Source organism: Pseudarthrobacter sp. fls2-241-R2A-127 (assembly GCF_030209355.1).
GTDB lineage: Bacteria > Actinomycetota > Actinomycetes > Actinomycetales > Micrococcaceae > Arthrobacter.
Genome location: NZ_JARVSF010000005.1, coordinates 1 through 56728 on the forward strand (window position 1 = coordinate 1; position 56728 = coordinate 56728).

The 56728-nt window shown below is 66.3% G+C and carries 51 protein-coding genes, 1 tRNA gene and 2 pseudogenes (1 of these 54 cut by a window edge); 37 read left to right on the forward strand and 17 right to left on the reverse strand.

All coding sequences use genetic code 11. The annotated features are described in order from the left end of the window. A pseudogene (locus tag QRN53_RS02520) lies at positions 1 to 696 on the reverse strand (hypothetical protein); the annotation flags it as partial. Here QRN53_RS02520 and QRN53_RS02525 point away from each other — a divergent pair. The 10 genes from QRN53_RS02525 (at position 685) to QRN53_RS02570 (ending at position 10521) form a co-directional block, all read left to right on the forward strand. Further along, a complete protein-coding gene (locus QRN53_RS02525) occupies positions 685 to 1572 on the forward strand; it encodes a hypothetical protein (RefSeq protein ID WP_285242452.1) in 888 nt (295 codons plus the stop codon). The pseudogene QRN53_RS02520 and the gene QRN53_RS02525 overlap by 12 nt on opposite strands. Positions 1573 to 1578: 6 nt before the next feature. Then, complete coding sequence (locus QRN53_RS02530) at positions 1579 to 2568, forward strand: HAD-IIA family hydrolase (protein ID WP_285242453.1); 990 nt, start codon at positions 1579 to 1581, stop codon at positions 2566 to 2568. Between the two features lie 9 nt (positions 2569 to 2577). Further along, positions 2578 to 2844: a hypothetical protein gene (locus tag QRN53_RS02535; protein ID WP_285242454.1), complete on the forward strand. Its 267-nt coding sequence runs from the start codon at positions 2578 to 2580 to the stop codon at positions 2842 to 2844. Next, positions 2844 to 3659, forward strand: coding sequence for a TlyA family RNA methyltransferase (locus tag QRN53_RS02540; RefSeq protein ID WP_285242455.1), 816 nt, complete (start codon positions 2844 to 2846; stop codon positions 3657 to 3659). The genes QRN53_RS02535 and QRN53_RS02540 overlap by 1 nt, the downstream gene beginning before the upstream one ends. Before the next feature lie 13 nt (positions 3660 to 3672). After that, positions 3673 to 4698: an NAD kinase gene (locus QRN53_RS02545; RefSeq protein WP_285242456.1), complete on the forward strand. Its 1026-nt coding sequence runs from the start codon at positions 3673 to 3675 to the stop codon at positions 4696 to 4698. 4 nt (positions 4699 to 4702) lie between these two features. Further along, positions 4703 to 6442, forward strand: coding sequence for a DNA repair protein RecN (recN, locus tag QRN53_RS02550; RefSeq protein ID WP_285242457.1), 1740 nt, complete (start codon positions 4703 to 4705; stop codon positions 6440 to 6442). A 28-nt stretch (positions 6443 to 6470) separates the two neighbouring features. Continuing rightward, a complete protein-coding gene (gene pyrG, locus QRN53_RS02555) occupies positions 6471 to 8246 on the forward strand; it encodes a CTP synthase (RefSeq protein ID WP_285242458.1) in 1776 nt (591 codons plus the stop codon). Positions 8247 to 8273: 27 nt separating this feature from the next. After that, positions 8274 to 8933, forward strand: coding sequence for an NUDIX domain-containing protein (locus QRN53_RS02560; RefSeq protein ID WP_285242459.1), 660 nt, complete (start codon positions 8274 to 8276; stop codon positions 8931 to 8933). Further along, entirely contained in the window at positions 8933 to 9949 is a 1017-nt protein-coding gene (gene xerD / locus QRN53_RS02565; RefSeq protein ID WP_285242460.1) for a site-specific tyrosine recombinase XerD, read from the forward strand. Before QRN53_RS02560 ends, xerD begins: the two co-directional genes overlap by 1 nt. An 89-nt stretch (positions 9950 to 10038) precedes the next feature. Then, a complete protein-coding gene (locus QRN53_RS02570) occupies positions 10039 to 10521 on the forward strand; it encodes an 8-oxo-dGTP diphosphatase (protein ID WP_285242461.1) in 483 nt (160 codons plus the stop codon). A gap of 97 nt (positions 10522 to 10618) precedes the next feature. On the opposite strand, the gene QRN53_RS02575 is transcribed toward QRN53_RS02570, so the two are convergent. Genes QRN53_RS02575 through QRN53_RS02590 form a run of 4 tightly spaced genes read right to left on the reverse strand, consistent with a single transcriptional unit; the run spans position 10619 to position 14884 of the window. Then, on the reverse strand, positions 10619 to 11758 hold the full coding sequence (locus QRN53_RS02575; RefSeq protein WP_285242462.1) for a bifunctional 2-methylcitrate synthase/citrate synthase: 1140 nt from the start codon (positions 11756 to 11758) through the stop codon (positions 10619 to 10621). Between the two features lie 54 nt (positions 11759 to 11812). Beyond that, positions 11813 to 12715, reverse strand: a complete 903-nt coding sequence (gene prpB / locus QRN53_RS02580) for a methylisocitrate lyase (RefSeq protein WP_285242463.1) — start codon at positions 12713 to 12715, stop codon at positions 11813 to 11815. Next, positions 12715 to 14235: an MmgE/PrpD family protein gene (locus tag QRN53_RS02585; protein WP_285242464.1), complete on the reverse strand. Its 1521-nt coding sequence runs from the start codon at positions 14233 to 14235 to the stop codon at positions 12715 to 12717. The genes prpB and QRN53_RS02585 overlap by 1 nt, the downstream gene beginning before the upstream one ends. After that, the gene (locus QRN53_RS02590; RefSeq protein WP_285242465.1) at positions 14228 to 14884 is read right to left on the reverse strand and encodes a GntR family transcriptional regulator; all 657 of its coding nucleotides are present in this window, start codon (positions 14882 to 14884) and stop codon (positions 14228 to 14230) included. Before QRN53_RS02590 ends, QRN53_RS02585 begins: the two co-directional genes overlap by 8 nt. 175 nt (positions 14885 to 15059) lie before the next feature. Between QRN53_RS02590 and QRN53_RS02595 the strand changes: the two genes are divergently transcribed. After that, a complete protein-coding gene (locus tag QRN53_RS02595) occupies positions 15060 to 16964 on the forward strand; it encodes a propionyl-CoA synthetase (RefSeq protein ID WP_285242466.1) in 1905 nt (634 codons plus the stop codon). Between the two features lie 29 nt (positions 16965 to 16993). On the opposite strand, the gene QRN53_RS02600 is transcribed toward QRN53_RS02595, so the two are convergent. Continuing rightward, the gene (locus tag QRN53_RS02600) at positions 16994 to 17707 is read right to left on the reverse strand and encodes a response regulator (protein WP_285242467.1); all 714 of its coding nucleotides are present in this window, start codon (positions 17705 to 17707) and stop codon (positions 16994 to 16996) included. Beyond that, positions 17704 to 19338: a sensor histidine kinase gene (locus tag QRN53_RS02605; protein WP_285242468.1), complete on the reverse strand. Its 1635-nt coding sequence runs from the start codon at positions 19336 to 19338 to the stop codon at positions 17704 to 17706. Before QRN53_RS02605 ends, QRN53_RS02600 begins: the two co-directional genes overlap by 4 nt. A 158-nt stretch (positions 19339 to 19496) precedes the next feature. Here QRN53_RS02605 and QRN53_RS02610 point away from each other — a divergent pair, with 158 nt between their 5' ends. The 10 genes and pseudogenes from QRN53_RS02610 (at position 19497) to QRN53_RS02655 (ending at position 29100) form a co-directional block, all read left to right on the forward strand. After that, complete coding sequence (locus QRN53_RS02610) at positions 19497 to 20840, forward strand: cation:dicarboxylate symporter family transporter (RefSeq protein WP_285242469.1); 1344 nt, start codon at positions 19497 to 19499, stop codon at positions 20838 to 20840. Between the two features lie 231 nt (positions 20841 to 21071). Further along, on the forward strand, positions 21072 to 21971 hold the full coding sequence (locus tag QRN53_RS02615) for a ParA family protein (protein WP_285242470.1): 900 nt from the start codon (positions 21072 to 21074) through the stop codon (positions 21969 to 21971). A gap of 8 nt (positions 21972 to 21979) precedes the next feature. Further along, on the forward strand, positions 21980 to 22795 hold the full coding sequence (locus tag QRN53_RS02620) for a segregation and condensation protein A (RefSeq protein ID WP_285242471.1): 816 nt from the start codon (positions 21980 to 21982) through the stop codon (positions 22793 to 22795). Between the two features lie 2 nt (positions 22796 to 22797). Beyond that, positions 22798 to 23466: an SMC-Scp complex subunit ScpB gene (gene scpB, locus QRN53_RS02625; protein ID WP_285242561.1), complete on the forward strand. Its 669-nt coding sequence runs from the start codon at positions 22798 to 22800 to the stop codon at positions 23464 to 23466. 112 nt (positions 23467 to 23578) lie between these two features. Continuing rightward, the gene (locus QRN53_RS02630) at positions 23579 to 24790 is read left to right on the forward strand and encodes a pseudouridine synthase (RefSeq protein ID WP_285242472.1); all 1212 of its coding nucleotides are present in this window, start codon (positions 23579 to 23581) and stop codon (positions 24788 to 24790) included. Between the two features lie 3 nt (positions 24791 to 24793). Then, positions 24794 to 25903, forward strand: a complete 1110-nt coding sequence (locus QRN53_RS02635; RefSeq protein WP_285242473.1) for a prephenate dehydrogenase — start codon at positions 24794 to 24796, stop codon at positions 25901 to 25903. After that, on the forward strand, positions 25903 to 26616 hold the full coding sequence (gene cmk / locus QRN53_RS02640; RefSeq protein ID WP_285242474.1) for a (d)CMP kinase: 714 nt from the start codon (positions 25903 to 25905) through the stop codon (positions 26614 to 26616). The genes QRN53_RS02635 and cmk overlap by 1 nt, the downstream gene beginning before the upstream one ends. Continuing rightward, positions 26609 to 27326 (forward strand): annotated as a pseudogene (locus QRN53_RS02645) (lysophospholipid acyltransferase family protein). Before cmk ends, QRN53_RS02645 begins: the two are co-directional and overlap by 8 nt. 10 nt (positions 27327 to 27336) lie before the next feature. After that, positions 27337 to 28887 carry a ribosome biogenesis GTPase Der gene (der, locus tag QRN53_RS02650; RefSeq protein WP_285242476.1) on the forward strand — a complete coding sequence of 517 codons (1551 nt, stop codon included), beginning with the start codon at positions 27337 to 27339 and terminating at the stop codon, positions 28885 to 28887. Positions 28888 to 29023: 136 nt separating this feature from the next. Continuing rightward, positions 29024 to 29100: transfer RNA gene (locus QRN53_RS02655), tRNA-Pro, on the forward strand. Between the two features lie 137 nt (positions 29101 to 29237). Here the strand turns inward: QRN53_RS02655 and QRN53_RS02660 are convergent. Beyond that, the gene (locus QRN53_RS02660; RefSeq protein ID WP_285242477.1) at positions 29238 to 30107 is read right to left on the reverse strand and encodes an Fpg/Nei family DNA glycosylase; all 870 of its coding nucleotides are present in this window, start codon (positions 30105 to 30107) and stop codon (positions 29238 to 29240) included. Between the two features lie 167 nt (positions 30108 to 30274). Here QRN53_RS02660 and gcvH point away from each other — a divergent pair, with 167 nt between their 5' ends. The 5 genes from gcvH (at position 30275) to QRN53_RS02685 (ending at position 33362) form a co-directional block, all read left to right on the forward strand. Then, complete coding sequence (gcvH, locus tag QRN53_RS02665) at positions 30275 to 30661, forward strand: glycine cleavage system protein GcvH (RefSeq protein ID WP_285242478.1); 387 nt, start codon at positions 30275 to 30277, stop codon at positions 30659 to 30661. Between the two features lie 156 nt (positions 30662 to 30817). Beyond that, positions 30818 to 31294: an FHA domain-containing protein gene (locus QRN53_RS02670; protein WP_285242479.1), complete on the forward strand. Its 477-nt coding sequence runs from the start codon at positions 30818 to 30820 to the stop codon at positions 31292 to 31294. A 23-nt stretch (positions 31295 to 31317) separates the two neighbouring features. Then, positions 31318 to 32034 carry a transcriptional regulator FtsR gene (gene ftsR / locus QRN53_RS02675; protein WP_285242480.1) on the forward strand — a complete coding sequence of 239 codons (717 nt, stop codon included), beginning with the start codon at positions 31318 to 31320 and terminating at the stop codon, positions 32032 to 32034. Beyond that, complete coding sequence (locus tag QRN53_RS02680; RefSeq protein ID WP_018763527.1) at positions 32034 to 32537, forward strand: bifunctional nuclease family protein; 504 nt, start codon at positions 32034 to 32036, stop codon at positions 32535 to 32537. The genes ftsR and QRN53_RS02680 overlap by 1 nt, the downstream gene beginning before the upstream one ends. A gap of 231 nt (positions 32538 to 32768) precedes the next feature. Next, entirely contained in the window at positions 32769 to 33362 is a 594-nt protein-coding gene (locus tag QRN53_RS02685) for a MerR family transcriptional regulator (protein WP_285242481.1), read from the forward strand. Between the two features lie 66 nt (positions 33363 to 33428). Here the strand turns inward: QRN53_RS02685 and QRN53_RS02690 are convergent, their stop codons facing one another. After that, entirely contained in the window at positions 33429 to 34247 is an 819-nt protein-coding gene (locus tag QRN53_RS02690; protein WP_285242482.1) for a ParA family protein, read from the reverse strand. Between the two features lie 302 nt (positions 34248 to 34549). Between QRN53_RS02690 and QRN53_RS02695 the strand changes: the two genes are divergently transcribed. After that, positions 34550 to 37948 carry a pyruvate carboxylase gene (locus tag QRN53_RS02695; protein WP_285242483.1) on the forward strand — a complete coding sequence of 1133 codons (3399 nt, stop codon included), beginning with the start codon at positions 34550 to 34552 and terminating at the stop codon, positions 37946 to 37948. 73 nt (positions 37949 to 38021) lie between these two features. Here the strand turns inward: QRN53_RS02695 and QRN53_RS02700 are convergent, their stop codons facing one another. Then, positions 38022 to 39830, reverse strand: coding sequence for an AMP-dependent synthetase/ligase (locus QRN53_RS02700; protein WP_285242484.1), 1809 nt, complete (start codon positions 39828 to 39830; stop codon positions 38022 to 38024). Between the two features lie 170 nt (positions 39831 to 40000). Here QRN53_RS02700 and QRN53_RS02705 point away from each other — a divergent pair, with 170 nt between their 5' ends. After that, positions 40001 to 41092 carry an ROK family glucokinase gene (locus QRN53_RS02705; protein WP_285242485.1) on the forward strand — a complete coding sequence of 364 codons (1092 nt, stop codon included), beginning with the start codon at positions 40001 to 40003 and terminating at the stop codon, positions 41090 to 41092. A gap of 17 nt (positions 41093 to 41109) precedes the next feature. Here the strand turns inward: QRN53_RS02705 and QRN53_RS02710 are convergent, their stop codons facing one another. The 3 genes from QRN53_RS02710 to QRN53_RS02720 are packed head-to-tail and all read right to left on the reverse strand — an operon-like array spanning position 41110 to position 43260. Then, the gene (locus tag QRN53_RS02710) at positions 41110 to 41679 is read right to left on the reverse strand and encodes a hypothetical protein (RefSeq protein WP_285242486.1); all 570 of its coding nucleotides are present in this window, start codon (positions 41677 to 41679) and stop codon (positions 41110 to 41112) included. Next, positions 41666 to 42475 (reverse strand): alpha/beta hydrolase, encoded by an 810-nt coding sequence (locus tag QRN53_RS02715; RefSeq protein WP_285242487.1) that lies wholly within the window; start codon positions 42473 to 42475, stop codon positions 41666 to 41668. The genes QRN53_RS02710 and QRN53_RS02715 overlap by 14 nt, the downstream gene beginning before the upstream one ends. Further along, complete coding sequence (locus tag QRN53_RS02720; protein WP_285242488.1) at positions 42472 to 43260, reverse strand: alpha/beta hydrolase; 789 nt, start codon at positions 43258 to 43260, stop codon at positions 42472 to 42474. The genes QRN53_RS02715 and QRN53_RS02720 overlap by 4 nt, the downstream gene beginning before the upstream one ends. A gap of 111 nt (positions 43261 to 43371) precedes the next feature. Here QRN53_RS02720 and QRN53_RS02725 point away from each other — a divergent pair, with 111 nt between their 5' ends. Both QRN53_RS02725 and QRN53_RS02730 read left to right on the forward strand, forming a co-directional pair. Continuing rightward, the gene (locus QRN53_RS02725) at positions 43372 to 44196 is read left to right on the forward strand and encodes a lysophospholipid acyltransferase family protein (protein ID WP_285242489.1); all 825 of its coding nucleotides are present in this window, start codon (positions 43372 to 43374) and stop codon (positions 44194 to 44196) included. Between the two features lie 91 nt (positions 44197 to 44287). Then, positions 44288 to 45682 (forward strand): class II 3-deoxy-7-phosphoheptulonate synthase, encoded by a 1395-nt coding sequence (locus tag QRN53_RS02730; RefSeq protein ID WP_285242490.1) that lies wholly within the window; start codon positions 44288 to 44290, stop codon positions 45680 to 45682. A gap of 37 nt (positions 45683 to 45719) precedes the next feature. On the opposite strand, the gene pknB is transcribed toward QRN53_RS02730, so the two are convergent. Together pknB and QRN53_RS02740 are read right to left on the reverse strand one after the other, a co-directional pair. After that, positions 45720 to 47813, reverse strand: coding sequence for a Stk1 family PASTA domain-containing Ser/Thr kinase (pknB, locus tag QRN53_RS02735; protein WP_285242491.1), 2094 nt, complete (start codon positions 47811 to 47813; stop codon positions 45720 to 45722). 108 nt (positions 47814 to 47921) lie between these two features. Beyond that, positions 47922 to 49322 (reverse strand): lytic transglycosylase domain-containing protein, encoded by a 1401-nt coding sequence (locus QRN53_RS02740; protein ID WP_285242492.1) that lies wholly within the window; start codon positions 49320 to 49322, stop codon positions 47922 to 47924. A gap of 248 nt (positions 49323 to 49570) precedes the next feature. Here QRN53_RS02740 and QRN53_RS02745 point away from each other — a divergent pair, with 248 nt between their 5' ends. After that, on the forward strand, positions 49571 to 49924 hold the full coding sequence (locus tag QRN53_RS02745; RefSeq protein ID WP_026265088.1) for an Rv2175c family DNA-binding protein: 354 nt from the start codon (positions 49571 to 49573) through the stop codon (positions 49922 to 49924). A 9-nt stretch (positions 49925 to 49933) separates the two neighbouring features. Here the strand turns inward: QRN53_RS02745 and QRN53_RS02750 are convergent, their stop codons facing one another. After that, positions 49934 to 51028, reverse strand: a complete 1095-nt coding sequence (locus QRN53_RS02750; protein WP_285242493.1) for a polyprenyl synthetase family protein — start codon at positions 51026 to 51028, stop codon at positions 49934 to 49936. Beyond that, on the reverse strand, positions 51025 to 51549 hold the full coding sequence (locus QRN53_RS02755) for a hypothetical protein (RefSeq protein WP_285242494.1): 525 nt from the start codon (positions 51547 to 51549) through the stop codon (positions 51025 to 51027). The genes QRN53_RS02750 and QRN53_RS02755 overlap by 4 nt, the downstream gene beginning before the upstream one ends. A gap of 105 nt (positions 51550 to 51654) precedes the next feature. On the opposite strand from QRN53_RS02755, the gene dinB reads away from it, so the two are divergent. From dinB to QRN53_RS02785, 6 genes are all read left to right on the forward strand, one after another. Beyond that, the gene (gene dinB, locus QRN53_RS02760; RefSeq protein ID WP_285242495.1) at positions 51655 to 52887 is read left to right on the forward strand and encodes a DNA polymerase IV; all 1233 of its coding nucleotides are present in this window, start codon (positions 51655 to 51657) and stop codon (positions 52885 to 52887) included. Between the two features lie 251 nt (positions 52888 to 53138). Beyond that, positions 53139 to 53510 carry an SCO2097 family morphological protein gene (locus QRN53_RS02765; protein ID WP_285242496.1) on the forward strand — a complete coding sequence of 124 codons (372 nt, stop codon included), beginning with the start codon at positions 53139 to 53141 and terminating at the stop codon, positions 53508 to 53510. A gap of 330 nt (positions 53511 to 53840) precedes the next feature. Next, complete coding sequence (gene mraZ, locus QRN53_RS02770) at positions 53841 to 54269, forward strand: division/cell wall cluster transcriptional repressor MraZ (RefSeq protein ID WP_018763545.1); 429 nt, start codon at positions 53841 to 53843, stop codon at positions 54267 to 54269. A 164-nt stretch (positions 54270 to 54433) separates the two neighbouring features. Then, complete coding sequence (gene rsmH / locus QRN53_RS02775) at positions 54434 to 55426, forward strand: 16S rRNA (cytosine(1402)-N(4))-methyltransferase RsmH (RefSeq protein WP_285242497.1); 993 nt, start codon at positions 54434 to 54436, stop codon at positions 55424 to 55426. Further along, on the forward strand, positions 55423 to 56124 hold the full coding sequence (gene ftsL / locus QRN53_RS02780; RefSeq protein WP_285242498.1) for a cell division protein FtsL: 702 nt from the start codon (positions 55423 to 55425) through the stop codon (positions 56122 to 56124). The genes rsmH and ftsL overlap by 4 nt, the downstream gene beginning before the upstream one ends. Positions 56125 to 56172: 48 nt before the next feature. Then, positions 56173 to 56728, forward strand: the start of a protein-coding gene (locus tag QRN53_RS02785) for a peptidoglycan D,D-transpeptidase FtsI family protein (protein WP_285242499.1). The gene runs 1250 nt beyond the window's last position; 556 of the gene's 1806 nt are visible here — the first part of the coding sequence; its start codon is at positions 56173 to 56175; the stop codon falls past the right edge of the window.

Consider the following 56728-nt stretch of genomic DNA (forward strand, 5'->3'; position numbering starts at 1 on the left):
GGTGATCGTCCGCGTCGTGATGGTGAGGGTGACCGTCGGGGGTTCAGTGATGGTGCCGGCGGTGACCGTGACCGGAAACCCTTCGGTGACCGGGATCGGAAGCCTTTTGGTGATCGTGATCGGAAGCCGTTTGGTGATCGTCCGCGTCGTGATGGTGAGGGTGACCGTCGGGGGTTCAGTGGTGGTGCCGGCGGTGACCGTGACCGGAAACCCTTCGGTGACCGGGATCGGAAGCCTTTTGGTGATCGTGATCGGAAGCCGTTTGGTGATCGTCCGCGTCGTGATGGTGAGGGTGACCGTCGGGGGTTCAGTGGTGGTGCCGGCGGTGACCGTGACCGGAAGCCGTTCGGTGATCGTCCGCGTCGTGACGGTGATGGAGATCGTCGCGGTTTCGGCGGCGACAACCGCAAGCCCTTCGGAGACCGGCAGGACCGGGCGCCACGCAGTTTCGATCGTGCAGATTCCCGTGCCGAGTCCGGCCGTGGCGGCTCCGGCCCCCGCAGTTTTGGCCGTGACCGCCAGGATGAGCGCCCCGTCCGCGTGCCGAACGCGGCCGATCTCCGCAGCGCCAACCGGCCGGACCGCGAACGTTCGCCGGAAATCGATGAGGACGTCACGGGCAAGGAACTGGACCGCGCCACCCACCACCAGATCAAGACCCTTGAGCCGAAGAGCGCTGAGTGGGTGGCGCGCCACCTGGTGATGGCCGGCCGGTTGATTGACGAGGAGCCCGAGCTGGCATTCCAGCATGCCCTCGCAGCCAGCCGGCGCGGTGGACGGCTCGCTGCTGTCCGTGAAGCGGTGGGGCTGACCGCCTACGCCGCCGGGCATTACGGTGAGGCGCTCCGCGAGTTCCGTACCTTCCGCCGGATCAGTGGCTCCAACGTGCACCTCCCGGTCATGGCCGACTGCGAACGGGGCCTGGGGCGCCCGGACAGGGCACTGGATGTAGCCCGTTCCGAGGAAGCCCAGGATCTGGACGCACCCGGCAAGGTGGAACTGGCCATCGTGGCTGCCGGCGCCCGGACCGATCTCGGCCAGCTGGATGCCGCTGTAGCCGAACTTGAGATCCCCCAGCTGGACATCAACCGCGCCTTCTCCTACAGCCCGCGGCTCTTCCGCGCCTACGCCGACGCCCTCGCGGCCGTTGGCCGCCAGGATGAGTCCGGGAAGTGGAGCAGGCAGGCCGTCGTTGCGGAGAACGCCCTCGGCCAGGGCGTCGATGAAGAACCCGAAATCATCGATCTCGGCTGGGACGAAGAGGAAGAAGCCCGGGAAGAAGCCGAACGCCGCAGGCTCCTGGAAGCTGCGTCCAAGCCGGACAACGCTGACGCCCCGGCAGCACCGTCCGTTGGCCCCTCGGCCGACAACGCCAGCGACGTAGAGGCCAAGGCTGCCCAGGACAGCAACCTCGACGACCAGGACGCCGACTACTTCACCTCGGACGACGCCGAGTCGGACCAGGACTCCGTGGAAGAGGACGAGCTCGATACCGACTCATCGGAAGAAGGCCACGAAGAACACGACGGCGCAGGCCACGCCGAGCACAACGACGAACGCCGGGAGGACTGACCACGGATGGGTGACGTTTCCCTGGTTTCCCGCTTCGATGCGCTCCTGGCAGACCTGGACGGCGTGGTCTACGCCGGCCCGCACGCCATCCCGGGAGCCGTCGATGCGCTGAAACAGCTCTCCGGGCTCGGTATCGGGCTGGGCTACGTGACGAACAACGCCTCGCGCTCACCGGCGGAGGTGGCGGGGCACCTTCGCGAGCTCGGTGCCCCCGCGGAGGACAACCAGGTGGTCAGCTCGTCCCAGGCGGCGGCGGACCTGCTTGCCTCGCTGCTTCCCACCGGATCACGGGTCCTCATCACGGGCAGCTCCGCGCTGGCCAGCGAAGTAGAGCTCGTGGGCTTGGTACCCGTGGGCAGCCAGGACGAGGAACCGGTGGCCGTGGTCCAGGGCTTCAGCCCGTCCATCGGCTGGAAGGACCTCGCGGAGGCTGCCTACGTGGTGTCCGCCGGTGCACTCTGGGTGGCAACAAACACCGACATGTCCATTCCGCAGGCCCGCGGCATCGCGCCCGGGAACGGGACCCTGGTGGCCGCCGTCGCCGCGGCCACCAAGCAGCAGCCCAAAGTCGCCGGCAAACCTGAGGCTCCGCTCTTCCACTCGGCCGCCAAGCGGCTCGGGGCCGAGCGCCCCCTGGTGGTGGGGGACCGCCTGGACACGGACATCCTGGGCGGCAACAACGCAGGGTTTGCCACCGTCGCAGTCCTGACCGGCGTCGACACCCGCGAAAGCATCCTCGCGGCGAGGTCTGCGGAGCGTCCGGACTACATCATCGAAGACCTCGCCGGGCTGCACCAGCCGTACCCGGACGTGACGCACGACGACGGCACTTACGCGTGCGGCCAGGCGACGGCGCGCGTGGCCAACGGTGCCGTGGGCATCATTGGCGGCAAGGACAACCTCGATTCCTGGCGGGCAGCATGCGCCGCGTGGTGGGCTGCTACACCGGACGCATCGTCAGCGCAGGCGCCCAAGCTGGTGTGGATGGATCATTAGGATGGTTTCATGACTGAGCTGACCGAACCGGACAACGTGCCAGCCCAGCCTGCTCCTGAATGGCCGCAGGCCGACGGACAGGACATCCCTGATCCACAGGTGGCGCAGGCCATGCACCGGCTGAAGGAAATCCCGCGGCTTGCGGCTGCCGATCACGAGGACCTGTACAACCGGCTTCACGATGATCTGCTGGCCGCGCTGAACACCGACCCCACCCGCGGAGACTCCGCAGACGGCGCACACGCCGCCAGCGCTCCCGCCGGTGGCAGCGCCTGATGCCCGTGCGCCTCGACCAGGCACTGGTAGCCCGCGGCCTGGCCCGGTCGCGCACCCACGCGGCGTCGCTCATCGCGGAGGGCAAGGTCAGTTCCGACGGCCAGGTCCTGGCCAAAGCGTCCCTCCAAATCGATGACGGCCGGGACATCGCCGTCGCGCACGATCAGCAGGATGTTTACGCCAGCCGTGCCGGACACAAGCTGGCCGGTGCCCTCGACGCCTTCCCGGCCATCAGCATCCAGGGCAAGCGGTGCCTCGACGCCGGTGCCTCCACCGGCGGCTTCACCGACGTCCTGCTCCGCCGCGGGGCCGCGCACGTGGTGGCGGTCGACGTCGGACACGACCAGTTGGTGCCACAGCTGCGCAGCGACCCGCGCGTGGCAGTCCACGAGGGAATGAATGTCCGGTACATGGCGCCGGAGCACATCGGCGGGACGTGCGCCCTGACGGTCGCCGACCTCTCCTTCATTTCCCTCACCCTCGTGGTGCGGCCGCTGGCGGCCTGCACCGAACCCGGCGGCGACCTGGTGCTCATGGTGAAGCCGCAGTTCGAGATCGGCAAGGACCGCCTGGGCAGGACGGGCGTGGTTACGTCGGAGCGCGAACGCAGGCTGGCCGTCGAGAAAGTCGCGATGGCAGCGCTCGACGCCGGGCTGGACCTGTGTGGGCTGGCGGTCAGCCCGCTTCCGGGACAGGATGGCAACGTCGAATACTTCCTGTGGATAAAACGCAGGAACACCCAAGAGTTGCCTAAGATCGAAGAGCGAGAGGCAGCAGCCGCTGCGTTGCTCGGACAAATCTGGCCGAACCACTAGAGAGCGGAACCTGATGAGCAGGCGTGTATTGGTCCTTGCCCACACCGGCCGCGAGGAATCACTGAAGGCTGCCTGGGAAGCCTGTGCACTGCTGCACGCGTCGGGCATCGTCCCCGTCATGCTGGAGTCCGAACTGGACGACATGGAGCGGTTTTTCGGCCACCTGGCCCAGCCCGTGGAGGTCCTCCACGACCATGTCCAACTGCCCGACGTCGAACTCGTCATGGTCCTCGGCGGCGATGGAACCATCCTGCGCGCCGCCGAACTGGTCCGCGAGGTGGACGTTCCCCTGCTGGGTGTCAATCTGGGACACGTCGGCTTCCTGGCCGAAAGCGAACGGGCGGACCTGGCCCAGACCGTCGAATGGATTGCCAGCCGTGAATACACGGTCGAAGAGCGGATGACCATCGACGTCCAGGTGTGGGTCCGCGGACAAAAGATTTGGCACACCTGGGCTTTAAACGAGGCAGCCATCGAGAAGGCCAACCGCGAACGGATGCTCGAAGTCGTCACCGAGGTCGATGAGCGTCCGCTCACGTCCTTCGGTTCCGACGGCATCGTGGTGGCCACCCCCACCGGCTCCACGGCGTACGCGTTCTCAGCCGGGGGGCCCGTGGTCTGGCCGGAAGTGGAAGCCCTGGTGATCGTGCCCATCAGCGCACACGCGCTGTTCGCAAAGCCCCTGGTCGTCTCGCCCCGGTCCAGGCTCGCCGTCGAGGTGCTCGGCCGGACCGACGCGCAGGGCGTGCTCTGGTGTGACGGCAGGCGCTCGGTTGACCTGCCGCCCGGTGCCCGCGTAGAGGTGACCAAGTCCGCCACCCCGGTACGTCTGGCCCGCACCCACCAGACCCCCTTCTCCGCCCGCCTGGTCCGCAAGTTCGAACTGCCCATCCACGGCTGGCGCGGCCCCGTGCCCAAAGCCGATGCCGTCCACACCGGCCCGATCCCGCTGGTACGCACGCCACGGGCCATGCCGCCGCTGCAGGTCCTGGAGCCGGACGGCGCCGGCGGCGACCCCGATCCGTCGACTGCGAAGTGAATCCATGATTGAAGAACTGAGAATCCGCGATCTGGGCGTCATTACCGACGCAACGCTGCCGTTGGGCCCGGGGCTGAGCGTGGTGACCGGTGAAACCGGTGCCGGCAAGACCATGGTGGTCACCGCCGTCGGCCTCCTGCTGGGTGCCCGGTCGGATGCCGGCGCCGTCAGGAGCGGCGCGAAGAGCGCCACGGCCGAGGCAGTCCTGAAGCTTGAGCCCGGGCACCCCGCCATCGCCCGCGCCCTTGACGCCGGAGCGGAAGCAGAAGAGTTCGACGACGGCGCTGAGCTGATCCTGGCCCGCCGCCTGGGTGCGGACGGACGCAGCCGTGCGTTCCTGGGCGGCCGCGCCGCTCCGGTGGGCGTCCTGGCCGAGATCGGCGAGTCGCTGGTGGTGGTGCACGGCCAATCGGACCAGATCCGGCTCAAGAGCGCCACAGCACAGCGCGAAGCCCTGGACAAATTCGCGGGTGAGACCCTTGCCGGTCCCTTGGCCGCCTACCAGGACCTGTATGGCCGGTGGAAGGCCAGCCAGGCCGAGCTCGACAACCTGCGCAGCGCCGCCCGGGACAGGCTCCGGGAAGCTGAATCGCTGGAGGCCGCCCTCGCGGAGATCGACGGCGTGGACCCTCAACCGGGCGAGGACGAGCTCCTGAAAGCCGAGGCCGTAAAGCTCGCCAACGTCGAAGAACTGCGGATCGCCGCCAGCACCGCTCACCAGGCCCTGATCGCCGAGGACTTTGGCGAAGCGGGCGATGCGACCACCCTGGTGGATGCTGCCAAGCGCACCCTGGAGCATGTGGCAGAGCACGACGCCGAGCTCGGGTCCGCCGCCGCGCGGCTGGCCGAAGTCGGTTTCCTGCTCAACGACATCGCCACCGAACTTGCCAGCTACCAGGCAGGACTCGACTCGGAGGGGCCGGAACGGCTGGCCGAAATCGAAGACCGCAGGGCCGCCCTGGCCAAGCTGGTCCGCAAATACGCACCCACCATCGACGAAGTGCTGGTGTGGGCTGAAACCGCACGGGTCCGGTACGACGAACTGCAGGACGACTCCTCCCGGATCGAGGCCCTGGACGCCGAGGTGGTCCGGGCCGAAGCAGAACTGCTGAAGCAGTCCGCGGCCATCAGCAAGATCCGGTCCAAGGCCGCCAAGGACCTTTCGGCCCGCGTCAGCGCCGAATTGACGGCGCTGGCCATGGCAGACGCCACGCTGGTGATCAACCTCGAATCTGCCGGGCAGCTCGGCCCGCACGGCGCGGACGACATCAGCTTCCTGCTCCAGCCCCATTCCGGCGCCCCGGCCCGGCCGCTGGGCAAGGGCGCATCCGGCGGTGAACTGTCCCGCGTCATGCTGGCCATCGAGGTGGTGCTCGCCGCCGTGGATCCAGTGCCTACATTTGTCTTCGACGAAGTGGACGCCGGGGTGGGCGGACGGGCTGCCGTCGAGATCGGCCGGCGGCTGGCCATGCTGGCACGCCACGTGCAGGTGCTGGTTGTCACCCACCTTCCCCAGGTGGCCGCTTTCGCGGACCAGCACATCACTGTGACCAAAACCTCGGTCAGGGGAGCGGACGGCAAAACGGCCACCGGCTTCACGTCCAGTGATGTCCGCCTCCTCGACGGTCCCGAACGGGTCCGTGAACTGGCCCGCATGCTGGCAGGCCAGGAGGACTCCGAATCCGCGCAGGCACATGCCCGCGAACTCCTGGACGACGCCAAACTCCTGCCCCAACGGGCCTGACAAGCGCAACAACGGGAAGGTTGAATTGATGATAGGCTCGAATTCCGTGGTGCAGCGATCAAATTCCCGTGTAAATTCCCGGTTCCCGGGCTCCTCCAAGACGACGAAGCACATTTTCGTCACCGGCGGTGTGGCGTCCTCCCTCGGTAAGGGACTGACGGCCTCAAGCCTTGGTCACCTGCTCCGGGCCCGCGGCCTGTCCGTGACGATGCAGAAGCTCGATCCCTACCTGAACGTGGATCCGGGCACAATGAACCCCTTCCAGCACGGTGAAGTCTTCGTGACCGACGACGGCGCCGAGACGGACCTCGACATCGGGCACTACGAGCGCTTCCTCGACGAGAACCTTGAAGGTTCCGCGAACGTGACCACCGGCCAGGTGTACTCCACGGTGATCGCGAAGGAACGCCGCGGCGAATACCTCGGCGACACCGTTCAGGTCATCCCGCACATCACGGATGAGATCAAGCGCCGCATGCGCCTGCCCGCCGAGGGCAAGAACGCCCCCGACGTCATCATCACCGAAATCGGCGGCACCGTTGGCGATATCGAGTCCCAGCCGTTCCTCGAATCCGCCCGCCAGGTCCGCCAGGACATCGGCCGCGGAAACGTGTTCTTCCTCCACGTCTCGCTGGTGCCCTACATCGGGCCGTCCCAGGAGCTGAAGACCAAGCCCACGCAGCACTCCGTCGCCGCACTGCGCTCCATCGGCATCCAGCCCGAGGCGATCGTGATCCGTTCAGACCGCGAAGTTCCCGAGGCCATGCGGGAAAAGATTGGCCGCATGTGCGACGTCGACATCGATGCCGTGGTCAACGCCGCCGACGCTCCGAGCATCTACGACATCCCCAAGACCCTGCACTCCCAAGGACTGGATTCGTACATCGTCCGCGCCCTCGACCTGCCGTTCAAGGACGTTGACTGGACCAGCTGGGACAAGCTGCTCGACGCCGTCCACAACCCCAAGCACCATGTCGAGATCGCCCTCGTGGGCAAGTACATCGACCTGCCGGACGCCTACCTTTCGGTGACCGAGGCACTGCGCGCCGGCGGCTTCGCCAATGAGGCCAAAGTGAAGATCCGCTGGGTCCCCTCCGACGAGTGCGAGACGCGCGAAGGCGCCATCAAGGCGCTCGAAGGCGTCGACGCCATCTGCGTGCCGGGCGGCTTCGGCATCCGCGGCCTCGAAGGCAAGCTCGGCGCCCTGAAGTTCGCCCGCGAGACCAAGCTTCCCGTCCTGGGACTCTGCCTGGGCCTGCAGTGCATGGTCATCGAGTACGCCCGCAACGTTGTGGGCCTGGAGGGCGCGTCCTCCAGCGAGTTCGAGCCGGACTCCAAGTACCCGGTCATCGCCACCATGGAGGAGCAGCTGGAGTTCGTCGAAGGCGGCGGGGACCTTGGCGGCACCATGCGCCTGGGCCTCTACGAAGCCAAGCTTGACGAAGGCTCGGTCATTGCCGGAACGTACGGCAAGACCACCGTCAGCGAACGCCACCGGCACCGCTACGAGGTCAACAACAAGTACCGCCAGCAGATCGCGGACAAGGGCCTGGTCTTCTCCGGTACCTCCCCGGACGGCAAACTGGTGGAGTTCGTTGAACTGCCTGCCGACGTGCACCCGTACTACGTGGCCACGCAGGCGCACCCCGAGCTGAGCTCGCGGCCCACCCGCCCGCACCCGCTGTTCGCCGGCCTGGTCAAGGCTGCCCTGGACCACCAGGGCGCAGGTTCGCAGGCGGTTGCCGACACGGCTGCGCCCGTGGCCGGGAAGCCCGCTGCATCCGGTACGGTTACCGCTAAGTAGTCAATAGAGCAAAAGAAGGACGGCGCGATGCCTGGTACACCTGAAACCACCCCTGCCACGCAGGTTTCGGATGCACCAAGCCCGCGCCGTCTTTTGTCTACCGAGAAGGTGTACCAGGGCCGGATCTGGGACGTCGTCAGCGACACCTTCCAGCTTTCCGAGTCCGGGGATGCGCTCACCCGCGACTACATCGACCACCCCGGGGCAGTGGCTGTGCTGCCCGTGGACGCCGAGGGGCGGATCCTGCTCCTGAAACAGTACCGGCACCCGGTTGGCATGGACCTCTGGGAAATACCGGCCGGCCTGCTCGACGTCGAGGGCGAAGACTTCGTGGTGGGTGCCGCCCGGGAACTGGCCGAGGAAGCCGACCTCGCCGCCGGAACCTGGAACGTCCTCGCCGACGTCTTCAATTCCCCCGGCTCATCCAGTGAGGCAATCCGCATCTACCTGGCCCGCGACCTGACCGAGATCCCGCACCACGAACGCCATGAGCGGACGGACGAGGAAGCAGAGATCGAGTTCCACTGGATCAGCCTGGAGGATGCAGTGGCCTCCGTGCTGGCCGGGCGCCTGCACAACCCGTCCGCCGTCGTCGGGATCCTTGCCGCCGCGGCGGCCCGCGCCGGCAACTACCAGGACCTCCGCCCCGCCGACGCCCCCTGGCCCGCGCACCCCAGCCAGCGCTGATGGTTCCCGGTCCCTCGGCTGAACCGGTGCCCTCGGCCGGACCGGCACCGGTCGCGGCCGGGGTACCGGCCGCGGGACGTTCCGGGGCGATCGACCGGGCCATCACCGATTACCTCCAGCACCTGGGCGTGGAGCGGGGTTTGGCCGCCAACACGCTGGCAGCCTACCGCCGCGACCTGGCCCGGTACGCCCGCTACCTCGCCGCTGCCGGCTGCAGCCGCCCGGAGGACATCACCCGGCACCACGTCACCGGGTACGTCCGCGCCCTCTCAGACGGTTCCGACGGCGGTTCAGCCCTGGGAGTGCGGTCAGCGGCCAGGACGGTGGTGGCGGTGCGGGGACTGCATAAGTTCTGGGCCCTTGAAGGCCACACGCCTGCCGATCCTGCCAGTGAAGTCCACCCGCCGATGGCCGGGAAGCGGCTGCCCAAAGCCATCAGCGTGGACGAGGTAACCCGCATCCTCGAGGCCGCGGGCACTGACACGGCGACGGGGCTGAGGGACCGTGCCCTGCTCGAATTCCTGTATTCCACCGGAGCGCGGATCAGCGAGGCCGTGGGGCTGGACGTCGATGACATAACCCTTGCAGAGCCCGGCGCCGGACCCGCCATCGTCCGGCTGTTCGGCAAGGGATCGAAGGAACGGCTGGTCCCACTGGGTTCCTACGGAGCACGCGCCCTCGATGCGTACCTTGTCCGCGGCCGCCCGCTGCTCGCCGCCAAGGGCAAGGGCACGCCGGCGCTGTTCCTCAACGCCCGCGGCGGACGGATCAGCCGGCAGAGTGCCTGGACCATCCTGAAGGCCGCGGCGGAGAAGGCCAACATCACACGGGACGTCTCACCCCACACGCTCCGCCACTCCTTCGCCACGCACCTCCTCGAAGGCGGCGCGGACGTCCGGGTGGTGCAGGAACTGCTGGGGCACGCTTCAGTGACCACCACCCAGGTTTACACGCTGGTCACGGCCGACACCCTGCGGGAGGTCTACGCAGCGGCGCATCCGAGGGCCCTGGGCTAGCCAAGCCCGAGTCAGGCCGGCCGGCGGGAAGTGCCCCACCACTCGGCCCGGTGGGGCCCGACGCCCGCGGCGCCGGTTAAGCTGAAGCCATGACCGCTGCCGCCGTGACTCTTTGCTTCTTGCTCCGTGACGGGGAGAACGGTTCCGAGGTCCTTCTGGGGCTCAAGCAAACCGGGTTCGGCAAAGGCAAAATCGTGGGCATCGGCGGCCACGTTGAATCGGGGGAGACGGACCAGCAGGCGGCGGTCCGGGAAGTCCTGGAAGAAACCGGGGTGGTGCTGCGGGTGGAAGACCTGGCGGACGCTGGGTCGGTCCACTTCGTTTTTCCGGCGCGGCCGGAATGGAACATGCAGACCAGGCTCTTCACCGCCCGCCAGTGGCACGGCCAGCCGGCCCCCAGCGACGAAATCCTGCCCGAATGGTTCCCGGTGGATACCCTCCCCGTGGAGCGGATGTGGCAGGACGCGGACCACTGGCTCCCCGTGGTGCTTGAGGGCGGGACGGTGAGGGTGGTGGTCACCATGGACACCGACAACGAATCCGTCGCCTCGTCGGAGAGCCTGCTGGGCTGAACTTCCGGGGAGCCGTCGCATGGCCGGCCACGCTGCTTAACGCCCGACCGCGGCCGGGCACCTGGGTGCCCGGCCGCCGTCGTACTTTCTGCATGCGCTAGGGAAGGTGCCGTTCCTCCACGCCGTTGTATTCGCTCAGCGGCCTGATCAGCGAGTTGGCGTCCAGCTGCTCCATGATGTGCGCGGTCCAGCCGGTGATCCGGCTGGCGACGAACAGGGGAGTGAACGTCGGGGTGTCGAAGCCCATGAGGTGGTACGTGGGCCCGGCGGGGTAGTCGAGGTTCGGCTTGATGGCCTTGGCCTCGTCCATCGCGGTTTCCAGGCCGTTGTACAGGCCCAGCAGTTCAGGGCGGCCGTAGTGGGCGATCATCTTGTCCAGGGCCGCCTTCATGGTGGGGACCCGGGAGTCGCCGTGCTTGTAGACACGGTGGCCGAAGCCCATGACCTTCTTCTTCTGCGCCAGGGCATCTTCCATCCAGGCCTTGGCGCGGGCCGCAGCTTCTTCGAGGGACTCTTCCTGCCGGATGCCGATCTCGTCGAATGTGTGCATGACGGCTTCGTTCGCGCCGCCGTGCAGCGGACCCTTGAGGGCCCCGATGGCCCCGGTCACTGCGGAGTGCAGGTCCGAGAGCGTCGAGGTGATCACTCGGGCTGTGAAGGTGGAGGCGTTGAAGGAGTGCTCGGCGTAGAGGATCATCGAGACGTTGAAGGCCTCCACCACCTCCGGGACCTGTTCTTCGCCGAAGGCCATCCACAGGAAGTTCGCCGAGTAGCCCAGGTCATTGCGTGGCTCAACCAGGTCCTGCCCGTGCCGGCGGCGCTGGTCATAGGCCACCACCGCGGGCATGGCTGCGAACAGGTCGAGGGCTTTGGCCATGTTGGCGTCCCGGGACGAGTCCTCGGCCAGGGGGTGCCGTGCGCCCATCACGGAGGCGGCGGTGCGGCACACGTCCATCGGATGCGCCGTGGTGGGCAGCGCGTCGATGACCGTCTTGACCACCGGATCCAGCGCCCGGCCGCCCCGTTCCCGCGCGGAGAATTCGGCGAGCTGGTCCTTCGTGGGGAGCTCGCCGTTCCACAGCAGGTAGGCGACTTCCTCGAAGCTGCATTTGGCAGCCAGTTCCTGGACGGGGTAGCCGCGGTACAGCAGCGAGTTGGTGTCCGGGTTGACCTTCGAAACCGCGGTGTAATCCACCACGACGCCGGCGAGGCCCTTTTTGATCTCATTTTCAGCCATGCTGAAACTCCTTTGTGCCTGTTGACCGGCCGGGGCCGGCAGTCCGGTGGGGTGTCAGATGCCGGGGATCTGGAAATTGAACACCCCGGTGTCAAAGCGGTTGTAGGCCTCGTAGTCCACGAGGTCGTAGAGCCGTGCACGGGTCAGCATGCTCGAAACCTGTGCCTCCTGGGTGCCGTCGGATTTGATCGTCTCCAGAGTACGCTCAGCGGCGCCCATGGCACTACGGAGCAGCGTCACCGGATAGATGACCATGTTGACGCCGACGCCGGCCAGTTCCTCCACCGTGAAGAGGTCGCTCTTGCCGAACTCGGTCATATTGGCCAGGATCGGCACGTCGACGGCGTCGCGGATGGCCTGGAATTCGCTGAGGTCCTTCATGGCTTCGGGGAAAATGGCGTCCGCGCCGGCATCCACGAGGGCCTTGGCACGCTGCTGGGCAGCCTCGAGGCCGTCGGTGGCGCGGATGTCGGTACGGGCCATGATCAGGAAGTTCGGGTCCCTGCGGGCGTCGGCCGCGGCCCGGATCCGCTTGGTGGCGGTGTCCAGGTCCACCACGTTCTTGCCGTCGAGGTGGCCGCAGCGTTTCGGGTTGAACTGGTCTTCGATGTGCAGGCCGGCCAGGCCCGCGTTTTCGAGCTCCTGCACGGTGCGTGCAACGTTCATCGGTTCACCGAAGCCGGTGTCCGCATCCACGATCGAGGGAAGGTCGGTCATCCGGGCGATCTGTCCGGCACGGGTGGCCACCTCGGTGAGGGTGGTCAGGCCGATGTCCGGAAGGCCGAGGTCATTGGCGAGGACAGCGCCGGAGATGTACACCCCGGCGAAGCCCTTCTCCTCGATCAGCCGGGCCGAGAGCGGGCTGAACGCGCCGGGGAACTGCGCGATGGTGCCGGAGGAGAGCAACTCGCGGAACCGGATCCGCTTTTGCTCCGGTGTGGTCTTCGAATACAGCATCAGAAAAGTCCCTTCGGCGCCGCCGCGAGGTCAATGACGCCGGGGGCGGCTTGGATGTTCAGCTGGTCCAGTTCGCCGGCGGCGAGGTGAGGGAGGCGTTCGACGGCGGCGAGGAACCTTTCGATCTCGGCCTCCTCAACGAGCCCGGCGGCGAGGGTGCGGAACTTGTTGACGTACTGCTCCCGGGCGAACGGCCGGGCGCCGAGGGGGTGGGCGTCGGCTACGGCGATCTGGTCGGTGATCACGCTGCCGTCCTTGAGCGTGATTTCCACGGTGCCGCCGAAGGCCTTCTCGGCGATGTCCAGGGAGTGGTAGCGGCGGGTCCATTCCGGATCTTCCACGGTGGTGACTTTGTGCCACAGTTCCACGGTGTCCGGGCGGCCGGCGCGTTCGGGGGAGTAGGAGTCCACGTGGTGCCAGGCGCCGTCCTGCAGGGCGACGGTGAAGATGTACGGAATGGAGTGGTCCAGGGTTTCCCGGGACGCGGTGGGGCTGTACTTCTGAGGGTCGTTGGCGCCCGAGCCGATCACGTAGTGCGTGTGGTGGCTGGTCTTGATCAGGACTGATTCGACGTTCGCGGGATCGGTGACCTCCGGGTGCTCGCCGTGCAGCTTGCGGGCCAGGTCGATCCACGCCTGCGCCTGGTATTCGGCGGAATGTTCCTTGGTGTAGGTGTCAAGGATGGCGCGCTTGGCTTCGCCCGGGGTGGGGAGCGGAACCATGTAGGAGGCATCCGGGCCGTCGAGCATCCAGGCGATGACGCCGTCTTCGCCTTCGTAGATCGGCACGGGGGAGGTCTGGCCGCGCATGGCCCGGTCGGCAGCCTCGACGGCCATTTTTCCGGCGAAGGCGGGGGCGTGGGCCTTCCAGGTGGAGATCTCGCCCTTGCGGGACTGGCGGGTGGCCGTGGTGGTGTGCAGGCCCTGGCCCACGGACTGGAAGATCGTCTCCACGTCCAGGCCCAGCAGGGTACCGATGCCGGCGGCGGCGGAGGGACCCAGGTGTGCGACGTGGTCGATCTTGTGCTTGTGCAGGCAGATGGCTTTGACCAGGTTGACCTGGATCTCGTAGCCGGTGGTAATGCCGCGGATCAGGTCCCTGCCGCTGGAGCCCACGTGCTGGGCGACGGCAAGGATCGGCGGGATGTTATCGCCCGGGTGGGAGTACTCGGCGGCCAGGAAGGTGTCGTGGTAGTCGAGTTCACGCACGGCCACGCCGTTGGCCCAGGCGGCCCATTCGGGGGAGACGCGCTCCTCGATGCCGAAGACCTTGGAGCCCTTGCCGCCGGTGCTGGGTCCGTGGGTGAGGGCCTGGGCGCGGGCGGCGACGATAGGGGCCCGGTTCAGCGAGGCGATGGCCACGGAGGCGTTGTCGATGATCCGGTTGATGACCATGTCGGTCACCTCGTCGGTGACCTCCACCGGGTCGGCGGCGACCTTGGCGATCTTATAGGCCAGCTGGTCCTCGCGGGGCAGGTTCTCTTCGCTCTTGTAGACGCGGACGTGGTGTTCCTTAACCATGGTGCTCCTTATGGTGGGATGCGTGGGTTGCTTTGACGTGGGAAAGGCTGCGGTGCAGGTGCAGCGTGGTCGCCGCCTCTGCCAGGCGGGGGTTCTTGGCGGCGATGGCTTCGGCGATTGCGGCGTGTTCGGCGGCCGCGGCAGTCAGGCGGGCCGCGTCGTCGGCGGCCAGCCGGCGGATGCGGACCAGGTGCACGCGGAGGCTGCGCATGGCCTGGGCCAGGTAGGAGTTGGAGATCGCGGCATCAATGGCGGCATCCAGTCGTCCCACCAGCTCGTAGTAGTCATGGCGCGTGGGATCGTTGCCGTTAATCAGGTCCGGAGCATGGGCCAGCTCGCGCTGCAACTGCTCGAACGTGGCGGCATCGCCGCGGCTGGCGGCCAACGCGGCGGCCTTGCCTTCAAGGGTTTCGCGCAGTTCGAACAGTTCGTCGATGTCCTCAAGGGAGATGTCGGTGACCACCACACCGCGTCCGCCCGGCGTCGTGAGGCCTTCCGCGGTGAGGCGGCCGAGGGCCTCGCGCAGCGGAGTGCGGGAGACGCCAAGCCGCTCGGACTGCTCCACCTCGGCCAGGACGGTCCCGGGGGCCAGCCGCCATTCGACAATGTCGTCCCGGAGGGCGGCGTAGGCCTTCTCGCTGGCGCGCATGGGAGGTCTCCTTCCTCGGTGGACATTCATCAGTGTATACACGGTCTGCTGGTTGACCAAGCTTTATTAGGGATCTTTGGCTGAAATCTCATTTTCTGTATACATAACCCTTGTGAAGGGGCTCCGGGAGGAAGTAGCATCACCTGCATCACAATGTCGTGGACGGGATGACTTCATGGGCACCAGCAGATACCGGGACTGTTATGAACGCAGCGTGCAGCAGCCGGAGGACTTCTGGCTGGACGCTGCCGGGAAGATCGGCTGGAGCACACCGCCCGGCCGTGCCCTGGACTCCAGCCGGGCGCCCCTCTATGGCTGGTTCCCCGGCGGCGTGCTGAATACCTGCTACAACGCCCTGGACCGGCACGTGGCGGAAGGCCGGGGAGCCCAGGACGCCTTGATCTATGACTCCGCAATGCTGGGCATCCAACAGCGGTACAGCTACGCAGAACTCACTGATCTCGTGGCCCGGTTCGCCGGAGTGCTCCGGCGAAACGGCGTGGGCAAGGGCGACCGTGTGGTGATTTACCTGCCCATGATTCCCGAGGCCGCCATCGCCATGCTGGCCACTGCCCGCCTGGGTGCGATCCATTCGGTGGTCTTCGGCGGCTTCGCGCCCAAGGAACTTGCCGCCCGGATCCGGGACGCCGCCCCCGCCGCCGTCGTCACGGCCTCCGGCGGGATCGAACCGTCGCGCCGGATCGAATACCTGCCCGCCGTCGTCGAGGCCCTTGACCTCGCCGGCACCCCGGGTGTTCCCGTGCTGGTGAAAGCCCGTGACGGCTTCGCCTCGTCGGCCGCGGACCATGCCGGATGGCTGGACTGGGACAGCGAAATGGCATCCGCGGATCCGGTCGCACCGGTGGACGTCATGGCCACGGATCCGCTCTATATCCTCTACACCTCAGGGACCACCGGCACCCCCAAGGGCGTCGTGCGGGATAACGGCGGCCATGCCGTCGCCCTGCGCTGGACCATGGAAAACATCTACGACGTCGGTCCCGGCGACGTCATGTGGACCGCCTCGGACGTGGGCTGGGTGGTGGGCCACTCCTACATCGTCTACGGGCCGCTGCTCGCCGGTGCCACCACAGTCCTCTACGAGGGCAAACCGGTGGGCACCCCCGATGCCGGCGCGTTCTGGCGGGTGATCCAGGATCACAAGGTCAACGTGCTCTTCACCGCCCCGACGGCGCTGCGGGCCATCCGGAAGGCCGACCCCGCGGCGAAGCTGCTGGCGGACTACGACACCGCCAGCCTGCGGACCCTTTTCGCGGCAGGCGAGCGGCTGGACACCGACACCTTCCACTGGGCCTCCCGCATCCTCGGCGTGCCGGTGGTGGACCACTGGTGGCAGACCGAAACCGGCTGGGCCATCTGCGCGAATCCGCGCGGCCTGGAGCCACTGCCGATCAAGGCGGGTTCGCCCAGCGTTCCGATGCCCGGCTTCAGGCTGCGGATCCTCGACGGCGCCGGCGAGGAGGTGGGTCCAGGCGCCGAAGGAAACATTGTCCTGGACCTTCCGCTGCCGCCGGGCACCCTTGCCACCCTGTGGCGCAACGACGAACGGTACATCTCTTCCTACCTGCAGGCGTTTGAAGGTTCCTATGCCACCGGCGACTCCGGCTACCGGGATGGGGACGGCTACCTGTTCGTCATGGGCCGCACCGACGACATCATCAATGTCGCCGGCCACCGGCTCTCCACCGGCGCCATGGAGCAGGTGATCGGCCAGCACCCTGCCGTCGCCGAGTGCGCCGTGATCGGCGTCGCAGACTCCCTGAAGGGCCAGCGCCCCAGCGGATACGTGGTGCTCAAGTCCGGGGTGGACATACCCGAGGACCTCCTGGCGAAGGACCTGGTGGCCCTGGTGCGCCGGGACATCGGGGCGGTGGCGGACTTCAAACACGTCACGGTGGTGGAGGCATTGCCCAAGACGCGGTCCGGAAAGATCCTCCGCAAGACCATGCGGCAGATCGCCGACGGCGAGGAGTACACCGTTCCCTCAACCATCGAAGACCCCCGGGTTATCGACCAACTGGCGGGCGTGCTGCGGCCGGGGCGCGCAGGAGAAGGCTGAGGGCAACGGATTGTCCGGCCCCGGTGGGCTCAGCGGGCGGTCCACCGGTATTCGTTCTCCGGCCTGCCGGGGGTGCCATACCGGGCCGTGCGGGAAACGGTGCCGGCATCGGCAAGATATTCCAGGTACCGCCGGGCGGTTACGCGGGACATGCCCAAGGCATCCATCACTTCGGTGGCAGAAACCGCCGCGGGCTGTTGGCGGAGAAACTCCTGGACCGAACCGAGGGTGGAAGTGGAGAGGCCCTTGGGCAACGGCAATTCCGAGGGGGAACGCAAGCTGGCGAAAGCCTGGTCCACATCACTCTGCGAGGCGCCCCCTCTGCCGGCCCCGGTGCCGGATCCGCCCAGCTGGTGCCGGAACTGACGGTAGCTTTCGAGCTTGTCGGAGAACGTGGCGAACGTGAACGGCTTGATCAGGTACTGGACCACGCCGATGGCGACCGCGCTGCGGACGATGGCCAGTTCGCGGACTGCGGTAATGGCGATGATGTCGGCAAGGATCCCGGCGGAGCGCATCCGCCGGGCAATGTCCAGGCCGTGAAGGTCCGGCAGGTTCATATCCAGCAGGACCAGTTCCACAGGCTCTCCGGCTGCCACGAACTCGTTCAGCAGCCGAAGGGCCGACTGGCCGTCCGGGGCGGTGCCGGCGAGTTCGAATCCCGGCAGGCGCCCCACATAGGCGGCATGGGCTGCTGAGGCGATCGCTTCATCCTCAACGACGAGGACCCGGATGTTGCTCACTGGCTGTGCTCCTTCTCCGGGGGCACCGCCGCGGGCAGGAATACTTCGAACTTGGCGCCGTTCCGTCCATTGATGGCCAGCGTACCGCCCAAACGCCCCACGGCCTGGCGGACCAGCGCCAGCCCGATGCCCCGGCCCCCGGGGCCGGCCGGCTTCGTGCTGAATCCGTGCCGGAAGATCAGCTCGGCATCGGCCGGGTCTATAGGGGCCCCTGAATCGTTGACCGCGATGTCCAGTCCTTCCTCGTCAGCTTCCAGGGTCAGCTGGACCCGGCGCGGAGCAGGGGCATCCGCTGCCGCGTCTATGGCGTTGTCCAGCAGGTTGCCCATGATGGTCACCAGGTCCTGGACGGCTACACCCGGCGTCGAGCCCGAACCAAGGGTGGACACGTCCAGCTGGACCCCGCGCTCGTGGGCCTCGGCCACCTTGCCCATGACCAGGGCGCCCACCACCGGCTCGTCGATGGAGCTCACCATGTCATCGGTCAACTGCTGGCTCAACGCCAGGTCTTTCGTGGCAAAGTCCAGGGCCTCGCCGGTCCGGCCCAGCTCCAGGAGCGAGACCATGGTGTGCAGCCGGTTGGCGTGTTCGTGGGTCTGCGCCCGCAAGGCATCGGACAGGGTTCGCATCGTCTGCAACTCGTTGCCCAGGGCTTCGATCTCCGTCCGGTCCCGGAGTGTCGCAACAGTTCCATACACCGGCACCTTGCCGCGGCCCCCGGAAGACTCCGGACCCCGGGCGGGGCCTTGGTTGACCACCAGCACGCGGGAACCTGTCAGGACCATCTCGTCCTTGGTGGTGCGTCCGGAGTCGAACAGGCTGCGAAGCTCGCTGTCCAGCGGGAGATCGGCCAGCGACGGCGGCTTCGTGGGATCATTGCTTCCGGTTTCGGCCAGGCCCAGCAGCTCGGCGGCCTGGTCGTTGTACATCACCACCCGCTTCCTGGCATCGATCAGGATCAGCCCTTCGCGGACCGAGTGGAGCACCGATTCGTAGTAGGCGAAGAGCTGTGCCAATTGTTCGGGTCCCCAGCCTCGGGTCACCCGGCGCAGGTACCGGCCCAGCAGCCATGAGGCCAGGGAGCCGCCCACCAGCAAGGCGATGCCCAGGGCCAGCAGCACGGGGAGCCGGGCAGCGAAGGCAACATCGACGTTGCGGACCGTCACGCCCACGGCCACCAGTGCCTTGATTGTTCCCGCTGAATCCTTGACCGGAACGATGGTCCGGACGGAAGGTCCCAACGTTCCCGCCGTGACTTCCGTAAACGTCTGCCCCTGCAGGGCGGCGTCGATGGAGCCAATGTAGGGCTTTCCCAGTTCCTCATCCCGGGGATGGGTCCAGCGGGTGCGGTCGGGGGCCATGATGGTGATGAAATCGACGCGGGCCGCGGCAGTGACATCCTTGGCGTACGGCTGAAGGAGGGCTGACGGATCCGGCGTGGCGGCGGCCTGCAGGACCAGCGGATTGGCCGCGATGGAGGCGGCCACCCCCTCCATCCGGCGGCCTGCTTCGTCATAGGTCCGGTCCCGTGCGTCGAGGTAGGCCGCGGTTCCCACAATGGCGATGAAGCTCACGACAATCAGCAGGTTTGCGACGAACAGCCGGCGGGCAATACTCCAGCGGTGGATCATGCGTACCTCCATCTGGCCCTGCGGGCGCCGCGACCAATATGAACGCAACGGTGAGCTGGATCACGGGGTGCCCAATGATGGATATCACATTGCAAGGACGTGTTGAGCCCAGAGTCTGCGCCGCAGCGTCTATCAGAATATCCACAAGGAGACACATCATGGCTTCTCAACGAGGAGAGTCGCTCGGAACCGCGACGCCGCGGCGCAAAGGACTGGACAAGTCCCACTATCTTTACATTGCGGTCATCGCCGCCGTCGTTCTGGGTGCGGTGGTTGGCCTGCTGTTCCCGGAGGTCGGCAAGAACCTCAAGCCCCTGGGCGACGGCTTCGTCAAGCTCATCAAGATGATGATCGCACCGGTCATCTTCTGCACCATCGTGCTGGGCATCGGATCCATCGCCAAGGCAGCCACGGTGGGCAAGGTGGGCGGCCTCGCCCTGGGTTACTTCATCATCATGTCCACATTCGCCCTGGCCATCGGCCTGGTAGTGGGCAACATCATCCACCCCGGTGAAGGGCTCAAGCTCACCCCGTACGACCCCAACAAGAAGGCCGCGACGGACAGCACCGTTGACTTCCTGCTCGGAATCATTCCCAGCGACATCCCCGTGCTCCCCACCCTGCTGGCAGCCATCCTGGTTGGCTTCGCACTGCAGAAGATGGGCCCGCAGGGCGCTCCGATCCTCAAGGCCATCGGCCACGGCCAGGCGCTCGTATTCCGCATCCTCATCATGATCATGTGGATCGCCCCGGTGGGTGCCTTCGGTGCGATCGCCGCCGTCGTCGGTGCCACCGGAGTCCAAGCCATCGTGAGCATGTTCACCTTGATGGTTGCCTTCTACATCACCTGTGCGCTGTTCATCGTGGTCATCCTCGGCGGACTCCTCCAGGTAGTGGCCGGCGTGAACATCTTCAAGCTGATGAAGTACCTGGCCCGTGAGTACCTCATCATCTTCTCCACCTCGTCCTCCGAAGCTGCGTTGCCGCGACTGATCGCCAAGATGGAACACCTGGGTGTCTCCAAGCCCGTCGTCGGCGTGACCGTTCCCACCGGTTACTCCTTCAACCTTGACGGAACGGCCATCTACCTGACCATGGCATCGCTCTTCGTGGCCAACGCCATGGGCACCCCGCTGGACCTCGGTGCCCAGATCTCCCTGCTGGTCTTCATGATCATCGCTTCCAAGGGAGCGGCCGGCGTCACCGGCGCTGGCCTGGCCACCCTCGCCGCAGGCCTTCAGGCACACCGGCCCGAACTGCTCGGCGGAGTGGGCATCATCGTCGGCATCGACCGTTTCATGTCCGAAGCCCGCGCACTGACCAACTTCACCGGCAATGCTGTCGCCACGGTCCTGGTAGGGACCTGGGTCAAGGAGATCGACGGCGCCCAGGTCACCCGCGTCCTCTCCGGCGAGGTACCTTTCGACGAGCAGACCATGATCGCCGGCCATGGCGAGATGGCTCCCAAAGAAGAAGGCGCCCGCGAAGTGGCAAAGGCCTGATCTTCACCGGCACCACTGGACGAAACCGCCCCCGCAGCACCCGCTGCGGGGGCGGTTTTGTTGCGTCCAACTATGAACCTTCGACCTCAACTAGAGGGTCAAGGCTCAACATTCGCGGAAAGTCAAGTTCCCTCGAATGCCGTGTCGGGCGCTGTAACCTAGGGATCAGAACGAACGGCGCTGGCGAGCCAGCCGCAGGAAATCACCGTCATCGAAAGTGTGGACAGATACGTGAGCAGCGAACAGGGTTCAGCAACTCTGGAGGGCACGGAATTCGACCTGGAAAACGCGGTGATGGGCCCCACCGGGCGCCCATACCGGGAGTTCCCGGAACCCGCGCCGCTGTCCTCCCACGGCCCGGCCCGTGTCATTGCCATGGTGAACCAGAAGGGCGGGGTCGGGAAGACGACCTCCACCATCAACCTCGCGGCAGCGCTCGCGGAATATGGCCGCCGCGTCCTGCTCGTGGACTTCGACCCCCAGGGTGCCCTCTCGGCAGGCTTTGGCGTCAATCCGCACGAGCTTGACCTCACTGTCTACAACGTCCTGATGGACCGCAAAGTGGACATCCGCGAGGCCATCCACCAGACCGGCGTCGACAACGTCGACCTGCTGCCGGCCAACATCGACCTCTCCGCCGCGGAAGTCCAGCTGGTCAACGAAGTGGCGCGGGAGCAGGTCCTGGACCGTGCGCTGAAGAAGGTCGAAGACGATTACGATGTCGTCCTCATCGACTGCCAGCCCTCCCTCGGCCTCCTTACCGTGAACGCCCTCACGGCGGCCCACGGCGTCATCATCCCGCTGATCTGCGAGTTTTTCGCGCTCCGTGCAGTGGCGCTCCTGGTCGAGACCATCGACAAAGTCCAGGACCGGCTGAACCCGCGCCTGCAGGTGGACGGCGTGCTGGCCACCATGTACGACGCCCGCACTCTGCACAGCCGGGAAGTCATCACCCGCCTGGTGGAAGCCTTCGGCGACAAAGTCTTCGAGACCGTCATCAAGCGTTCCATCAAGTTCGCCGATGCCACCGTTGCCGCCGAACCCATTACCAGCTACGCGGGGAACCACGTGGGGGCAGACGCCTACCGCCGGCTGGCCAAGGAACTGATCGCCCGCGGCGGCGCACCTTAACCAACACCGTGGCCGAACCAAAGCCCGGCTTCGAGGTGCGGCTGGCCAACTTCACCGGCCCGTTCGACCTCCTCCTGGGCCTCATTGCCAAGCACCAGCTGGACATCACCGAGGTGGCCATAGCCACCGTGACGGATGAGTTCATCAAGTACATCCGGAAACTCCAGGAACTCGGCGAAGAGTGGGCGCTGGACGAGGCAAGCGAATTCCTGGTGATCGCCGCCACGCTGCTCGACCTGAAGGCGGCACGGCTCCTTCCCGCCGGTGAGGTCGAGGACGACGAAGACATCGCCCTGCTGGAAGCAAGGGACCTGCTCTTCGCCCGGCTGCTCCAGTACAAGGCGTTCAAGCACGTCGCTGGAATCCTTGGCGAGACCCTGCACCAGGAGGGCCGGCGATTCCCGCGGCAGGTGGCACTGGAAGAACACTTCGCGGCCATGCTGCCCGAACTTGTCTGGAAGCACACGCCTGAACAATTCGCCGCCATGGCCGAAGCCGCCCTGCGGCCCAAAGCACCGGCCCAGCCGCCTCAGGTGGCCCTTGGCCATCTCCACGGGGGCAACGTCAGCGTCAAGGAACAGGCCGAGGTGCTGGGGTTGCGCCTGCAACGGCAGTCCCCGCTGAGCTTCCGCTCCCTGATCGCCGACGCAGAATCAACCTTGGTGGTGGTCGCCCGGTTCCTGGCCCTGCTGGAGCTCTTCCGGGACAAAGCCGTCTCATTCGACCAGCTGTCCCCGCTGGCAGAGCTGGCTATCCACTGGACGGCAGATGGCCGGGACTGGTCGGCTGAGCACCTCAGCGAAGAATACGAGGAACAATTGTGAACCTGGAACCGCACCAACCCGAACCGGGGGAGGGCTTCGAAGACGCTCACGGCGCCGCCGGCCTTCCCGGTGGCGCCAAGGCCGCCCTCGAAGCTGTCCTGATGGTCCTGGACGAGCCGGCCACGGAGGACGAGCTCGCCGCCGGGGTGGGCATCACACCCGCCACGGTGCGTTCTCTGCTCGCCGAACTGCAACGCGAGTATGACGGCTATACTGTTAACGCCCCGGATATGGAGAATGCCAGCCACGCTGGCCTAGGCTCCAGGCCCCGGGGTTTTGAATTGCGGAACATCGCCGGTGGCTGGCGGATCTACTCCCGCGCCGAGTTTGCCGACATCGTTGGCAAATACGTGCTCGAGGGGCAGACCACCAGGCTCACCCAGGCGGCGTTGGAAACACTGGCGGTCATCGCGTACCGCCAACCCGTTTCACGGGCCAGGGTGTCTGCAATTCGCGGAGTCAATGTTGATTCTGTCGTACGGACACTCGCCCAGCGCGGGTTGATCGAGGACGCGGGAACCGATCCCGAGTCCGGCGCAATCCTCTACCGGACCACCTCCTATTTCCTTGAACGGATGGGAATCGGTTCAGTGGGGGAGTTGCCCCACCTGTCGCCGCACCTACCGGGGCTCGACGGGATCGCAGAGTTCTACGACGCCGACAGGATGTAGGCAGGGTACGCCCTGTCCGCGTCAATTCACTTACCAGGGCAGACGAAGTCTGCATGGCTGGCTAGGGTTGTCCTTGGACATCTCTGCGGGCCGAAACATCGAAGGACGGGTCATGACACAGGCGGGACGCCAGGGTTCACCACGTAACGGATCAGGACGCGGCGGGAACGACCGCAACGCGTCACAGCGCGGGAATTCACCCCAGCGCGGCAACCAGGGCGGAGGCTCCCGGGGCGGAGCTGCAAAGCGCGCGTCCGCATTCGGCGGCGACCGCCCGCAGCGGGCACCCAAGCCGCGCGAAGAGCGCTTCATCGACCCCGACCTTGCCGGGGACCAGCAGGGACGCGCAGCAGGCGGCTCCAAGCCGGCCGCGCCGTCGTCGCGCAAGCCCGCAGCACGCAAGCCGGGAGCCAAAAAGGCGCCCGGAACCCCCGGCGCACCCAAGCCCAAGCCGCGCACCGGCGCACCCGGTGCGGCCGCCTCCCGCGCCTTTGGCAGCGAACGCTTCGGCCAGAACCTTGGCCCGGTCCGCAAACCTGCCCGCAGGAAAGGCCCCCGCGGCAACGTTCCGCAGTCGGAACTCCACGATGCCGACGGCGTCCGCCTCCAGAAGGTGATGGCGTCCGCAGGGGTCGCGTCACGGCGCGTCTGCGAAGAAATGATCGCTGAAGGCCGGGTGGAAGTGGACGGCCAGGTGGTCACCGAGCTCGGTGTCCGCATCGATCCCAAAACCGCCGTCATCCACGTCGACGGCTTGCGGATCCAGCTCGACGAGAACCTGGTCTACATGGTGTTCAACAAGCCCAAGGGCGTCGTGTCCACCATGGAGGACCCGGAAGGCCGGCCCTGCATCAGCGACTTCCTGAAGAGCAACAAGAACACCGGCGAACGCCTCTTCCACGTGGGCCGGCTGGACGTCGCCACCGAGGGACTGCTGCTGCTGACCAACGACGGCGAACTTGCCAACCGGCTGACCCACCCCTCTTACGAGGTACCCAAGACCTACCTCGTCCAGGTGCGCGGGCCGTTCCCCCAAGGTGTTGGTGCCCAGTTGAAGGCCGGCGTCGAGCTTGAGGACGGTTTCGCCAACGTTGACTCCTTCCGGCTGGTGGACTCCACGCCCGGCCACGTGTTGATCGAAGTGGTGCTCCACTCCGGCAAGAACCGGATTGTCCGCCGCCTCTTCGACGCGGTCGGATTCCCGGTCCAGCGGCTGGTCCGCGTCAAGGTGGGCCCCATCGGGCTCGGAGACCAGCGCCAGGGCAGCATCCGCAACCTCGGCAAGCAGGAAGTCGGCCACCTGCTGGCATCCGTAGGGCTCTGATCCATGTCCGCGTTCAAAAGCCACGGCCGCGGCCACCTGGACGGGCCTGTGGTGGTCATCGGCGCCGGACTGCTGGGTGCCAGCATCGGGCTGGGCCTGCGGGGACGCGGTATACCCGTATTCCTGTCCGACCCCTCACCAACCAACCAGGCGGTAGCGGTGGACATTGGGGCCGGCCGCCCGCTGTCCGAGCTCGGCAGCGGCAAAGCCCAACTCGTGGTGGTGGCCGCTCCGCCGGACGTAACGGCCGACGTCGTCTGCCAGGCGCTCTCTGACTACCCCGACGCCGTCGTGGTGGACATTGCCAGCGTCAAGGCGGACATCCTTGCCCGGCTCCGTAGCCTGGGCGCCGACCTGTCGCGCTACGTGGGCACGCACCCCATGGCCGGCAGGGAAAAATCCGGTCCGGTAGCCGCGCGCGGCGAGCTGTTCACCTCCATGCCGTGGGTGCTCTGCCCGTCGGAGGAGACCTCGGGCCATGCCTTGGAGGTGGCCCGTTCGCTTGCTTCGGACCTGGGAGCGGTGGCCTCGCAGTTCACGGCGGACGAGCACGATGAAGCCGTCGCCCTGGTGTCGCACCTGCCCCAGGTCATGTCCTCGCTGCTGGCCGGCCGGCTGCAGGGCACCCCGCTGCATGCCCTGTCACTGGCCGGCAACGGCCTGCGAGACGTCACCAGGATCGCCGCCAGCGATCCCACCCTGTGGGTTCAGATCCTGGGTGGCAATGCGGCCAAGGTGGTGGAGATCCTTTACGGTGTCCGCGATGACCTGAACCGGCTCATTGGAACCCTGGAGCAGCCCACTGCGCCGGGCGCCCGCCTGGACCTGGCACAGCTCATCAGCGAGGGCAACGCCGGCCAGGCGCGGATTCCCGGCAAGCACGGCGGGCCGCCGCAGGCGTATTCCTGGCTGACCGTGCTGGTGGATGACAAGCCGGGGCAGATCGCCCAGCTGCTCACCGAGATCGGTGAAATCGGAGTGAACGTCGAAGACCTTCGGCTCGATCACTCATCCGGACAAAACGTTGGCATGGTGGAATTGTCTGTGTTGCCGAACAAGCACGACCACCTGATCGAAGCCCTCAACGACCGCGGATGGCGGGTACTTCAGTAATGACACAGGAACTTCTCGAAACCATGCGCGCGCTGCGCATCGGACGGCCCTTGGTGGTCGCCATCGACGGGCCGTCCGGCTCCGGCAAATCCAGCGTGAGCAAGGAAGTCGCCCGCCGGCTCCGGCTGGCCTACCTGGACACCGGTGCCATGTACCGTGCCCTGACCTGGTACTGCGTGAACCAGGACATCAACCTGGAGGATACTCCGGCCGTGGAACAGGCGTCCCGCGACTTCGTGCTGGAACTGAGCACCAGTCCGCAGGAGGAATACGTGCGGGTTGGCGGCGTGGACGTCACCGATGCCATCCGTGAGCCCGCGATCTCCTCGGCCGTCAGCGCCGTCGCCACCACGCTCGGCGCCCGGACCGAACTGATCCGCCGGCAGCGGGACCTGATCGAAAAGCACCACCGCCGCATGGTGGTGGAAGGCCGGGACATCACCACCGTCGTCGCGCCCGGGGCAGAGGTCCGGATGCTCCTCACCGCCAGCGAAGAAGCACGCCTCCGCCGCCGCGGGATCCAGCTGGGCGGCACCCAGAACGCTGAACAACTTGCGGCCCAGGTGACGCACCGGGACGCCAAGGACTCCACCGTCGTCAATTTCACGCAGGCGGCAGACGGCGTGGTCACGCTCGATTCCTCTGAACTGGACTTCGAGCAGACCGTGGATGCCGCACTCGTTATCGTCACCAAGGTGCTCAACCGTGACTGACGCCGGAGCCGGCCTGCCGTCAGGTTTGACCACGGTGTGGAGCAGGCCGGTGGGATGGGTGCTGGACCACGTGGTCTACCGGACGTCCGTGACCGGCAGGAGCAACGTCCCTACCGGTGGTCCCGTGATCTTCGCGGCCAACCACATCAGCTTCCTGGACGGGCCCGTGATGTTCGGCGCGGCCCCGAGGCCCATGCACATCCTGGTGAAACAGGAGATGTTCAAAGGCTTCCTGGGCAGGGTACTCACCGCCTCCGGACAACTTCCCGTGGACCGCAGCGGGGACCGCGGCGCGCTGCAGCGCTGCAAGACCGTGCTCGACGCCGGTCGCTGCGTCGGAATTCTGCCCGAGGGAACGCGGGGGAGCGGGGCGGCACAAGACATCAACGGCGGCGTGGCCTGGCTGGCCCTGAACACCGGCGCGCCGGTGGTTCCGGTGGCCATCCTCGGCACCCGCCAGGGCGCCGAGCACCTGGATTCCGTTCCTCGGCCCGGGCGGCGATTCCATGTCAGCTTCGGAACAGCCCTTACCCTGGCCCGCCGGGCCGGCGAAAGCGGGCGTGCTTCAATGGACAGGGCGGCGCAGGAAATCCGTGCAGCCCTGGCTGGGCATGTCCAGGACACCATCAACCTCAGCGGGCAGCCATTGCCTTTCGCTGATCACCAAGACCTGACAGCAGTAGCCGGGGACGCCGGCAGATGACCACTAAGGACAATGCAATGAGCGACACCACCCAGACTTCCGGGCATTCCGGTGCCGGCGACGACGAATACGTACCCTCCGGCAGCGACCAGGTCGCCGAACGGCTCGCGGCCATAGGCGACGACGAAGCGGAGCTGCGTGCCGCGTCCCTCCGGGCCGGCCTCGAGGATTACGACCTCGACGAGGACGACGCCGCCCTGCTCAGCGGACACTACGGCGACGAAGACCTTGAGGGTCCACTCAAGCTGGACCCCGTCCTGGCCATCATCGGCCGTCCCAACGTGGGCAAGTCCACGCTGGTGAACCGTATCCTGGGCCGCCGCGAAGCAGTGGTTGAGGATACTCCCGGCGTCACCCGCGACCGCGTCATGTACTCCGCGAACTGGAACGGGCGCAACTTCACCCTGGTGGACACCGGCGGATGGGAACATGACGCCCGCGGCATCCACGCCCGCGTGGCAGAGCAGGCTGAGATGGCCGTGGAACTGGCCGACGCCGTCCTCTTCGTGGTGGACTCCGCTGTCGGCGCCACCGCCACGGACGAAGGCGTCATGAAGATGCTTCGCCGCAGCAAGAAACCGGTCATCATGGTGGCCAACAAGGTGGATGATTTCGCCCAGGAAGCGGAAAGTGCCGCACTGTGGGGCCTCGGCTTCGGCGAACCGTACCCGGTATCGGCGCTGCACGGCCGCGGCGTGGCCGACCTCCTGGACCACGTCATGGACATCCTCCCCGAGTTCTCCACCGTGGAGGGTGTGGAACGATCCGGCGGACCCCGCCGGATCGCCCTGATCGGCCGTCCCAACGTGGGCAAATCCTCCCTGCTGAACAAGCTCGCCGGATCCGAACGCGTGGTGGTGGACAACACCGCCGGCACCACCCGCGACCCCGTGGACGAATTCATCGAACTCGGCGGCCGCACCTGGCGCTTCGTGGACACCGCCGGCATCCGCCGCCGCCAGCACATGGCCCAGGGGGCGGACTACTACGCCTCCCTGCGCACGCAGGCCGCGCTCGAAAAGGCGGAGGTCGCCGTCGTCCTCCTCGCAGTGGACGAGGTCCTCAGCGAGCAGGACGTCCGCATCCTCCAGCTGGCCATCGAGTCCGGACGCGCCCTCGTGCTGGCGTTCAACAAGTGGGACCTTCTCGACGACGAACGCCGACGCTACCTGGAGCGGGAAATCGAGCAGGACCTTGCCCACGTCGAATGGGCTCCGCGGGTCAACATCTCCGCCAAGACCGGCTGGCACAAAGACCGCCTGGTTCCGGCGCTGGACCTGGCCCTGGAGAACTGGGACAAGCGCATTCCCACCGGACGCCTCAATGCCTTCCTCGGCGAACTCGTGGCTGCGCACCCGCACCCGGTCCGTGGCGGCAAGCAGCCGCGCATCCTCTTCGGCACCCAGGCCTCCAGCCGGCCGCCGAAGTTCGTGCTGTTCACCACCGGCTTCCTGGACCCCGGCTACCGCCGGTTCATCACCCGCCGGCTGCGTGAAACTTTCGGATTCGAAGGCACCCCCATCGAGGTCAGCATGCGCGTGCGCGAGAAGCGCGGCCGGAAGCGTTAATTGCGACACACCCTGGGGCTGATCGCCGGAAAGTGTCACTGGCACCCCTCCGGATCGTGTAAGCTCTTCTAGGTGGTTCGGCCGGACTGCTGATGAGAATCCTTGATTCGAATGCAGCGGAGAACGGCGGAACCAGCGGGCTGTAGCGCAGCTTGGTAGCGCACTTGACTGGGGGTCAAGGGGTCGCAGGTTCAAATCCTGTCAGCCCGACCAAAAAGCGGAAAGCGCCGGAGATTATCTCCGGCGCTTTCCGCTTTTTTGGTTGTTTTGCTGCGCACCCTCTGCCGGACAACGCACCCCGGTGTTTGGAGGTGTTATATCCGGCAGGGGGTGTTGTTTCCCGGACGCCATCACTTCAGGAACTTCGAGGTCCTCCGGTCCGCAAGGATCTTGCCCTTGGTCTGGCATGTGGGGCAGTACTGCAGCGCCGTGTCCGCAAAGGAGACTTCACGGACCGTGTCGCCGCAGACGGGGCACGGCTGCCCGGTGCGGGCGTGCACCCGCATGTGGCTTCGCTTGACGTCCTTGAGGTCTTTGGGCGGCTTGCCGCGGGCTTCTGCCAGCGCCTGCCCCAACACGCTGTGGATGGCGTCATAAAGCACTTGGACCGTCTCCCGGTCCAGGGACTTGGCAATCGCGAAGGGGGAGATCCGCGCGGCGTGCAGGATTTCGTCACTGTACGCATTGCCAATGCCGGCAATGACGCTTTGGCTGCGCAGGAGCCCCTTGATCTGCTGCGAGCTGCCCTGCAGGATCTGCCCCAGCATGCCGGCGTCGAACGCCTCCGTGAAGGGATCGGGGCCCAGCGCAGCAATGCCCGGCACATCCTGCGGATCGCGCACGACGTAGACCGCCAGGCTCTTCTTGGTGCCCGCTTCGGTCAGGTCCAGGCCCCGAGGGCCGTCCGGGCCGTTGAAGGTGCACCTGACGGCGATCAGGCCCTTGCCCATCCTGAGCTGGCTGTCCGCGGGGGAATCGGTGAAGCGCACCCACCCCGCGCGCGCCAGGTGGAACACCAACGACACGCCCGGGGTATCGATGCTGATGAACTTTCCAAACCGCCGAACCCCGGAAACCACCTGGCCCTCAAGGGCGCTGAAGGGCGGGTCGGCGGTCTTGAGGACAGCGAAGGACACGATCTGCAGCTTGGCGAGGGTGCACCCCCGCAGGTGTTCATCCAGGAACGTGGCCAGGCCGGCTACTTCGGGCAGTTCCGGCATGGCCTACCCGCCCCGCCGCAGGGATGCTGCACCAGTGCTTGCGCTCATGGGTCCCATCTTGTCAGAAACCCCGGTGCCCGCCCCGGCAGTTATGCCTATACTTTCAGCGGCGGCCCGATTTCCGGGCCCCTCGTGACCTTGGCGCGCACCCCGATGAAAGGCCCCCCATGAGCAACATTCCCGAAGACCTGTCCTACACCGCCGAACATGAGTGGGTCACGGCCCCCAATGCCGACGGCGTGGTCCGCGTGGGAATCACCGATTTTGCCCAGGATGCCCTTGGCGATGTCGTCTACGCCCAGATGCCCGAAATCGGCACGAAGATTACGGCAAACGAAGTTGTGGGCGAGGTCGAGTCCACCAAGAGCGTGAGCGACATCTACGCGCCCGTTTCCGGCGAGGTCGTGGCGCGCAACGACTCCCTGGACACCGATTCGGCCCTGATCAACACCGATCCTTACGGCGACGGCTGGCTGATTGAGGTCAAACTGGCCGAACCTGACGCCGTCGAGTCGCTGCTCAGTGCATCGGAGTACGAACAACAGGTAGGCTAAAGCTAACCGGTAAATCCGGTCCGGCCCCGCGTCGCAGGCAGGACGTCTCCGCACGTCAGTGGCCGGATCGGGAGCCGGTTCCGGACCTGCCGGGCAGGGCCGGGAAGCAATCGTCGGTTGCGGGCCAATGCCCTGCACGTCTAAGAGGAGGAATCCATGGCTGGCCACAGACACAACCCTGCCGATGGGGATTACGGCACGGGTGCGGCTAAGGCGTCGGAGACCACCTCGATCCATCTCACGCCCATCACGGATGAGCCCACCATCGCACCGAAGCTTTCTTCGGACGAGCGCAACTCCGTGGAGGCCCTGCCTGCCGGTTCCGCGCTGCTCGTGGCCCACAGCGGCCCGAACGCCGGCGCCCGGTTCCTGCTGGATTCGGACGTAACCACCGCCGGCCGCCACCCGGATGCGGACATCTTCCTTGACGACGTCACGGTGTCGCGCCGGCACGTCGAATTCCGTCGCACCGCCCGCAGCTTTGAAGTGGTGGACAAGAACAGCCTCAACGGCACCTACGTCAACCATGACCGGGTGGACAGCGTGGAGCTCAAGTCCGGAAGTGAAGTCCAGATCGGCAAGTTCCGCCTCACCTTCTACCTGAGCCCTGCCACGGCTGCAGGCCGCAGCTGAACCGGGGACCACTGCCTGTGGCAATGGCACAACCGGAACGCCGGGGCCCCCAGGTCCTGAATATCGGCGAAGTCCTCGCCCAGCTCAGCGCTGACTTCCCGGGTATGACGGCGTCGAAGATCCGCTTCCTTGAAGAAAAGGGCCTGATCAATCCACGCCGCACACCGGCCGGCTACCGCCAGTATTCGGACGGCGACGTCGAACGGCTGCGCTTCGTATTGGCGCTGCAGCGCGACCAGTACCTCCCCCTGAAAGTCATCAAGGACTACCTGGATGCGATCGACAGGGGAGAGCGGCCGGAAAACCTGCCGCCCGGCGTCGTGGTCTCCCCGCGTATCGTCTCGGACGAACTTGCGGCCGAGTTGCAGAACCGCGGCCGGAAACTGAGCGAGGAACAGCTCCGGGCCGAATCCGGAGCCAGCGTCCCCCTCCTGCAGTCACTGCTGAGCTTCGGGCTGATCAGCCACAGCAACGGCCGGTTCGATGAGCATGCCCTCCAGGTTGCCCGCGCGTGCGTGCAGCTGGAAAGCCATGGGCTTGAGCCCCGCCACCTGCGTCCGTTCCAGGCGGCGGCGGAGAGGGAATTCGGCCTCGTTGAACGGGCCGTCGCGCCGCTTGCCTCGCGCAAGGACTCGGCATCGCAGGCGCGGGCCGCTGAGGCAGCCCGCGAGATAAGCGATCTGTGCCTCACCCTGCACCGGGCCCTGGTGCAGGACCACATCTCACGCATGGACATCTGATGATTGAAGTAGAGATCGTAGGCGTTCGCATCGAACTGCCGTCCAACCAGCCGCTGGTCCTGCTCAAGGAGATGCACGGCGAACGCCATGTCCCCATCTGGATCGGCACGCCTGAGGCCAGCGCCATAGCGCTTGCCCAGCAGGGCGTGGTCCCGCCCAGGCCCATGACGCACGACCTCCTGGTGGATGTGGTGGAGTCGCTGGGGCACTCCGTGGTCAGCGTCAACATCGTGGCCGTGGAGGACAACATCTTCTACGGCCAGCTGCAGTTCGAAAACGGAACCACCGTGAGCTCCCGGGCCTCCGATGCCCTGGCCATTGCCCTTCGTGCCAAATGCCGGATCTGGTGTGCCGATTCGGTCATGGATGAGGCCGGCGTCCGCATCACCGAGCACGACGAGGGTGAGGACACCGAGCCCGGCCCCACGGTCGACGAAGAGCGTGAAATGCGCCGGTTCCGCGAATTCCTCGACGACGTGGAACCAGAGGATTTCGACGGCTAAGATCACGTTAAGGTTAAAGTTGAGGCTGAAAGTTTCGACACGCCTCTTCCAACCCCTCAACGTCTTTGACCTCGGGACCTGCCGGGCCTAACGTCGAAGTATCAAGTTCCCTTGCTTACGGCAGCCGCGCAAGTCACACTGGAAAGTGCGCCCCGCGACAATTACACGCATGGTCTTCATGCCGAAGCTGCCTTGAAGAGTTCCTGGGAGCGTACGACAAGGAGGATCCAGGTGAGTCCCAAAGGCGAAGCAGGCGGGCTGAAACAGCCCACGGCTGGTGTTGCTGTGCCCGTGAGCGGTGCCCAGGGCCTCCTGTTCACCGAGGACCTTCCGGTACTGGACGAGGACGCGGGCTACCGTGGCCCCACGGCCTGCAAGGCTGCGGGCATCACCTACCGGCAACTCGATTACTGGGCGCGGACCGGTTTGGTGGAGCCCGCCGTCCGCGGCGCGGCCGGCTCCGGTTCACAGCGGCTGTACGGCTTCCGCGACATCCTGGTCCTCAAGGTCGTCAAGCGTCTCCTGGACACCGGGGTATCCCTGCAGCAGATCCGCACCGCCGTCGAACACCTGCGCGAACGCGGCGTGGAAGATCTGGCCCAGATCACCCTGATGAGCGACGGCGCCAGCGTTTACGAGTGCACCTCCGCCGACGAAGTCATCGATCTCGTCCAAGGCGGCCAGGGCGTCTTCGGCATCGCCGTGGGCCGCGTTTGGCGGGAAGTGGAAGGCAGCCTCGCGTCACTGCCCAGCGAACATGCCGCGGAACCATCGTTTCCCGACGACGAACTGAGCAAGCGTCGTGCAGCGCGGAAGATCAGCTGACTAAAGTTCCGACGAGTAAGGGCCACCCTCCGGTCGGAGGGTGGCCCTTACTCGTTGGAGGGGTTCCTAGCGGGTGCGGCTGCGCAGGCTGCTGCCGGCGGCCATGAGGTTGGCCAGGAGGTCGTCAAACAATCCTGCCGCGGACTTGGCGGAATCGCCGGGCCAGTGGTGGACGGGGTGGGCCGCGCCCTGGATCTGCTGCCAGTTGGCTTGTTCCGGGATCCGCGGGCTCAGCAGGAGTTCGCCGAACATGGATTCCATCTCGGCCAGCCGGTAGGTGTGCTCGGAGGAGCCCGTGCGGACCCGGTTGGCCACGATGCCGGCAGGGGAAAGGTTGGGGGCGAACTCCTGGCGGAACAGCTGGATGGCGCGCATGGTGCGCTCCGTTCCCGCCACCGAGAAGAGGCCGGGCTCTGCGACCAGGGCAACCTTGTCGCTGGCGGCCCACGCCATGCGCGTCAGGCCGTTGAGGGACGGCGGGCAATCGATCAGGACCAGCTGGTAATCTCCAGCGCCGGCGAGGACGGCGGAAAGCCTGCGGAGGTCACGTCGGCCAAGGTCCGGCCGGTCGTAGATGCCGGTGTAGGCGGAGCCGACGGCGACGTCCAGGACGGCGGGCCCGGAACCATTGGCGGGAGTACGGTCGGCCCAGTTGCTTCGGACCACATTCTCGGCCAGTTTCGCCCGGCGGGGGCTCTTCAGCATCCTGCCGATATCCAAGTGGTCTCCGGGCTGGACACCCAGCGCCGTTGTGGCGTCGGCATGCGGATCGAGGTCCACCACCAGCGTGCGGACGCCCGCGGCCAGCGCCGCAGACGCCAATCCTGTGGTGACGGAAGTCTTGCCGACTCCACCCTTAAGGCTGCTGATGCTGACTACTTGCACTTGAGAGACCAAAACCTAACGCCGGATGCCGTGTTGGGAGTAATGTTTGCCTCGGCAGAGCCGAGGCCGGACGGTCCTGCCGCCCTACACATCATATGTTGATGCGTCGGCGAATCCTGCTTTAACGGGCGTCGGCATGCCACCGACTGTGCTGCCGGGGCGGTTTCGGCAAGCCGGGCTGAAAGCGTTCGGGAGATGACGGGGAAATCTGTGATGGTGACCACAAAGATTTGTGTTTGTCCTTGTAGGTCCTAGACACTGTGACCACTCATCGATCCACCCAGCAATGATGCAGGAGAAGTATGTTTTCCAAAGTTCTGGTGGCCAACCGCGGTGAAATCGCGATCAGGGCCTTCCGCGCCGGCTATGAGCTGGGCGCCAAGACCGTAGCTGTTTTCCCCCAAGAGGACCGAAACTCCATCCACCGCCAGAAAGCGGACGAGGCCTACCTGATCGGCGAGGAAGGGCACCCGGTCCGGGCCTACCTGGACGTCGCTGAAGTGGTCCGGGTTGCGAAAGAAGCCGGCGCGGACGCCATCTACCCGGGCTACGGCTTCCTCTCCGAGAACCCGGAGCTTGCCCGTGCCGCGAAGGCCGCCGGCATCACCTTTGTGGGTCCGCCCGCCGAGGTACTGGAGCTTGCCGGCAACAAGGTGGCTGCCCTGAAGGCTGCCCGCCAAGCCGGCGTCCCGGTGCTGAAGTCCAGTGAGCCGTCCAAGGACCTGGACGAGCTTTTGGCTGCCGCCGACGAGATCGGGTTTCCCATCTTCGCGAAAGCAGTGGCAGGCGGCGGTGGACGCGGCATGCGCAGGGTGGATACCCGCGAGGCACTCCCCGAAGCCCTGAAGTCCGCCATGCGCGAGGCAGATGCGGCGTTCGGCGACCCCACCATGTTCCTGGAGCAGGCCGTCCTCCGCCCACGCCACATCGAAGTGCAGATCCTCGCGGACGCAGAGGGCAACGTCATGCACCTTTTCGAGCGTGACTGCTCCATCCAGCGGCGGCACCAGAAGGTCATCGAGATCGCTCCCGCCCCCAACCTGGATGAGGGAATCCGGCAGGCGCTCTACCGGGACGCCGTGAAGTTTGCCAAGGCCCTGAACTACGTCAACGCCGGTACGGTCGAATTCCTTGTGGACACCGAGGGTGAGCGGGCGGGCCAGCACGTCTTCATCGAAATGAACCCGCGCATCCAGGTGGAGCACACCGTCACCGAAGAAGTCACGGACGTGGACTTGGTCCAGGCCCAGATGCGCATCGCCTCCGGTGAGACTCTTGCCGACCTTGGGCTTTCCCAAGACAGCGTCAAGCTTCGCGGCGCCGCCCTGCAGAGCCGCATCACCACGGAAGATCCCGCCAACGGTTTCCGGCCCGACGTCGGCAAGATCACCGGCTACCGCTCGGCCGGCGGCGCCGGTGTGCGGCTCGACGGAGGCACGGTGTACTCCGGTGCCGAGATCAGCCCCCACTTCGACTCCATGCTGGTCAAGCTCACCTGCCGCGGCCGCGACTACCCGGCAGCAGTGGCGCGCGCCCGCCGCGCCCTGGCCGAGTTCCGCATCCGCGGTGTCTCCACGAACATCGCCTTCCTCCAGGCCGTCCTGGATGACCCCGATTTCATTGCCGGCGATGTCGCCACCAACTTCATAGACCAGCGCCCCGAGCTGCTCAAGGCCCGGGTCTCGGCCGACCGCGGCACCAAGCTCCTCACCTGGCTGGCCGAAGTCACCGTCAACAAGCCCAACGGCGAACTGACCGTGCACTCCAATCCCGCCGACAAACTGCCCGACGTCAAGGGCAAGGAGACGGCAACGGGTTCGCGTCAGAAACTCCTTGAACTTGGCCCGGAAGGCTTCGCCAAGGCACTTCGCGAGCAGACCGCCGTCGCCGTCACGGACACCACCTTCCGCGACGCGCACCAGTCGTTGCTGGCCACCCGAGTCCGCACCCGCGACCTTGTCGCCGCCGGGCCGGCCGTCACGGCACTGCTCCCGCAGCTGCTGTCCGTCGAGGCATGGGGCGGCGCAACCTACGACGTCGCCCTTCGCTTCCTGGGCGAGGACCCCTGGGACCGGCTCGCGGCACTGCGCAAGGCCATGCCGAACGTGTGCATCCAGATGCTGCTGCGCGGCCGCAACACCGTGGGCTACACGCCCTACCCCGAGGAAGTGACGGAGGCTTTCGTTAACGAGGCCGCCGCCACCGGCATCGACATCTTCCGCATCTTTGACGCCCTGAACGATGTCAACCAGATGGCCCCGGCCATCCGGGCTGTCCGCGCCACGGGTACCGCTGTCGCCGAAGTGGCGCTCTGCTACACCGGCGACATGCTGGACCCGGAAGAGAAGCTCTACACCCTGGACTACTACCTGGGCCTGGCACAGAAGATCGTCGACGCCGGTGCGCACATCCTGGCGATCAAGGACATGGCGGGCCTGTTGCGTCCCGCGGCGGCAGCAAAGCTCGTGGCCGCCCTCCGGGAACGATTCGACCTCCCCGTCCACCTGCACACACACGACACCGCCGGCGGCCAGCTGGCCACCCTGCTGGCCGCTGTGGATGCCGGAGTTGACGCCGTGGACGTAGCCTCCGCGTCGCTCGCCGGCACCACCAGCCAGCCCTCGGCGTCGGCCCTTGTCGCAGCCCTGGCCCACACACCCCGGGACACCGGCCTCAGCCTGGAGGCTGTCAGTTCGCTGGAGCCGTACTGGGAAGCCGTCCGCCGCGTGTACGCGCCGTTCGAGTCAGGACTGCCCGGCCCCACCGGGCGGGTCTACAAGCACGAGATCCCGGGCGGCCAGCTGTCCAACCTGCGCCAGCAGGCCATGGCACTGGGCCTGGGGGAGCGGTTCGAGGCCATCGAGGACATGTACACCGCGGCGGACCGGATCCTCGGCCACCTGGTGAAGGTGACCCCCTCGTCCAAGGTGGTGGGCGACCTCGCCCTGCACCTGGTGGGCCTCAACGCCGATCCCGCCGACTTCGAAGCCAACCCGCAGAGCTACGACATCCCCGACTCCGTCATCGGCTTCCTGTCCGGTGAGCTCGGTGATCCTCCCGGAGGCTGGCCGGAGCCGTTCCGCACCAAGGCCCTGCAGGGCCGAAGCGTGAAGGTCCGCGACGTCGAGCTCAGCGCCGAGGACAGTGCAGCGCTCAAGTCCGATTCGAAGACCCGCCAGCACACGCTGAACCGGCTGCTCTTCGACGGACCCACCAAGGACTACCTGAAGAGCGTGGACACGTACGGCAACATCTCCGTGCTGGACACCCGCGACTACCTCTACGGCCTCCAGCGCGGCACCGAGCACGAAATCCAGTTGGAGCGCGGTGTCCGCCTCATCGCCTCCCTGGAAGCTGTCTCGGAACCGGACGAAAAGGGCATGCGGACGGTCATGTGCACCCTGAACGGCCAGTCCCGGCCCGTGGTGGTCCGCGACCGCTCCGTGGTCAGCAATGTCAAGGCTGCCGAGAAGGCCGATCCGGCGCAGCCCGGCCAGGTGGCCGCGCCGTTCGCCGGCGCCGTCACGGTCACGGTCAAGCCGGGGGAGACCGTCAATGTGGGAGACACTGTGGCAACCATCGAAGCGATGAAGATGGAAGCTTCCATCACGACGCCGGTAGCGGGCAAGGTGGGCAGGCTCGCCATTTCCGCTGTCGAGCAGGTCCAGGGCGGGGACCTGCTCCTGGTCATCGAGGAGTAAGCGGGCCGCAGCCCGGACACACGAAGGGGGCCTCCCGGCAACGGGAGGCCCCCTTCGTTGCAGTGGGGCCAGGCTATGAACGCGGGGCGGAGTACATTTCCTCGATGACCGTTTCGAAGTCCTTCATTACCTGGGCGCGCTTCACCTTCATGGAGGGGGTGAGGTGCCCGGAAGCTTCGGTGAAGTCCGCCGGAACGATCCGGAAGGACTTGATGGCCTCGGCTTGGGATACCGACGTATTTGCTGCGGTGATCAGGTCCTGGACGGCCGCCTTGACCACCGGATTGCCGGCAGCTTGTTCCAAGGTGGTCTCGGCCGGCAACCCGTGGCGCTGGAGCCAGCCCGGCAGTGCTTCCTGATCCAAGGTCACCAGGGCGCCGATGAAGGGCCTGTTGTCGCCCACCACCAGGACCTGGGAGACCAGTGCGTCAGCACGGATCTGGTCTTCAAGCAGGGCCGGGATCACGTTCTTCCCGCCGGCAGTGACGATGATCTCCTTCTTCCGCCCGGTGATCCAGAGGAAGCCTTCCTCGTCCAGCCGGCCGATGTCTCCGGTGTGGAACCAGCCGTCCGTGAACGCCTCGGCGGTCAGGTCTTCGCGCCGGTAGTAGCCCCGCATGACGCAGACCCCCTTGGCCAGGATCTCGCCGTCGTCGGCGATCTTTACCGAGTTGCCCGGCAGCGGCTTGCCCACCGAGCCGATCTTGATCCGTGACGGCGTGTTGACCGTGATGGGAGCGGTGGTCTCCGTGAGGCCGTATCCCTCGAGCACCTGCATTCCAATCCCCTGGAAGAAGTGCCCCAGGCGTTCACCCAGGGGGCCGCCGCCGGAGACCGCGTGGGCGACCTGTCCGCCCATGGCGGCCCGCAGTTTTCCGTAAACCAGCTTGTCGAACAGTGCGTGCCGGAGTTTCAGGCCCAGCCCTACCCGGCCGTCCTGGCGGGCCCTGGAAAAGGCGATGGCGGTTTCGGCGGCCCGGTGGAAGATGGCGCCCTTGCCACCGTCCTCGGCTTTGGTCAGGGCGGAGTTGTAGACCTTCTCGAAGACTCTCGGTACCGCCAGGATGAATGTCGGCTCGTAGCTCTGCAGGTCGCCCAGGAGGTTCTTGATGTCGGGGGTGTGGGCCACGGTGGTGCCGGCGGCCATGGCAAGCACCGAAATATAGCGTGCGAACACGTGGGCCAGCGGCAGGAACATGATGGTCTTGGCCTTCTCGTGGACGATCTCGCCGATGATGGCCAGCGCGTTGTCCGAGAGTTCAACGAAGTTGCCGTGGGTCAGTTCGCAGCCCTTGGGGCGTCCTGTGGTTCCGGAGGTGTAGATGATGGTGGCCACGTCATGCAGGCCTGCTGCGCTGCGGCGGGACTCAAGGTCTTCGTCGCTGACGTCCCGCCCGGCCTCCCTCAGGCTGTCCAGGCCCTGGCCTTCGAGTTGCCACACGTGCTGGACGGCAGTGAGCCCCTCGGCCGTGACGGCCTGGCGGATCACGTTCTCGTGGTGGGCGGACTCGGCGAAGGCGGCGACCGCGCCGGAATCGCCCAGGTTCCATGCCACCTGGGAGGGGGAGGACGTCTCGTAGATGGGAACGGAAACCGCGCCTGCGAACCAGATGGAGAAGTCCACCAGGGACCACTCGTAGCGGGTCCGGGACATGATGCCAACCCGGTCCCCGGCCCCGACTCCGCTGGCAATCAGGCCCTTGGCCAGGGCTTTGACGTCCGCCAGGAACTCGGTGGCCGGCACGTTGCGCCAGGTGCCCGCGGAATCCAGGCGTGAAAACAGTGCCGGATCGCTGGGCTTGGCCGCCTGCCGCAGCACCAGATCGGTGATGTTCGTTTCAGGCGGGACAACGACCAAGGGCGGAACACTGAATTCGCGCACTATAGCTCCTTTGATATCTGAAGTCCCGCGCAGGGGGTTGCCTAAAGACTAATACCCCCGGCGGAACAGTGCAGTACACAAACCTACTGGTGAGTAACTTAGCAGTCAATGAGCACCGTGTTCGGCGGGTATGTCAAGACAATTCCGGTGCCCGCCTAGAATGGGGGACTATGTACGGAGCGTTGCCCGGCGATCAGGCCGGCCCCCTTGGAAGACCGGCTCCCTGGCGCCGCCGTCCCGCCACCCACCGCGCCGGACGGTTGCACCGCGGTGGAGTCCGCGGACACCTCCGTCTCGGCCGCAAGGGATTGGCCATCGGAATCGATATCGGGGGAACCAAGGTCGCCGCGGGCGTCGTGGACGCCGAAGGCAGGATTCTCAGCGAAGCGCGCCGGTCCACGCCGGGCACCGACCCGCGGGCGGTGGAGCAGGTCATCGTGGAACTCGTGGAGGAGCTGGGCCGGGGCCACCGCATCTGGTCGGTGGGAATCGGTGCCGCCGGGTGGATGGACCTCGCAGGCGGAACGGTCCTCTTCAGTCCGCATCTGGCCTGGCGCAATGAACCTCTCCGCGACAACCTTCAGCGGCTCCTTCGCCGCCCCGTGCTCCTGACCAACGACGCCGATGCTGCGGCGTGGGCGGAATGGCGTTTCGGCGCCGGCCAGGGGGAGGACCGCCTGGTATGCATCACGCTGGGTACTGGAATCGGCGGGGCGATGGTGATGGATGGCCGGGTGGAACGCGGCCGCTTCGGCGTCGCCGGCGAATTCGGCCACCAGATCATCATGCCCGGCGGCCACCGGTGCGAGTGCGGAAACCGAGGGTGCTGGGAACAGTACGCATCGGGCAACGCCCTGGGCCGGGAGGCGCGGCTCCTCGCCCGGGCAAATTCGCCCGTAGCCCAGGACCTGCTGGCGGCCGTGGGCGGCCGCCCCGAAGCCATCACCGGTGCGATCGTTACCGAACTGGCCCTGGCAGGTGACCGGGCGTCGCGCGAGCTGATCGAGGAAGTGGGCGAATGGCTGGGCCTGGGACTGGCCAACCTGGCCGCGGCCCTGGACCCGGGCCTGTTCGTGATCGGCGGTGGCCTGTGCTCTGCGGGTGACCTGCTGGTGGAGCCGGCCCGCAAGGCGTTCGCACGGAACCTCACCGGCCGTGGCTTCCGGCCGCAAGCCGGCATCGAACTGGCAGCCCTTGGCCCCAACGCCGGCCTGATCGGCGCCGCGGACCTCTCCCGCGTCAGCAGCCGCGCCCGCGGCTGACCGGGCCGGCGGCCCTCCTAGACCCTCGCGCCGTCGTCGTCCCCGTTCTTTTCCTGGGGCAGCTTCATGATCAGGTACACGGACGCGAGCACGAAGACGGCAACAATGCCGACGATGGCCAACAGGGGCGCAGACCGCCAGAACATTGCCGACAGCAGCAGCGCCACCGGCCCGCCCACGGCCCCAAGCCACGCCAGCATGGTCAGGGGATCTGTGCCGGCCAGGCTGGGAGGCTCCTCGGGCACGAACTCATCGCCGTCGTCGTCCACCTCATAGTCCCGGGGCCCCTCGGAGGGGCCGGCAGGCTCAGCGCCGGTCCCGGCGGCGGCCGCCGCCTGGCGCTCCGCCGCAGACAACTCGGCAGGCGGCGCACCGGCCAGCCCCAGGGGATCGAAGTCCCGGAACGACGGCGGCTGGTGCGTTTCCGGAGCGCCGGGTGCAGTCCCGGAGGGTGGCAGCTGGCCGCCTGCCGGGGTATCGGGGCGTGTGGCCACAGTGTCCGATTCGAGCCGCGCCACCAAGTCCAGCCAGACGGCGTCGTCCTGGCTGGCCCCCGGATCCGGCTGGCCCGGATCATGCCTGTTCATGGCGGCCCTCCTGCCCTGCAGCGGCGGGACTGGCAGGGGGCGCGGCGTTCAAAACCTGCCGGATGAAGTCCACGGAGCCCTCGAAGATGAGCTCAGCGTCGTTGTCCAGGGTGGCCACGTGGTAACTGTTCTCCAGCCGGACCACGTCCAGGGGCGCGTTCGTCAGCCCGCGCCGCAGGACGGCCATGCTGGCATCGGACACCACATGGTCCACGGTTGACCTGTAGACCTGGACCGGGGCGGTGATCCGGGGGAGGAGCCGGACGGTGTCCTTGAACATCTTGTTGAGTTCATGGGCGGCCGCCACCGGGGTGCGGGCGTAGGCGCCCTCATCCACGCCGGCCTTGAGGATGTCGTTGCCGATGGACGGCGTGCTCTTCAGGACCAGCTTCAGGATGCCCGCCAGCGGCGCGCGGGGGTCGTCAACCACCAGGCCGGGGTTCACCAGGACCACTCCCGCAACCGGCCTCGTGGCGGCTATCCGCAAGGCGAGGGCACCACCCATGCTCAGGCCGGCAGCGAAAACCCGGTCGCACTGGGCATCCAGCTCGAGGAACGCTTCATCGAGGGCGCTGTGCCATTGCTGCCAGCGGGTCCTTGAGAGGTCCTGCCAGGTGGTCCCGTGTCCGGGAAGCAGCGGCATGCGGACGGCGAAACCCGCCGCGGCGAATGCCGTGGCCCAGGCCCGCAAACCATGCGGGCTTCCAGTGAAGCCGTGGGACAGGACGATTCCGGTGCGTAGACCTTCGCCGCTGAAGGCGCTCGAGAAGGGGCTGTGGTCAGGGCCGGAGGTCATGGCGTCTCCAAGGTACTGGTACGGCGGGCGTGGGCGGCGACGAATGCTTCCGATTTTTCGAAGATCGCGGGCGCGTCCACGTCCAGAGTAGCCACATGTCCGCTGCTGGCAAGCTCCACCACCTCGGCGAGGTTTTCCCGCAGCCCCTTTTCCAGCAGGGCAAGGGATGTTGGCGGGACCACAGCGTCCGTCCGAGATTTGAAGACCTGGACCGGGGCATCCACCTTCGGCAGTCCACGCGTGGCGGCGCCGAAGAGTTTCTTGAGCTCGTGCACGGCCGCCAGCGGAGTCAGCGAATAGTCGCCGTCGTCCGTTGCTGCTGCCGTGGGCTGTTCCTCCTGGATCGGAACCGTGGTCCGCTGGAAGTACTTGAGGACGCCGATCACACGCACCCGTCGGTCATAGAAGCTCAGCCCCGGGTTGACGATGGTGACCCCCGAAACGTGGTGGCGGGAGGCCGCGAGCAGGGCGATCGCTCCGCCCATGGACAGGCCGGCAGTAAATGTCGTGTCCGTCCGCGCGGACAGGTCCAGGAACGCTTCCTCATAGCTGCGGTACCAGTCCTGCCACGCCGTCCGGGCGAGCTGGCGCCAGTCGGTTCCATGCCCCGGCAGCAAGGGGACGGACACTGCGTATCCCTGCTCCGCTAAGTGCAGTGCCCACGGCATCACGCTCAAGGGGCTGCCGGTGAAGCCGTGGCAGATGGCGATGCCGGTCCGCGCATTGGGGCCGTGGCCTGGATAGCTGAAAGCGGCCGGACGGGGCGGGATGCTGCTTTCAGTCATGAGTCCATCGTGTCACTGTTCCTGCCAAATCTCACTAGAGTAGGGTTGCATTGAATCGCTGGCCAGGCCCGATGCAGGGGCTGGAAGCCGCCTTCCGGAGAGGTTCGCTACGTGTTCTATTGGGTCATGAAAAGGATCTTCCTCGGTCCGGTGATCAAGCTGCTTTTCCGGCCTTGGGTCAAGGGCCTGGACAACATCCCGGCTCAGGGGGCCGCCATTATCGCCTCCAACCACCTGTCATTCTCGGATTCGATCTTCATGCCGCTCATGGTTCGCCGGCCGGTGGTGTTCCTTGCCAAATCGGAGTACTTCACGGGAACAGGGATCAAGGGCAGGCTGACGGCGGCGTTCTTCCGCCTGACCAACCAGCTGCCCATGGACCGGTCCGGTGGTGCGGCCTCGGCGGCGTCCCTGAATGCCGGGATGGACGTACTCACCTCCGGCGGCCTGCTGGGCATCTACCCCGAGGGCACGCGCAGCCCGGACGCCCGCTTGTACCGGGGGAAAGTGGGCGTGGCACGGCTGGCGCTGCAGGCGGGCGTTCCCGTCATTCCCGTTGCCATGATCGGCACCGACAAAGTCCAGCCCATCGGCAAGCGGCTGCCCAATATCCGCAGGATCGGCATGATCTTCGGCGAACCACTGGATTTCAGCCAATACCGTGACCAGGCGGAAGACCGCACCGTGCAGCGGCTTGTCACGGACGAGATCATGACCAACCTGATGCGGCTGTCCGGCCAGGAGTATGTGGACGAGTACGCCGCCGTGGTCAAGCTGCGGCTTGCCGGCAAACCCGCAGAAGCGCGCGCGGCGTCGGAGCCACTGGCGGCGCCGGCCGCCGCAGAAGGCGAATTGGCCCACGGCAGCGGCCCGGAGGCAGCCGCGCAAGGCGGCCCTGCCCCGGAGGACGACGCCGGGACATCCGCCGCCAGGTAAGGGCGCCGGCGTTTCCGGTCCCGTTGTGACGCCGGAGCCGGGTTGAGTGACGGCGCTGTGCCCGCCTGTCCCGCCCTGCCGCTAGTCTTAGATGGTGACTGAGCTATCTGCAAAACCTGCCTTTTCGCTGTCCAGTACCGCCCAGAGCGGGGCGGCCAACTATCCCGGACTCGACAACTGGCGGGACCTCCCCATCTCCCAGCAGCCCAGCTGGCAGGACCCCGGCGTCTTTGAGGCCTCGGTAAAGGAACTTTCCGTCCTCCCCCCTTTGGTGTTCGCCGGTGAGGTGGACGTGTTGCGCGAGCGTCTTGCCGCTGCTGCCCAGGGCAAGGCCTTCCTCCTCCAGGGCGGGGACTGCGCCGAAACGTTCGAGGCCGCCACGGCTGACAAGATCAGCGCCCGCGTCAAGACCATCCTGCAGATGGCAGTGGTGCTCACGTACGGGGCGGCGATGCCGGTCATCAAGATGGGCCGGATGGCGGGCCAGTTCGCCAAGCCCCGTTCCTCAAACGATGAAACCCGCGACGGCGTTACCTTGCCCGCCTACCGCGGCGACATCGTCAACGGCTACGATTTCACCCCCGAATCGCGCGGCCATGACGCCGCCAGGATGCTCCGCGCCTACCACACCTCCGCTTCCACGCTGAACCTCATCCGGGCGTTCACGCAGGGCGGTTTCGCCGACCTTCGCGCCGTCCACCAATGGAACAAGGGGTTCACCGAAAACCCGGCCCACGCCCGCTACGAGTCGCTGGCCCGGGATATCGACCGTGCCATCAAGTTCATGGACTCCTGCGGTGCAGACTTCGAAGCCCTCAAGCGCGTGGAGTTCTTTGCCAGCCACGAGGCACTGCTCCTGGACTACGAGCGCGCCCTGACGCGCATCGACTCCCGCACAGGTTTCCCGTACGACACCTCGGCCCACTTCCTGTGGATCGGGGAGCGCACCCGGGAACTGGACCACGCACACGTCGACTTCCTCTCGCGGGTGCGCAACCCCATCGGGGTCAAGCTCGGCCCGAAAACCACCGGCGATGACGCGCTGCGCCTGATCGACAAGCTGGACCCTGACCGCGAGCCCGGCCGCCTGACCTTCATCACCCGCATGGGTGCGGGCAACATCCGCGAGAAGCTGCCTGCCGTCGTCGAGAAAGTCACCGCTTCCGGCGCCCAGGTGCTGTGGGTGACAGACCCCATGCACGGCAATACGGTCACATCGCCCAACGGCTACAAGACGCGCAATTTCGACGACGTCATTGATGAAGTGCGCGGCTTCTTCGAAGTGCACCACGGGCTGGGTACGGTACCTGGCGGGCTGCACGTGGAAATGACCGGCGACGACGTGGCCGAGTGCCTGGGCGGCGCGGACCCGATCGACCAGGATGCCTTCCTGGACCGCTACGAGTCTGTGTGCGATCCCCGCCTGAACCACATGCAATCGCTGGAAATGGCGTTCCTCGTCGCCGGCGCACTCGCCAAGAACTAGGCCGGGAGGCGGGCCGGCGCTGCCGGCCCGCCTCCACCTACACCACGGTAATGGTGATGACTGACCCCTCGGGAACCTTCCGGTTCACCGGTTCCTGATCCCGGACGGTGCCGAAGAAGCCGCCGAGGATGTTGTTGACCCGGACCTGGAAGCCCAGCGCCTCCAAGGCCTTGCGCGCTTCTGTTGCCTGCTTGCCGATGAAGCTGGGGACATCCACCATCTTGGGCCCCTTGGAAATGGTCAAGGTGACCGTCCCGCCGCGGGTCAGCGTGCCCGTGGCCGGGGACTGGCTGACCACAGCGCCCTCCGGAACTGTCTTGTCAAACACTGCGTCGGGTGATGTGTCGGCAGAGAGCCCCGCGGCCTTGATGGCGGCCACGGCGTCGTCCTTGGCCTTGCCCACCACGGAGGGTACGGGGATTGGCTGTGGTCCCTTTGAAACCACCATCCCCACAGGGGTGCCATGCCGGGCGGGCGTGCCGGCAGCGGGATTTTGCGACAGCACGATTCCGGCGGCAGCCTGGTCGTCGAATTGTTCGCTGACCGGGCCCAGCGCCATTTCCGCGGCGTTGAGGGCGTTCTTCGCGTCCGTCAAGGTTCCGCCGGTGAGTTTGGGCAGGGGGAAGAGCTGCGGGCCCTTTGAGACCAGCAGTGACACTGGCTGGAATTTGCGGATCTCTGTTCCCGCGGACGGGTCGCTGCCCACCACCAGCCCGGTCGGCACCTGGTCATCGAAGACATCGCTGGTAGTGGAATGGAAACCCACCCCGTTGAGCAGCTGTTGGGCCTGCGCCACCGTTTTGTTGGCGACGGCGGGTACGGCGGCCGCGGCGCCAGGGCCCATGCCGAAAAACCATCCGGCGCCGGTGGCCAGGAGGGCGGCAATAATAAGGACGAGAATCCAGAGGATGCCGCGACGGCGTGGATTGCCTTCCCGGAGCGTCCGCGCCGGAGTTGCGGCCGCCCGCGCGCGGACCTTTTCCTCTTCCCGGTCTGAGCGGCGCTGCGCCCGCTTGCTGAGCTTGGGCAGCGGGGGAGCCCAGGTGTCGTCGGCATCGTCGTCCGGAAGTGCAAGGTCCGGCCGCCGTGGGTGGGACGGCAGGGCTTCGGTCGCAGTCCCGCCGGTTGCGCGCTCCTGCGGCAGCGCTTGCCGCCCGGGGGCATAGCCGGGAGCGGCCGGCCGTGCAGGGGGGATAAGCGTTGTTGGATTGCTGGCGCGGGCCAGGACCTCGGTCTGGTGCTGGGCCGCCGCGGCTGCCGCTGCCGGTGGCTGCAGGTCAAGTTCCGCGTCCGTCAGATTGGTCCGGATATGGCGCAGCTCCTGGAGCAACGCATTGCCGTCGACCGGCCGGTTTTCGGGATCGTTGGCCGTGCACCACTGCACGAGCTCGTCCACTTCCCCCGCGAGGCCGGGCACCAGGGCGGATGGCGGCCCGACCGTTCCGTTGACGTGCTGGTAGGCGACCTGGATGGGCACGTCACCCTCGAACGGCTGCCGGCCCGTCAGCAATTCGTACAACATGATGCCCACGGAGTAGACATCGCTGCGCTCGTCCGCCGGTTGGCCCAGGACCAGTTCCGGGGAGATATAGGCAACGGTGCCGATCAACGCGCCGGTGCTGGTGGAACTGGTGACCGCGCGGGCCAGGCCAAAATCGCCAATCTTGATCCTGCCGTCATCGGCGATCAGGACATTCTCCGGCTTGACGTCCCGGTGGATGAAGCCAGCTGCGTGCGCGGCTCCCAGCCCCTCCACCACGGGATCGATCAGTGCCAACGCCAGCCGCGGCGGCAGGGCGCCCCGCTCCTTGAGCACGTCCCTAAGCGTGTGGCCCTTGATGTACTCCATGACGAGGTAGGCCGTGGTGCCGTCGTTGCCCTGGTCCAATACACCCACCACATGCGGGTGCGAGAGGCGGGCGGCGGCCTTCGCTTCGCGGCCAAGCCTGCCCAGGAAGCTTTCGTCCGCAGCGAGGTGCGGGTGGAGCACCTTGAGCGCCACTTCGCGGTCCAGCCGCTGGTCGACGGCCAGGTAGACAGTGGACATACCGCCGCGGGCCAGCCTGGAGACCACTGCATAGCGGTTATCCACCAGTGACCCGGCGAGGGGGTCTGTCACATGTTCCTGCACCTTACGATCCTAATCCCGCGGCAAAAGGCATCCGAAACGGAAACGGGTCCGAACCGGTAACGGTTCGGACCCGCGGAGTTTCATCCGGAGCCGGTGGTGCCCAGAGGCTCAGCTGTAGTTCTTCTGGTTCGCCCTGATGGCGGCCACGTAGGCCTTGGTGTCGTCGTACATTCCGTACTTGCTCACCGAGTACTGCCCTTGGTAGTAGCCGGCGATGGCCGTGTCCTGGTCCTTGCTGGTGGCCAGCAGCTGGCGGAGGATGGCGATGCCCGCCGTCGCATTGTCATAGGGGTCGAGGAGGTTCAGCTTGCGTCCCACCAGGTCGGAAGCCCACTGCCCGGAGCTGGGAATCACCTGCATGGTCCCGATCGCGTTCGCCGGTGACACGGCCCTCTGGTTGAAGCCTGACTCCTGGTAGGCAAAGGCCAGGGCAAGGGACGTATCCACGCCCATCCGGCGGGCGGTATCTGCCACGATGCTCTTCATTTCGTCCCTCGACGGGACGGGGGAGGCATTGAGGAGGGCCTTGTTTTCGTTGGCCGAGCTTACGACCGCTGCCGGGTAGCTGAAGCCGAGGAAAGTGCTGGGAACCAAGGGAGCGGGGGCAGGCTGCGGGGCTGCAGGTGCGGGCTGCGGGCCGGCCTGTCCGGAGCCGCCGGGGATCACCAGTTTGCTGCCGGGGTAGATGACGGTGGTCATGCCCAGCTTGTTTGCCGAGAGCAGGTCCGACAACTTGACCCCGTTCCGGGATGCGATGGCCGAGAGCGTGTCACCGGCCTTGATGGTGTACGAGCCGGTGGCCGGGCCGGACGTGACGGCCAGGGCGGGTGCGGGAGCGGCCGGGGCCGCCGGTGCAGGTGCTGCAGGGGCCGGAGCGGCGTCGCCGGCGCTGACTTTGATCTTCTGGCCGGGGTAGATGATGGACCGCATCGACAGGTTGTTCCAGGAAAAGACGTCCGAAAGGCCCACGTTGTGCCGTGCGGCAATGGCGCCCAGGGTGTCTCCGGGCTTCACCGTGTAGGTCGCCCCCGTGGCGGCCGGCGCCGCCGGCGCTGCCGGGGCCTGGGCGGCCGGAGCTGGTGCGGCCGGTGCTGCCGAGCCCGACAGTTTGATCTTCTGGCCGGGGTAGATGATGGTGTTCGGCTGCAGGTTGTTGAGTTTGAGGACATCCCCTGTGTCCAGTCCGAAGCGGCCGGCGATCGCGCTCACGGTATCGCCCCGGGCAATGGTGTATTCAGCGGGGGCAGCCGGCTGTGCGGGCTGCAAGGCGGACGGAATGGTGATGGAGACGGAAGAGGCGGGGATGACCGTGCCAGTGGCCTGGGCAGCTGCCTGGGCCTTCATTGCCGCGGCAAGGCTGCTGGGAATGGTCCGCACGGGCTGCGCTGCTGCTGCGGGCTGAGCAAGGGCCAAGGATGACAGGACGACCGCTGGCAGTGCCGCCGTGGTGGCGGCGATCATGGGCAGGCTCGGCTTGGGGGGCTGCTTGGGCGAGCGGGACATCGACATGGAAAGAATCCTCTTCTCAACTGCGGGCGCGGACGCGGGCGGGGATGCCGCTGTCAATCTTGATACTACTGTGACATATGTTATTCGTGTTACAGCTGTGGTGAAAGTGAATCTCTCACGAATTTGCGATTAGCACAAGAATCCAGGAATGCCCGGAATGCCTGCTTTTCTTGGAGTGTCTCCGGCCGGTCAGGCAAATGAATTGCCCCGACTAGGCGACGGGGCGCGCAGCGTGGCAACCTTGGTCCGTGAGTAATGTAGAAAACCTGGTGGGCGAGTGGTTGCCGCTGCCCGACGTCGCACGTTTGTTGGATGTCTCAGTTACCAAAGTCCATGGCCTGATTGATGACCATGCCCTGGCCGCAGTGCGGGTCGGGGAGCGGAAGATCCGTTCGGTTCCCGCGGAATTCATCCAGGATGGCCAGGTAGTGGACAGCCTCAAGGGGACCATCGTGGTGCTCTCCGACGCTGGTTATTCGGATGAAGACCTCATTGTGTGGCTGTTTACCGCAGACGAATCATTGCGCGGCCGCCCTATTGATGCATTGAGGGAAGGCCGCAAGACGGAAATCAGGCGCAGGGCCCAAACCCTCGCCTGGTAATTTCCGGCTTTAGGAGGCTCGGCTGACGGTTGCTTCAGCCAGCCTCCGCAAGGCGGTCTTGGGCAAGTCCTCCACGGCGAGCTCGTCGAGGGCATTAAATGCCGCCGCACCGAATTCCCCTATCAGGACTTCCGTAGCCTGCAGGGCTCCGGAGTCTTCGATGATCCGCCTGATGTCGAGGATGTCCGCCTCCGAAAGATCGGGGCTGCCGAGTCGGGCATCAATGAACGCGGACTCGGCAGGGGATGCCTGGTCCAGCGCCAGCGCCACCAGGACCGTACGTTTGCCTTCCCTCAAATCGTCCCCCGCAGGTTTGCCTGTGGTCAGCGGATCGCCGAACACTCCCAGGACGTCATCGCGGAGCTGGAATGCTTCGCCCAGCGGCAGGGCGAAAGCGGAGTAACCACGGAGCAGCTCGTTGGAAGCTCCGGCCAGGGCCCCGCCCAGCGCCAGCGGATGCTCTGTGGAGTACTTGGCGCTCTTGAACCGGATGATGGACTGGGCCCGGCCAACAGCCCCGGCGCGGTCGCGGACCGGGCCCGCCACCTCTTCCAGGATGTCCAGGTACTGTCCGGCCATCACCTCGGCGCGCATGAGGTTGAAGATCAGCCGTGCCCTGCTGCCGGAGGCTGCACGCTCGCCGATGTCGGTGAACGCTTCTTCGCTGAAGGACAAGCACAGGTCGCCGGCAAGAATGGCCGCTGCCTGGCCAAAACGTTCGCTGTCCAGGGCCCAACCCTGCGCGGTGTGCAGCTGGCTGAACCGCCGGTGCACGCTGGGACCGCCACGCCGGGTGTCTGAGCGGTCGATAATGTCGTCGTGTATCAGGGCCGCCGCCTGGAACAACTCAAGCGCGGCACCGGCCGTCACAACCTGGCTGGCTCCGGCCTCGCCGCCGGCGCCGCGCCAGCCCCAGTAGCACATGAGCGCCCTGAGGCGCTTGCCGCCGGTGACCAAGTTGGAGATGGAGCCCATGATGGGCTCGATGTCCGGCGAGATGCCGGACATGATGGACTGGCGCTCGGTGAGAAAGCCTGTCAGTTCGCCGGCGACTCCCGCCACGAAGTCTGCCTGCTCATTCCTCAGCTGCTCCGTGGCCGTCACTTGGCCGACTCAGCTGCGACGTTCGCGCCGATCGTGAACGTGGAGACGCCGGAGGCCTCCACTACCGAGAGGTTCACGGTCTCGTTGTCGCCGCGGACGAAGTCCTTGGAAGCGACGCCGCCGACAGTGTCACCCGGCACCGCCTTGAAGCCCTGGCCTTCGAGCGCCTTTGTGTAAAAGTCGATGACCGAGCTGGTGGGGGCCGAGACGGTGCCCACCAGTGCGGCAGTTGCCGGGGTGGATGCCTTGTCAAAACTGCTTGATACCACCGTGGCCCCGGTCATCAGGGGGAGAAGCTGCTGCGGAAACCCTTCCACTACGGCGCCGACCGTTGCCGACGTGTTGGGGGATGCGGATGGGCTGGGCGAGGCCGTGAGGGTGGACTGCGCGGCGGCAATGGAAGCGGTCTGGGAGGGTTGGGCCTCACCTGACGGGGCCTGGCTGCATGCGGCAAGGGCGAGCACCCCAACGGCGGCAAGCGCGGCCAAGGCAGCTGGCTTGAAGTTTCCAATAGCCGTCACAGAGACTTTCCTCCTGGTGTTGTTGGCGGAATCAGCCTCCAGTTTAGCCAGCCCCCTGAGGGGTCTGCGCAAACCGATAGGATTGCAGCCGTGGTGCCCGCAGGTATGAACCAGCCAGCCGCCGCGCGCCTTCCGGGCCGCCGGCGTACCTGCATCATGCATGTGGACATGGATGCCTTCTTTGTCTCCGTCGAGCTCCGTACCCGCCCCGAACTCCGCGGCAAGCCCGTGATCGTCGGGTTCCCGGGGGAGCGGTCGGTGGTCTTGTCGGGGTCCTACGAAGCCCGGGCCTTTGGCGTGAAGTCTGCGATGCCTATGGCCGTGGCGATGCGGATGTGCCCGCAGGCCGTGGTGATTGAACCCCGGCACAAGCTCTACTACGAGGTCTCCGGGCAGCTGATGGCGATCTTCGAATCCATCACCGGGCTCGTGGAACCGTTGAGTGTTGACGAAGCTTTCCTTGATGTCACCGGTGCCTTGCGCCGGCTGGGCCCTCCCCGGGGAATTGGCGAACTGATCCGGCGCAGGGTGGCTGCGGAACTGGGCATAACGGCCTCGGTGGGGATTGCGGAAACAAAATTCGTGGCCAAGATCGCCTCCACCCGGTGCAAGCCCGACGGACTCCTGATGATTGGGCCGGACGAAACCGTTCCCTACCTCCACAGCCTCCCGGTCGGCGCGCTGTGGGGCGTCGGGGCCAAGACGGGTGAGGCCTTGGCGAACATGGGCATCAGGACCGTGGCGGACGTCGCGGCAACCCCCGTGTCCTCGTTGAAGAAGGTCCTCGGTGCCACCGGAGAACACGTGCACCAGCTCGCCTGGGGCATTGACCCCCGCCCTGTGACCCCGGTGCGGCTTGAGAAGAGCATTGGGGCAGAGGAGACCTTCGCCGTGGATACGGCCGACGACGCACTCCTGCGGCGGGAACTGCTCCGGCTGTCCCACAGGACCGCGACCAGGCTGCGCAGCTCCGGCATGGTGGCCCGGACCGTGGCCCTGAAGCTCCGGTATGCCGACTTCTCCACTATCACCCGCAGCAGGACGGTCCACACCCCCGTGGACAGCGCCCAGCTGATCTATGCGGTGGCACTCCAGCTGTTGGAGTCCCTCGGAACCAGGGCCATGACCGTGCGGCTCGTCGGGGTCCGGGCTGAACAGCTTGAGGAAGCCGCCCTGACCTCGCTTCAGCTGAGCATTGACCGCAGGGATGAGAACTGGCGGGCCGCCGAACAGGCGCTGGATGAGGTAACGCGCCGGTTCGGCAGCAAGTCCGTCCTGCCCGCCCGCCTGATGGAGCCGGACGGCCCGTCAGGGGAAGGGGCGGCAGGGCCGGACTGAGGGTCCGCCGAAGTCATTGCCGTCTTTCAGATCAGGGCTCAACAATCTATCCTTGGATATACATAGTTTTCGAGTGAATGGACTTACTGCCGGACCCTCTTGGACATGCTCCCGCCCCCGCGACTGCATGTAAGGTTCCCGTCTTGGCCGCCGCCGGCCGGACGGGAACTTTCCAGCTACAGCAGACGTTCTAGGGGTCAGAAGTAGTGGCTGGGATCAGCCCGGACGTTGGCCTACAAAAGGAGGTCGTGATGCCGCTGTCGGAGCACGAACAGAAGCTGCTTGAGCAGCTTGAGAAGCAGCTTCACGAGGACGATCCGAAGTTCGCGAACTCGATGGGTTCGGACCCCGGGCGTTCATGGTCCACGAGGCACGTGGTCATTGGAGTCCTGTGTGCGCTTGCCGGCGTTTTCCTGTTGCTGGTTGGTGTCACCCTCCAGAACATTTTCGTCGGTGTCCTGGGCTTCGTCGTCATGGGCGGCGGGGTTTACTTCGCCACCCTGCGTAGTTCCCGGGGGCGGCCTGGTTCGAAGGCTGGAACCGGCAAGTCCGGCAAGCCCCGGAGTTCCTTTATGAGCAGCCTCGAGGAACGGTGGGACGAGCGCCGCAGAGGAGAGTCCTGAGGGCCTCCCGGACAATCCACCCCGCTCCTCCATTTTGATCCCCTGACGGCAGGGAAACACAGGTAAAGGCCCGCTTCGGCGGGCCTTACCTGTTTAACCGGCGAATGCCGGGTTTATGGCGCCGGCGGTGGCGGCCCTGGGTAAAAGTCCTCCACTTTCCACCACAGGGGCATTTTCCGCGCCATTTCAAAGGTGCTATCCCATAGACAGCGTGCTGGAAACGCCGTTTTGCGTTGACTGTGGTGGAAAGTGGAGTAATGTGGAGGACATAAGAGGGTGGTTGCAACACAGGGGATGTGCAGTTCCTGACGGCGGACAGGCGGTGGGCCAGTGTTTCTGGGCACACACTCGCCGCGTCTGGATGAAAAGGGACGGATCATTCTCCCCGCGAAGTTCCGGGAGGAGCTTGCCAGCGGACTGGTGCTCACAAGGGGCCAGGAACGTTGCATCTACGTATTCAGTGAGAAGGAATTTGCACGGGTCCACGAGCAGATGCGGGAGGCGCCAATCTCCTCCAAACAAGCACGTGACTACATCCGCGTATTTCTCTCTGGAGCCTCGGACGAGGTACCTGACAAGCAGGGGCGCGTGACCATTCCACCAGCGCTCCGGGAGTATGCAGGACTCGGAAGGGAACTTGCCGTGATCGGCGCCGGTACCCGCGCCGAGATCTGGGACGCCCAGGCTTGGAATGAATACCTTGCGGAGAAGGAAACCGCCTTCTCCGAAACTGACGATCCCATTCCTGGCATTCTCTGAATCCGGAACGGGCAGCAGGTGGCTTCTTGGATGAGATCTCCAGCCGGCCCATCGGTTGCCAACCTGGCTCAACTTCCCCTGAGCCAGGCGGGCAGGACGGTAGGCGCGGATGGGGATCTGGTCCCAGAAGCAGCAGGTGACAACGACGGCGGAAAGGACCCGGCATGACAGATGAACCGAAGCCCACGTCCGAACGCCATGTGCCGGTCCTGCGGGACCGGTGCATCAATTTGTTGGCACCGGGATTTGAAGCTGCAAGGCTGCGGGGCCAGACTCCGGTAGCCGTTGACGCGACCCTGGGCATGGGCGGGCACTCCGAGGCAATGCTCCAGCGGTTTCCGGACCTTCACCTCATCGGGATCGACCGCGATGAAGAAGCGCTGGCCCTCGCGGGGGAGCGGCTGGCTCCTTTCGCGGCACGGACGGACCTCGTCCACGCCGTCTATGACGAAATCCAGGACGTGCTGGCGGACCTCGGCGTCGCCGAAGTGCACGGGATCCTCATGGACCTGGGCGTCTCGTCGCTGCAGCTGGATGAGCGTGAGCGCGGCTTTGCCTACTCCTTCGACGCACCGCTGGACATGCGGATGGACACCAGCCGGGGCCAAACTGCAGCGGACGTGGTCAATACCTACAGCGAGGCGGACCTGGTCAGGATTATCCGCAAATGGGGCGAAGAAAAGTTCGCAGGGCGCATAGCCAACCGGATCGTCGCTGCCCGCGCGGTCAAGGAGTTTGCCACCACGGGTGAGCTCGTGGAACAGATCCGCTCCGTTGTCCCCGCCTCGGCCGCCAAGTCGGGCGGACATCCCGCCAAGCGGACGTTCCAGGCCCTGAGGATCGAGGTCAACGAAGAACTCGATGTCCTGGAACGGGCCGTACCTGCCGCCGTCGACTCCCTGGCCGTGGGCGGCCGCATCGTGGTCATGTCCTACCACTCGCTGGAAGACAAGATCGTCAAGGGCGTGTTCCAGGCCCGGTCCAAGTCCTCGGCTCCCCTCGGTTTCCCCGTGGAGCTCGAGGAGCACAAACCCGAGCTGAAAACCCTGACCAAGGGCACCGAGGTGCCAACCGCCGTCGAAATCGCCGAAAATCCGCGCGCTGCCTCCGCCAGGCTCCGTGCTGCAGAACGAATCAGAGCCAGGAGAGCTGCATGAGCACCGCCGCCGTCAAGAACTTTCCCGTCGTTTCCGGCAGCTCCGCGCCCGGCAGCCGGCCCGCAGGCCGGCCTGACGAAGGACGCAAGGGTCGGACACCGCTCTCCGTCGTCCGCACGGCTCCGCGCAAGCGCCGGGCCCCCTTCGTCGTGATGTGCTTCGCCATGCTGGCCGTCGCGCTGGTTGCGGTCCTCGTCCTCAACATCTCGGTTTCGACCGCCCAGTACCAGCTCGTAGAGCTCCGGGCCAAGCAGAGCACGTTGACCAAGGCCAACCAGGACCTCACCCAGCAGGTGCAGAACTTCGAGGCACCCCAGAACCTGGCCGCCAAGGCCACGGAGTTGGGTATGGTCGCGTCCACGGTCAAGGGCCAGATCGACCTGTCCACGTTGTCCGTGACCGGTAAGGCGATGCCTGCGGTCAAGGGCGCACCGGCTGGGGCAGTCATCCCGTCGCCGGCGGTGGCGGGCCAGCTCATCGTTCCGCCGGCGGCGAAGGACGCGGCCGCTGACAAGGCAACGCCGCCTGCTGCCGGCAGGACGTCGTCCGCCACGGCGGCGGAGGCTGCCCAGGCGGCAGCACAGTCGCAGGCTGCCGCGCAGGCCGCAGCCGCAGCCGCAGCCGCTGCGGCAGCCCCGGCACCTGAACTTCACGGGGGTTCCATCCCGGTGCCGCAGCAGAAGGTCCCCGGACAGTAAGCCGCCAGGCAGGACAAGTCAGCAGGTCGAACAGCAAGGAATATCACGGTGGCGCAAACGACCGGCAAAGCAGGAAAAAGCAAGGCACCCAACGCCACGAAGCGCTTGCGCCTGGGGCTGGGCCTCATGCTCACGCTCCTGCTGGTGGTGGGCGGAAAGCTGTTCCTGGTCCAGGGCCTCGACGTTGGCGGCATGGCCGAAGCGGCATTGAACAGCCGGATGACCTCGGCGATCCTGCCGGCGGAACGCGGCAGCATCCTTGACTCCCGCGGCACCGTGCTCGCCAACAGCGTAATCCGCTACAACATCGTGGTGGACCAGCGCGTCAACACCAAGACAGACTCCTACAAGCGGTACGAACCGCAGGCCGACGGGCATGACAAGCTGGTGGATGTCAGCCGCGACCAGGCAATCTCGGAACTGGCCTCAGCCCTCGGGATGGACACCGCCGCTGTTCGGGATGCCGTAACCGGCCAGCAGCCCTATTACATCGTGGCCAAGGACGTGAAGCCCGACGTCGAGGACCGCATCTCCAAGCTCCAGGTGCCGGGCATCGTTGCCGAGGGCGTCAGCAAGCGCGTCTACCCCAACGGCGCAGTTGCAG

What these genes read in the sequence shown, in the direction of transcription:
- QRN53_RS02530 (WP_285242453.1), top strand. Translation starts at nt 1,579, where the DNA reads ATGGGTGACGTTTCCCTGGTTTCCCGCTTCGATGCGCTCCTGGCAGAC.
- QRN53_RS02535 (WP_285242454.1), top strand. Translation starts at nt 2,578, where the DNA reads ATGACTGAGCTGACCGAACCGGACAACGTGCCAGCCCAGCCTGCTCCT.
- QRN53_RS02540 (WP_285242455.1), top strand. Translation starts at nt 2,844, where the DNA reads ATGCCCGTGCGCCTCGACCAGGCACTGGTAGCCCGCGGCCTGGCCCGG.
- QRN53_RS02545 (WP_285242456.1), top strand. Translation starts at nt 3,673, where the DNA reads ATGAGCAGGCGTGTATTGGTCCTTGCCCACACCGGCCGCGAGGAATCA.
- recN (WP_285242457.1), top strand. Translation starts at nt 4,703, where the DNA reads ATGATTGAAGAACTGAGAATCCGCGATCTGGGCGTCATTACCGACGCA.
- pyrG (WP_285242458.1), top strand. Translation starts at nt 6,471, where the DNA reads ATGATAGGCTCGAATTCCGTGGTGCAGCGATCAAATTCCCGTGTAAAT.
- QRN53_RS02560 (WP_285242459.1), top strand. Translation starts at nt 8,274, where the DNA reads ATGCCTGGTACACCTGAAACCACCCCTGCCACGCAGGTTTCGGATGCA.
- xerD (WP_285242460.1), top strand. Translation starts at nt 8,933, where the DNA reads ATGGTTCCCGGTCCCTCGGCTGAACCGGTGCCCTCGGCCGGACCGGCA.
- QRN53_RS02570 (WP_285242461.1), top strand. Translation starts at nt 10,039, where the DNA reads ATGACCGCTGCCGCCGTGACTCTTTGCTTCTTGCTCCGTGACGGGGAG.
- QRN53_RS02575 (WP_285242462.1), bottom strand. Translation starts at nt 11,758, where the DNA reads ATGGCTGAAAATGAGATCAAAAAGGGCCTCGCCGGCGTCGTGGTGGAT.
- prpB (WP_285242463.1), bottom strand. Translation starts at nt 12,715, where the DNA reads ATGCTGTATTCGAAGACCACACCGGAGCAAAAGCGGATCCGGTTCCGC.
- QRN53_RS02585 (WP_285242464.1), bottom strand. Translation starts at nt 14,235, where the DNA reads ATGGTTAAGGAACACCACGTCCGCGTCTACAAGAGCGAAGAGAACCTG.
- QRN53_RS02590 (WP_285242465.1), bottom strand. Translation starts at nt 14,884, where the DNA reads ATGCGCGCCAGCGAGAAGGCCTACGCCGCCCTCCGGGACGACATTGTC.
- QRN53_RS02595 (WP_285242466.1), top strand. Translation starts at nt 15,060, where the DNA reads ATGGGCACCAGCAGATACCGGGACTGTTATGAACGCAGCGTGCAGCAG.
- QRN53_RS02605 (WP_285242468.1), bottom strand. Translation starts at nt 19,338, where the DNA reads ATGATCCACCGCTGGAGTATTGCCCGCCGGCTGTTCGTCGCAAACCTG.
- QRN53_RS02610 (WP_285242469.1), top strand. Translation starts at nt 19,497, where the DNA reads ATGGCTTCTCAACGAGGAGAGTCGCTCGGAACCGCGACGCCGCGGCGC.
- QRN53_RS02630 (WP_285242472.1), top strand. Translation starts at nt 23,579, where the DNA reads ATGACACAGGCGGGACGCCAGGGTTCACCACGTAACGGATCAGGACGC.
- QRN53_RS02635 (WP_285242473.1), top strand. Translation starts at nt 24,794, where the DNA reads ATGTCCGCGTTCAAAAGCCACGGCCGCGGCCACCTGGACGGGCCTGTG.
- cmk (WP_285242474.1), top strand. Translation starts at nt 25,903, where the DNA reads ATGACACAGGAACTTCTCGAAACCATGCGCGCGCTGCGCATCGGACGG.
- der (WP_285242476.1), top strand. Translation starts at nt 27,337, where the DNA reads ATGAGCGACACCACCCAGACTTCCGGGCATTCCGGTGCCGGCGACGAC.
- QRN53_RS02660 (WP_285242477.1), bottom strand. Translation starts at nt 30,107, where the DNA reads ATGCCGGAACTGCCCGAAGTAGCCGGCCTGGCCACGTTCCTGGATGAA.
- gcvH (WP_285242478.1), top strand. Translation starts at nt 30,275, where the DNA reads ATGAGCAACATTCCCGAAGACCTGTCCTACACCGCCGAACATGAGTGG.
- QRN53_RS02670 (WP_285242479.1), top strand. Translation starts at nt 30,818, where the DNA reads ATGGCTGGCCACAGACACAACCCTGCCGATGGGGATTACGGCACGGGT.
- ftsR (WP_285242480.1), top strand. Translation starts at nt 31,318, where the DNA reads ATGGCACAACCGGAACGCCGGGGCCCCCAGGTCCTGAATATCGGCGAA.
- QRN53_RS02680 (WP_018763527.1), top strand. Translation starts at nt 32,034, where the DNA reads ATGATTGAAGTAGAGATCGTAGGCGTTCGCATCGAACTGCCGTCCAAC.
- QRN53_RS02695 (WP_285242483.1), top strand. Translation starts at nt 34,550, where the DNA reads ATGTTTTCCAAAGTTCTGGTGGCCAACCGCGGTGAAATCGCGATCAGG.
- QRN53_RS02705 (WP_285242485.1), top strand. Translation starts at nt 40,001, where the DNA reads ATGTACGGAGCGTTGCCCGGCGATCAGGCCGGCCCCCTTGGAAGACCG.
- QRN53_RS02710 (WP_285242486.1), bottom strand. Translation starts at nt 41,679, where the DNA reads ATGAACAGGCATGATCCGGGCCAGCCGGATCCGGGGGCCAGCCAGGAC.
- QRN53_RS02715 (WP_285242487.1), bottom strand. Translation starts at nt 42,475, where the DNA reads ATGACCTCCGGCCCTGACCACAGCCCCTTCTCGAGCGCCTTCAGCGGC.
- QRN53_RS02720 (WP_285242488.1), bottom strand. Translation starts at nt 43,260, where the DNA reads ATGACTGAAAGCAGCATCCCGCCCCGTCCGGCCGCTTTCAGCTATCCA.
- QRN53_RS02730 (WP_285242490.1), top strand. Translation starts at nt 44,288, where the DNA reads ATGGTGACTGAGCTATCTGCAAAACCTGCCTTTTCGCTGTCCAGTACC.
- QRN53_RS02740 (WP_285242492.1), bottom strand. Translation starts at nt 49,322, where the DNA reads ATGTCGATGTCCCGCTCGCCCAAGCAGCCCCCCAAGCCGAGCCTGCCC.
- dinB (WP_285242495.1), top strand. Translation starts at nt 51,655, where the DNA reads ATGAACCAGCCAGCCGCCGCGCGCCTTCCGGGCCGCCGGCGTACCTGC.
- QRN53_RS02765 (WP_285242496.1), top strand. Translation starts at nt 53,139, where the DNA reads ATGCCGCTGTCGGAGCACGAACAGAAGCTGCTTGAGCAGCTTGAGAAG.
- rsmH (WP_285242497.1), top strand. Translation starts at nt 54,434, where the DNA reads ATGACAGATGAACCGAAGCCCACGTCCGAACGCCATGTGCCGGTCCTG.
- ftsL (WP_285242498.1), top strand. Translation starts at nt 55,423, where the DNA reads ATGAGCACCGCCGCCGTCAAGAACTTTCCCGTCGTTTCCGGCAGCTCC.